The 42,186-nt window shown below is 64.6% G+C and carries 42 protein-coding genes, 1 tRNA gene and 1 riboswitch; of the genes, 15 read left to right on the plus strand and 28 right to left on the minus strand.

The genetic code is table 11. The features are described 5' to 3' along the window. The 5 genes from BM222_RS36550 to BM222_RS36570 all read left to right on the plus strand — a co-directional run. Positions 1-325: transposase (locus BM222_RS36550; protein WP_502691001.1), on the plus strand; the 325-nt coding region annotated here is incomplete at its 5' end. Positions 326-455: 130 nt separating this feature from the next. Next, positions 456-1,493, plus strand: a complete 1,038-nt coding sequence (locus tag BM222_RS36555; RefSeq protein WP_092239544.1) for a ligase-associated DNA damage response exonuclease — start codon at positions 456-458, stop codon at positions 1,491-1,493. After that, positions 1,490-3,367 carry a cisplatin damage response ATP-dependent DNA ligase gene (locus BM222_RS36560; RefSeq protein ID WP_092239506.1) on the plus strand — a complete coding sequence of 626 codons (1,878 nt, stop codon included), beginning with the start codon at positions 1,490-1,492 and terminating at the stop codon, positions 3,365-3,367. Before BM222_RS36555 ends, BM222_RS36560 begins: the two co-directional genes overlap by 4 nt. Before the next feature lie 259 nt (positions 3,368-3,626). Then, a complete protein-coding gene (locus BM222_RS36565) occupies positions 3,627-3,929 on the plus strand; it encodes a DUF6460 domain-containing protein (protein ID WP_092239507.1) in 303 nt (100 codons plus the stop codon). Between the two features lie 74 nt (positions 3,930-4,003). Next, on the plus strand, positions 4,004-5,329 hold the full coding sequence (locus BM222_RS36570) for an MATE family efflux transporter (protein ID WP_092239508.1): 1,326 nt from the start codon (positions 4,004-4,006) through the stop codon (positions 5,327-5,329). A 118-nt stretch (positions 5,330-5,447) separates the two neighbouring features. On the opposite strand, the gene BM222_RS36575 is transcribed toward BM222_RS36570, so the two are convergent. Then, a complete protein-coding gene (locus BM222_RS36575; RefSeq protein WP_092239509.1) occupies positions 5,448-6,545 on the minus strand; it encodes a quinone-dependent dihydroorotate dehydrogenase in 1,098 nt (365 codons plus the stop codon). Continuing rightward, on the minus strand, positions 6,542-6,886 hold the full coding sequence (locus BM222_RS36580) for a DUF952 domain-containing protein (RefSeq protein ID WP_092239510.1): 345 nt from the start codon (positions 6,884-6,886) through the stop codon (positions 6,542-6,544). The genes BM222_RS36575 and BM222_RS36580 overlap by 4 nt, the downstream gene beginning before the upstream one ends. A 216-nt stretch (positions 6,887-7,102) precedes the next feature. Between BM222_RS36580 and BM222_RS36585 the strand changes: the two genes are divergently transcribed. Further along, positions 7,103-7,756, plus strand: a complete 654-nt coding sequence (locus BM222_RS36585) for a S24 family peptidase (protein WP_092239511.1) — start codon at positions 7,103-7,105, stop codon at positions 7,754-7,756. Between the two features lie 27 nt (positions 7,757-7,783). Here BM222_RS36585 and BM222_RS36590 read toward each other — a convergent pair whose 3' ends face one another. The 5 genes from BM222_RS36590 to BM222_RS36615 form a co-directional block, all read right to left on the minus strand. Continuing rightward, the gene (locus tag BM222_RS36590; protein WP_092239512.1) at positions 7,784-9,427 is read right to left on the minus strand and encodes a lysine--tRNA ligase; all 1,644 of its coding nucleotides are present in this window, start codon (positions 9,425-9,427) and stop codon (positions 7,784-7,786) included. 214 nt (positions 9,428-9,641) lie between these two features. After that, positions 9,642-10,565: a transporter substrate-binding domain-containing protein gene (locus tag BM222_RS36600; protein ID WP_092239545.1), complete on the minus strand. Its 924-nt coding sequence runs from the start codon at positions 10,563-10,565 to the stop codon at positions 9,642-9,644. A gap of 118 nt (positions 10,566-10,683) precedes the next feature. Continuing rightward, the gene (locus BM222_RS36605; protein WP_092239514.1) at positions 10,684-11,274 is read right to left on the minus strand and encodes an SCO family protein; all 591 of its coding nucleotides are present in this window, start codon (positions 11,272-11,274) and stop codon (positions 10,684-10,686) included. 24 nt (positions 11,275-11,298) lie between these two features. Further along, the gene (locus BM222_RS36610; protein ID WP_092239515.1) at positions 11,299-11,493 is read right to left on the minus strand and encodes a hypothetical protein; all 195 of its coding nucleotides are present in this window, start codon (positions 11,491-11,493) and stop codon (positions 11,299-11,301) included. Positions 11,494-11,615: 122 nt separating this feature from the next. After that, positions 11,616-12,140: a Clp protease/crotonase-like domain-containing protein gene (locus BM222_RS36615; protein WP_092239516.1), complete on the minus strand. Its 525-nt coding sequence runs from the start codon at positions 12,138-12,140 to the stop codon at positions 11,616-11,618. 248 nt (positions 12,141-12,388) lie between these two features. Between BM222_RS36615 and BM222_RS36620 the strand changes: the two genes are divergently transcribed. Beyond that, on the plus strand, positions 12,389-14,059 hold the full coding sequence (locus BM222_RS36620; protein ID WP_092239517.1) for an FAD-binding dehydrogenase: 1,671 nt from the start codon (positions 12,389-12,391) through the stop codon (positions 14,057-14,059). Positions 14,060-14,097: 38 nt separating this feature from the next. On the opposite strand, the gene BM222_RS36625 is transcribed toward BM222_RS36620, so the two are convergent. The 3 genes from BM222_RS36625 to BM222_RS36635 all read right to left on the minus strand — a co-directional run bounded on the left by BM222_RS36625 (position 14,098) and on the right by BM222_RS36635 (position 17,907). Further along, the gene (locus BM222_RS36625; RefSeq protein WP_092239518.1) at positions 14,098-14,394 is read right to left on the minus strand and encodes a hypothetical protein; all 297 of its coding nucleotides are present in this window, start codon (positions 14,392-14,394) and stop codon (positions 14,098-14,100) included. A 45-nt stretch (positions 14,395-14,439) separates the two neighbouring features. After that, entirely contained in the window at positions 14,440-16,545 is a 2,106-nt protein-coding gene (locus tag BM222_RS36630; RefSeq protein ID WP_092239546.1) for a methyl-accepting chemotaxis protein, read from the minus strand. A 357-nt stretch (positions 16,546-16,902) separates the two neighbouring features. Further along, positions 16,903-17,907 (minus strand): PAS domain-containing protein, encoded by a 1,005-nt coding sequence (locus BM222_RS36635; RefSeq protein ID WP_092239519.1) that lies wholly within the window; start codon positions 17,905-17,907, stop codon positions 16,903-16,905. A gap of 363 nt (positions 17,908-18,270) precedes the next feature. On the opposite strand from BM222_RS36635, the gene BM222_RS36640 reads away from it, so the two are divergent. Together BM222_RS36640 and BM222_RS36645 are read left to right on the plus strand one after the other, a co-directional pair. Continuing rightward, on the plus strand, positions 18,271-18,621 hold the full coding sequence (locus BM222_RS36640; RefSeq protein WP_092239520.1) for a RidA family protein: 351 nt from the start codon (positions 18,271-18,273) through the stop codon (positions 18,619-18,621). A gap of 206 nt (positions 18,622-18,827) precedes the next feature. After that, entirely contained in the window at positions 18,828-19,193 is a 366-nt protein-coding gene (locus BM222_RS36645; protein ID WP_092239521.1) for a nuclear transport factor 2 family protein, read from the plus strand. 64 nt (positions 19,194-19,257) lie between these two features. Here the strand turns inward: BM222_RS36645 and BM222_RS36650 are convergent, their stop codons facing one another. The 11 genes from BM222_RS36650 to BM222_RS36700 form a co-directional block, all read right to left on the minus strand. Continuing rightward, complete coding sequence (locus BM222_RS36650; RefSeq protein WP_092239522.1) at positions 19,258-20,100, minus strand: amidohydrolase family protein; 843 nt, start codon at positions 20,098-20,100, stop codon at positions 19,258-19,260. Between the two features lie 3 nt (positions 20,101-20,103). Then, a complete protein-coding gene (locus tag BM222_RS36655; protein WP_092239523.1) occupies positions 20,104-21,084 on the minus strand; it encodes an aldo/keto reductase in 981 nt (326 codons plus the stop codon). Positions 21,085-21,184: 100 nt separating this feature from the next. Further along, positions 21,185-22,117: a sugar-binding protein gene (locus BM222_RS36660; protein ID WP_092239524.1), complete on the minus strand. Its 933-nt coding sequence runs from the start codon at positions 22,115-22,117 to the stop codon at positions 21,185-21,187. Between the two features lie 190 nt (positions 22,118-22,307). Beyond that, positions 22,308-23,378 (minus strand): ABC transporter permease, encoded by a 1,071-nt coding sequence (locus BM222_RS36665; protein ID WP_177243679.1) that lies wholly within the window; start codon positions 23,376-23,378, stop codon positions 22,308-22,310. Next, entirely contained in the window at positions 23,378-24,142 is a 765-nt protein-coding gene (locus BM222_RS36670) for an ATP-binding cassette domain-containing protein (RefSeq protein WP_092239526.1), read from the minus strand. The genes BM222_RS36665 and BM222_RS36670 overlap by 1 nt, the downstream gene beginning before the upstream one ends. Before the next feature lie 12 nt (positions 24,143-24,154). Further along, entirely contained in the window at positions 24,155-25,477 is a 1,323-nt protein-coding gene (gene xylA / locus BM222_RS36675; protein WP_092239527.1) for a xylose isomerase, read from the minus strand. Then, positions 25,474-26,931 (minus strand): xylulokinase, encoded by a 1,458-nt coding sequence (gene xylB, locus BM222_RS36680; RefSeq protein ID WP_092239528.1) that lies wholly within the window; start codon positions 26,929-26,931, stop codon positions 25,474-25,476. Before xylB ends, xylA begins: the two co-directional genes overlap by 4 nt. A 72-nt stretch (positions 26,932-27,003) precedes the next feature. Next, a complete protein-coding gene (locus BM222_RS36685; protein ID WP_092239529.1) occupies positions 27,004-28,062 on the minus strand; it encodes a LacI family DNA-binding transcriptional regulator in 1,059 nt (352 codons plus the stop codon). A gap of 89 nt (positions 28,063-28,151) precedes the next feature. Further along, entirely contained in the window at positions 28,152-28,616 is a 465-nt protein-coding gene (locus BM222_RS36690) for a GNAT family N-acetyltransferase (RefSeq protein ID WP_177243685.1), read from the minus strand. A gap of 10 nt (positions 28,617-28,626) precedes the next feature. Then, positions 28,627-29,208: a helix-turn-helix domain-containing protein gene (locus BM222_RS36695; RefSeq protein WP_092239531.1), complete on the minus strand. Its 582-nt coding sequence runs from the start codon at positions 29,206-29,208 to the stop codon at positions 28,627-28,629. Positions 29,209-29,380: 172 nt separating this feature from the next. Continuing rightward, a tRNA-Gly gene (locus BM222_RS36700) sits at positions 29,381-29,454 on the minus strand. A 319-nt stretch (positions 29,455-29,773) separates the two neighbouring features. Here BM222_RS36700 and BM222_RS36705 point away from each other — a divergent pair. The 4 genes from BM222_RS36705 (at position 29,774) to BM222_RS36720 (ending at position 32,078) form a co-directional block, all read left to right on the plus strand. After that, positions 29,774-30,613: a helix-turn-helix transcriptional regulator gene (locus tag BM222_RS36705; protein ID WP_092239532.1), complete on the plus strand. Its 840-nt coding sequence runs from the start codon at positions 29,774-29,776 to the stop codon at positions 30,611-30,613. Between the two features lie 54 nt (positions 30,614-30,667). After that, entirely contained in the window at positions 30,668-31,027 is a 360-nt protein-coding gene (locus BM222_RS36710; protein ID WP_177243680.1) for a VOC family protein, read from the plus strand. 144 nt (positions 31,028-31,171) lie between these two features. Further along, positions 31,172-31,564 carry an SRPBCC family protein gene (locus BM222_RS36715; RefSeq protein ID WP_092239534.1) on the plus strand — a complete coding sequence of 131 codons (393 nt, stop codon included), beginning with the start codon at positions 31,172-31,174 and terminating at the stop codon, positions 31,562-31,564. A 100-nt stretch (positions 31,565-31,664) separates the two neighbouring features. Beyond that, positions 31,665-32,078, plus strand: coding sequence for a hypothetical protein (locus BM222_RS36720; RefSeq protein WP_177243681.1), 414 nt, complete (start codon positions 31,665-31,667; stop codon positions 32,076-32,078). Here BM222_RS36720 and BM222_RS36725 read toward each other — a convergent pair. From BM222_RS36725 to BM222_RS36740, 4 genes are all read right to left on the minus strand, one after another. Further along, on the minus strand, positions 32,075-33,517 hold the full coding sequence (locus BM222_RS36725) for an MATE family efflux transporter (RefSeq protein WP_092239536.1): 1,443 nt from the start codon (positions 33,515-33,517) through the stop codon (positions 32,075-32,077). The genes BM222_RS36720 and BM222_RS36725 overlap by 4 nt on opposite strands. 167 nt (positions 33,518-33,684) lie before the next feature. Then, positions 33,685-34,737, minus strand: coding sequence for a hypothetical protein (locus tag BM222_RS36730; RefSeq protein ID WP_092239537.1), 1,053 nt, complete (start codon positions 34,735-34,737; stop codon positions 33,685-33,687). 124 nt (positions 34,738-34,861) lie between these two features. Beyond that, positions 34,862-35,272 (minus strand): PAS domain-containing protein, encoded by a 411-nt coding sequence (locus BM222_RS36735; RefSeq protein WP_092239547.1) that lies wholly within the window; start codon positions 35,270-35,272, stop codon positions 34,862-34,864. Positions 35,273-35,446: 174 nt separating this feature from the next. Next, the gene (locus BM222_RS36740; protein WP_092239538.1) at positions 35,447-36,553 is read right to left on the minus strand and encodes a 2'-deoxycytidine 5'-triphosphate deaminase; all 1,107 of its coding nucleotides are present in this window, start codon (positions 36,551-36,553) and stop codon (positions 35,447-35,449) included. Positions 36,554-36,659: 106 nt separating this feature from the next. Beyond that, positions 36,660-36,739: riboswitch (SAM riboswitch) on the plus strand. Between the two features lie 72 nt (positions 36,740-36,811). Between BM222_RS36740 and BM222_RS36745 the strand changes: the two genes are divergently transcribed. Continuing rightward, on the plus strand, positions 36,812-37,999 hold the full coding sequence (locus tag BM222_RS36745) for an O-succinylhomoserine sulfhydrylase (RefSeq protein ID WP_177243682.1): 1,188 nt from the start codon (positions 36,812-36,814) through the stop codon (positions 37,997-37,999). A gap of 71 nt (positions 38,000-38,070) precedes the next feature. Here the strand turns inward: BM222_RS36745 and BM222_RS36750 are convergent, their stop codons facing one another. The 3 genes from BM222_RS36750 to BM222_RS36760 are packed head-to-tail and all read right to left on the minus strand — an operon-like array spanning position 38,071 to position 41,111. Further along, positions 38,071-39,072, minus strand: coding sequence for an SGNH/GDSL hydrolase family protein (locus tag BM222_RS36750; RefSeq protein ID WP_092239540.1), 1,002 nt, complete (start codon positions 39,070-39,072; stop codon positions 38,071-38,073). Between the two features lie 12 nt (positions 39,073-39,084). Then, entirely contained in the window at positions 39,085-39,855 is a 771-nt protein-coding gene (locus BM222_RS36755; RefSeq protein WP_092239541.1) for an SGNH/GDSL hydrolase family protein, read from the minus strand. Further along, positions 39,855-41,111, minus strand: a complete 1,257-nt coding sequence (locus tag BM222_RS36760; RefSeq protein WP_092239542.1) for an OpgC domain-containing protein — start codon at positions 41,109-41,111, stop codon at positions 39,855-39,857. The genes BM222_RS36755 and BM222_RS36760 overlap by 1 nt, the downstream gene beginning before the upstream one ends. Positions 41,112-41,290: 179 nt before the next feature. On the opposite strand from BM222_RS36760, the gene apaG reads away from it, so the two are divergent. Then, positions 41,291-41,683 carry a Co2+/Mg2+ efflux facilitator ApaG/CorD gene (gene apaG / locus BM222_RS36765; protein ID WP_177243683.1) on the plus strand — a complete coding sequence of 131 codons (393 nt, stop codon included), beginning with the start codon at positions 41,291-41,293 and terminating at the stop codon, positions 41,681-41,683. Positions 41,684-42,186: the final 503 nt, after the last annotated feature.

Below are 42,186 nucleotides of genomic sequence, written 5' to 3' on the forward strand. Positions count from 1 at the left end.
CTTGGATGCCTCCGCCGAGGACATTGCCGGGCTCTATCGCCGGCGATGGGCCATCGAGTTGTTCTTTCGCTGGGTCAAGCAGACCCTCAAGATCACCCGCTTCGTGGGCACCTCCGAGAATGCCGTGCGAATCCAGATCTCCGTCGCCCTGATCGCCTTTCTGCTGCTGCGCCTGGCCCAGGCCGCCCAAAAAGCCGTTCAGAGCCCGCTCGTCTTCGCCAGGCTCGTCCGCACCAATCTCATGCACCGCAGATCGATCCAAAATCTGGACGCGCCCGAGCCAGTCCTTCAAGATCACAGACAGATGAGCCTCAGTCTATGCTAAGCGCTCAACCGGACAGCCGTGGGCTTGACCCGGCAATCCATCAAGAAACACCTCTTTAAGAGGATGGATGCGCGGGTCAAGCCCGCGCATGACGGGTTCATTTGGAGCACCAACTTCCTATATGACGGAAATGCGCCCGCAAGACATCCTGCTGCCAACTGCTGACGGCCTGTGCTGCAAGCCCGGCGGCTTCCATATCGACCCCGTGCGTCCCGTGGAGCGGGCCGTCATCACCCACGGCCATTCCGACCACGCCCGCGCCGGCCATGGCGCCGTGCTGGCGACGCAGGAAACGCTCGACATGATGCGGCTGCGCTATGGCGAGAATTTTGCCGGATCGACGCAAGTCATCAGCTATGGCGAGGAGATCAGGCTCGGCGACGTCAAGGTCAAGTTTCATCCGGCGGGGCATGTGCTGGGCTCGGCGCAGATCGCGGTCACCGCCAAGGACACCTGCATCGTCGCCTCCGGCGACTACAAGGACGCGCCCGACCCGACCTGCGTCCCGTTCGAGCTGGTGCAATGCGACGTCTTCATCACGGAGGCGACGTTCGGCCTGCCGGTGTTTCGCCATGGCGACGCGAGCGACGAGGTGAACAAGCTGCTGGCCTCGGTCGCGCTGTTTCCCGAGCGCGCCCATCTCGTCGGCGCCTATTCGCTCGGCAAGGCGCAACGCGTGATCGCGCTGCTGCGACAGGCCGGCTACGACGCGCCGATCTATCTGCATGGCGCGATGGAAAAGATCACCTCCTACTACCGGAGCCGCGGCATCGACCTCGGCGAGCTCAGGCCTGTCGCCGGCATGAAGAAAGCCGCGCTCGCCGGCACCATCACGCTGGCACCGCCGTCGGCGACGTCGGATATCTGGGCCCGGCGCTTCCCCGACCCCGTCACCGCCTTCGCCTCGGGTTGGATGCGCGTGCGCGCCCGCGCGCGGCAAGGCGGCGTCGAACTGCCGCTGGTGATCTCGGACCACGCCGATTGGGACGGCCTCACCGCAACGATCGCGGCGACCGGCGCCGGCGAGATCTGGGTCACCCACGGCCAGGAAGACGCGCTGGTGCATTGGTGCAAGACGCAAGGTCTGCGCGCACGGCCGCTTGATCTCGTCGGCTATGGCGACGAGGATGAGAGCGTGCCAGCGGTTCAGAGCGAGGCCGAGGCATGAACCGCTTCGCCGAACTTCTCGACCGCCTCGCCTACGAGCCCGGCCGCAACAACAAGCTGCGGCTCCTCACCGGCTACTTCCGCGAAGTCGGCGATCCCGACCGCGGCTATGCGCTGGCCGCGCTCACCGGCGCGCTGAGTTTCAAGCACGCCAAGCCGGCGCTGATCCGCGACCTCATCGCCTCGCGCACGGATGAGGTGCTGTTCGGGCTCAGCTACGATTACGTCGGCGATCTCTCGGAGACGGTGGCGCTGATGTGGCCTCGGCGCGGTGCAAACAATAGCCAATCTTTTCGGAGCCACCCCTCTCCCCCGCCCTCCCCCACAAGGGGGGAGGGAGCGCAGTTGCGTGCGCCGCTGCTGCCGGGCTCGAAGGCTGAGAATGATTCAGCGCGTGAGGGGCGCCCACCTGTCACTGTTCCCTCCCCCCTTGTGGGGGAGGGGCAGGGAGGGGGGTACTCCGGGCAAGACGCTGATGAGTCCTTTCACCCAAAAGACCACAACAACCCGCCGCCCCCGACTCTCACCGAAGTCGTCACCACGCTGCGCACGCTCGGCAAGACCGAGCTGCCGAAGCAGCTCGAACGCTGGCTCGACGAGCTGGATGAGACCGGCCGTTGGGCACTTCTAAAGCTTGTCACCGGCGCGATGCGCATCGGCATTTCCGCGCGGCTGGCGAAGACCGCGGCCGCGGCGCTCGGCGACAAGGACCCGCATGAGGTGGAGCTGATCTGGCCGGGACTTGCACCCCCCTATCTCGACCTGTTCGCCTGGCTGGAAGGCCGCAGCGAGAAGCCGGTCAATCGCGACCCCGCGCCGTTCCGGCCCGTGATGCTGGCGCATGCGATCGAGGACAGCGATTTCGCAAGCCTCGATCCCGCCGACTACGTCGCCGAATGGAAATGGGACGGCATCCGCGTGCAGGCCGTCGCCGGCCGTGACGGCCACGGGCAGATCACCGCGCGGCTCTATTCACGCACCGGCGAGGACATCACCGGCAGCTTTCCGGACCTGGTGCCGTCGCTGCGCCTGCCGGGCGCGATCGACGGCGAGCTTTTGATCCTGCGCGAAGGCCGCGTGCAGAGTTTCAATGTCCTGCAGCAACGGCTCAACCGCAAGGTCGTCTCGCCGAAGCTGATCAAGGAGTTTCCGATCCATCTGCGCGCCTACGATCTGCTCGGCGACGACGAGAACGATCTGCGCGAGCTGCCGTTCGCCGAGCGGCGTGAACGGCTCGAGGCGTTCATCGGAAAGCTCGGCGATCCCCGTATCGACCTCTCACCCACCGTTCCCTTCTCGAGCTGGGAGGCGCTGACGGCCGCGCGCGCCGATCCCGCGGGTGCCGGCGCGGGCGAGGATGCCGACGCCGTCGAGGGCGTGATGCTGAAGCGGCGCGATGCGGCCTATCTGCCGGGACGGCCGAAGGGCCAGTGGTGGAAGTGGAAGCGCGATCCGCACATCATCGATGCCGTGCTGATGTATGCGCAGCGCGGCCACGGCAAGCGCTCGTCCTATTATTCCGACTACACATTTGGCGTCTGGACCGGGACCGAGAACGGCGAGGAGCTGGTGCCGGTCGGCAAGGCCTATTTCGGGTTCACCGACGAGGAGCTGCTGCAGATCGACCGCTTCGTCCGCCGCAACACCACGGAAAAGTTCGGCCCCGTCCGCCATGTCGTGCACGAAGCGGACAAGGGGCTGGTGCTGGAAGTCGCCTTCGAGGGCCTGCAACGCTCGCCACGGCACAAATCCGGCGTGGCCATGCGCTTTCCCCGCATCAGCCGCCTGCGCTGGGACAAGCCGCCGCGCGAGGCGGATCGGCTGGAAACGCTGGAAAAAATGCTGAAGGCGGAGCCGGCGGAGATTGAGGCGTGAGGCATTCGATCTCGCCGCGACGGCGCTGCGCCCCCTCGCCCGCTTGCGGAGAGGGTTGTCTCCGCATTGGGAATCCCCCAGAGGTGAGAGCCCTCACCCGCGCTTTGCGCGACCTCTCCCGCAAGCGGAGAGGTTGAGGAGCCCGCGGCGCCCGCTTGCCCGAATTAAAACGCGGTAAGCTGATTGACGGTCGGGTAAGGGTTCCCCATGTCCCCCGCCGTGACCTATAATCGGGGTTAGCCCCCACGAGGAGTTTGAGATGGCCCACGACGTCAGAGATTTGCCGGCCGGCCATAGCGATGGCCTGCACCGCTTTCTCGGCGGCTCGCCACTGGCGGTCGCGTTTCGCCTGGTGCTGCTCTCGATCCTGGTCGGTGTCGTGCTGGCGGCGATCGGCTTCGATCCCTGGAATATCCTCATCAGCATTCGCCTGCTGTTCCAGCGTCTGTGGGATCTCGGCTTCGATGCCGTGAACTGGCTGTGGCGCTACTTCCTGCTCGGCGCCGTCATCGTGATCCCGATCTGGCTGTTGTCGCGCATCTTCGGCTCGCCGCGCCGCTAGGTTCGCGGCCGGCGCAGACACGTCATGTCGCCCACGATGGTGCAATCGGGCGGGTGGTCGGGTAGACGCAGCTGATGAACGCACCGCTTCATCCCAAGGTCGGCTCCCGCCAGGTCTTCGCCATCGCAGGTCCCGCGATGGTTGCAAACCTCACAACGCCGCTGATCGGCGTGGTCTCGACCACCGCCATCGGCCGGCTCGACGATGCCGCCCTGCTCGGCGGCGTCGCGATGGCGTCGGTGATCTTCGACTGCCTGTTCTGGCTGTTCGGCTTTCTGCGCATGAGCACGCTCGCCTTCACCGCGCAGGCGCTCGGCGCCGGCGAGACGCGCGAAGAGACCGTCATCCTGGTGCGCGGCTTCATCGTCGCCGGCCTGATCGGTGGCGCACTGATTGCGCTGCAGATGCCGCTGGCCGGCGTGCTGTTCGATTTGATGGGCGGCAGTGCAGGTGTGACGCACGCCGCAAAGACCTATTTCATGATCCGGATCTGGTCGTCGCCGTTCGCGTTCGCCAACTACGTCATCCTCGGCTGGCTGGTCGGACAGGCCCGCGCCAATCCCGCGTTGGCGCTCCAGGTCGTCATCAACCTCATCAACATGGCGGCAACGATCCTGCTGGTGCTGGTCTATGACACCGGCATCGCGGGTGCGGCGATTGCCGCGCTGCTGTCGGAGGGGGTCGGCTTCGGGCTCGGCGTCATCGTCTGCCGGCGCTACGCGCATGGCGGCTTTGCCGTTCCCCGGGAGATGCTGTTCGATCGCGCCAAGCTGATGCGGCTATTGTCCGTCAATTCGGACATCATGATCCGCACCGCGGCGCTGATCACCGTGTTCCTGTTTTTCACCGCCAAGGGCGCGCGCGCCGGCGACGTGACGCTGGCGGCGAACTCCGTGCTCAACAATTTCCTGCTGGTCAGCGCCTTCTTCCTCGATGGCCTCGCCAACGCGGCCCAGCAGCTCTGCGGTCGCACGTTCGGCGCACGCGATCCGAGAGGCTTTGCGGATTCGACGCGGCTGGTGCTGCTGTGGGGCCTCGGCTTTGCCCTCGTCGTCGCGGTGCTGTTTGCACTGTTCGGGCCTGATATCATCAAGTTCATGACCACGAGCGAGGACGTCCGCCACGCCGCGCGCGAGTTCTTGCCGTTCATCGTGCTCGCGCCCATCCCCGGCGTGTTCGCCTTCGGCTTCGACGGCATCTATGTCGGCGCGACCTGGGCCCGCGAGATGCGCAACCTGATGCTGGCCTCGCTCGCGATCTTCTTCGGGATCTGGCTGGCGCTGCAATCAACAGGCAATGCCGGCCTGTGGTGCGCGCTGGTTGCGTTCTACGTCGCGCGTGGAGGATTGCAGGGGGCGCGGTACCCGACGTTGTATCGGGCGACGTTCGCCAAGCCATAGCTCTCGTGTCCCGGACGCGCGAAGCGCGAGCCGGGACCCAGAATGCAGCCACATGTGCCCCGGCTCTGCAGCGCACCTCTGAAGAAGCGCTGCGCTGCGTCCGGGGCACGAGACTGCCCTACATCCCCGGCCAGTCTTCCGCCGTGAGCGTGGCCGCATCGGCGCCGACGATCTCCGACAGCGAGTCCCGGCCCGTGCGCAGCAGCGTCGAGGTGAGATCGCGCTTGATCTCGTCGACGAGGCCGAGACCCTTGTAGACCAGCGACGAATAAAGCTGGATCAGGCTCGCGCCGGCGCGGATTTTCGTCAGCGCCGCACCGCCGGAGTCGACGCCACCGACGCCGATCAGGGGGAACGCGCCCTCGACGCGCACATAGGTTTCCGCGACCATGCGCGTCGACAGGCGGAACAGCGGCCGGCCGGACAGCCCGCCCTGCTGCTTCGAACGCATTGCCTCACGCAACGTGCTCGGCCGCGCGATGGTCGTGTTCGACACGATCATGCCGTCGACCCGGCGCGAGCGCGCAACCTGCACGACATCGTCGAGCTGGGCGAGGCTGAGATCGGGCGCGATCTTCAGCAGCACCGGCGTGTCGCCGGCCTTCTGCCTGACACGTTCGCGCGCGTCGATCACGTGCCCCAGCAGATCGTCGAGCAGTGCGCCTTCCTGCAGATTGCGCAGCCCCGGCGTGTTGGGCGAGGAGACGTTGACCGTGAAATAGCTCGCGACCGGCGCGAAGGTCTCGATCAGCTTGACATAGTCGGCGACACGATCAGGCGAATCCTTGTTGGCGCCGACATTGACGCCGACGATGCCGCCGTTCTCGGCGCGCGCGGCAAGCCGGCGCAGGGCTACTTCGGCGCCGTCATTGTTGAAGCCCATGCGGTTGATGACGGCTTCATCGCGCTCGAGGCGAAACAGCCGCGGCCGCGCATTGCCTACCTGCGGCTTCGGCGTCACCGAACCGATCTCGACGAAACCGAAGCCGAGCCGCAGCAGGGCATCGGGCACCTCGGCGCTCTTGTCAAAACCCGCGGCCATGCCGATCGGGTTGGGAAAGTTGAGTCCGAAGGCGCGCACCGCAAGCTTGGGATCATCCGGCCGCGGCTTCACCGGCGGCAGCAAGCGCAAGCCCTGGATCGCAAGACGGTGTGCATCCTCCGGATCGAGCCAGCGCAGCACCGGCAGCGAGAGAGCATCGAAAGCGCGGATCACGGGACAAGCTCCGGGGTGTCATGGCCGCCATCGGAGCGAATGTTGAGATTCATCACCGCAAGCACCGCGCCGAGATCGAGCGCACCATAGAGATGCGGGAACAGCTCATCGTTGCGCGAGCGCTCCCAGCGCAGCTCAGCTCCAAGCGCGTCGCCATCGACCTCGACCAGGAACAACGCGCGCTGGCCGAAATAGTGCTTGCGCAGGGTCTCGGGAACCTGGGTCGCGGTCGAAAAATGGATGAATCCGTCGCGGGCGTCATCCGCGCTGCCGCTGTACACGCCCTGCCGTTCCGCCTCACGCCAGGCCGAGGCCGGACAGATTTTGTAGATCTTGACCACCGCTTACCGGAGCCCTGTTTGCTCGCCAAGCCGCTCACGTGAGCGAGCCCATTGAGTCTTTTGAGTTTTTTTCGTGTCTTGCGGGTCCTAAAACCCGGCGCGACCGTAAAGGCGGCCCCCTCCGAACTCAAGAGTGAGGGCTCCCCCTTGCGCGAAAATCGGAAAACCGGTTCATTTGAGGATAGTTTTCCTGAGTTGCGACGGGCTGGACCTTCCATGGTCAAACAGGCCAAAGCGCAGAGGATGCTGACCCACGAGCGGATCTGGGCCGCGCTGGACCGATTGGCCGCGCGTGCCGGACTGTCGCCATCGGGCCTCGCCAAGCGGGCCGGGCTCGACCCCACCACCTTCAACAAATCCAAGCGCGTCACCGGCGATGGCCGCGAGCGCTGGCCCTCGACCGAATCCATCGCGAAGGCGCTGGCGGCCGCGGACTCGTCGATCGAGATCTTTGCCAGGCTCATCGACGACGAGGCCGGCGATGGCCGCACTGTGCCGCTGCTCGGCTTCGCGCAAGCAGCCGCGAACGGCGCGTTCGACGAACTGGGCACTCCGTCCGGCAAAGGCTGGAGCGAGATCGCGCTGCCGAGCGCCGAGGACAACCGCGCCTTTGCGCTGGAGATTTCCGGTGATGCTCTCCTGCCCGCCTATCGCGACGGCGCTGTCATCCTGGTTTCGCCAACCGCGCCAATCCGCAAAGGCGACCGCGTGGTGGTGAGGACGAAGACGAGCGAGGTGATGGTCGCGATGCTGACGCGGCGCACGGCGAAGGCGCTGGAACTGCGATCGCTCGATGCGGCGCAGGCGGAACGGACGTTGGCGGCAAACGATGTCGCGTGGATCGCGAGGATCGTGTGGGCGAGCCAGTGAGGAGGCTCGCGTTCCGACAATGCCCGCTCACGCACTCCGCGCCAGCGCACCGTCGATCATGTTGACCGCGTTCTGCACGCCGTACACCGCGACGAAGGAGCCGAAGCGCGGGCCCTTCTCCTGGCCGAGCAGCACCTGGTACAGCATGTTGAACCAGTCGAGCGTGACGCCGGGGCGGCCGTCCTTGCCCTTCTTGACCTGGTCGAGGAACGGCTCGCGCCGGCCGATTTCGTACACGACGTTCTGGATGTCTTCGGCTGACGCGTCTGCCGGGAGCTGCGACAGCGCTTCGCGCAGATCCTGCAGCGCGGCGCGCTCGGTTTCCGTGGGAACGCGGAACTGCTTCGTCGGCGCGACGAAGTCGCGGTAATAGTTGATGGCGTAGCCGACCATCGCGTCGAGCTTCGGATGCGTGTGCGGGCTGACGCCGGGCCGATAGCGGCCGATGAAGCCCCACAGCGTCTCGGCATTCTCCGCGTTCGACGACGACACCAGCGTCAACAGCAACTGGAACGTGACGGGCATGTCGCCCTGCGGTGGCCGGCCGGCATGGATGTGCCAGGCGGGATTGCCGAGCTGCTGCTTGGCATCCTGCCTGGCGAAGCCGTCGATGAACTGCTGGTAGTCGTCGACCTGGCGCGGGATGACGTCGAAGAACAGCCGCTTCGCGGCCTTGGGCTCGCGATACATGAACAGCGACAGCGATTCCGGCGAGGCGTAGCGCAGCCATTCGTCGATGGTGAGGCCGTTGCCCTTCGACTTCGAGATCTTCTGACCCTTCTCGTCGAGGAAGAGCTCGTAGTTGAAACCTTCGGGGGGCGTGCCGCCGAGCGCCCTGGCGATCGCGCCGGAAAGCTTCACGGAATCGATCAGGTCCTTGCCGGCCATCTCATAGTCGACGCCGAGCGCGACCCAGCGCATCGCCCAGTCGGCCTTCCACTGACACTTGACGTTGCCGCCGGTCACCGGCGTTTCGACTTCCTCGTTGGTGTCAGGATCGACATAGGTCACCGTGCCGGCCGCGACGTCGCGGCGGATCATCGGCACCTGCAGCACGACACCCGTGGTCTTGCTGATGGGCAGGAACGGCGAATAGGTCGCGCGGCGATCGGGGCCGAGCGTCGGCAGGATGATCTCCATCACCTTGTCGTAGGCCGCGAGCATCTTCAGCAGCGTCGCGTCGAAACGGCCGGACTTGTAATAGACGGTCGAGCTTGCGAACTCGTAGTCGAAGCCGAAATGATCCAGGAACGCACGCAGGCGCGCATTGTTGGCGTCGCCAAACGACGGATGCTCGTTCGAGAACGGGTCGGGTACCGCAGTGAGCGGCCGCCCCAGATATTGCGCCAAGAGATCCCTGTTCGGCACGTTGTCAGGCACCTTGCGGAAGCCGTCCATGTCGTCGGAGAAGGCGAGCAAGCGGGTCTTGATCTTGTCCTCGGTGAGCACGCGGAAGGCATGGCGCACCATCGAGGTGCGCGCGACCTCGCCGAACGTGCCGATATGCGGCAGGCCGGAGGGACCGTAACCGGTCTCGAACAGCACCTCGTCCTTCGGGCTTTTCTTCAACCGCGCGACAATGGCCTTCGCCTGCTCGAACGGCCAGGCGCTGGATTGCTCGGCGAGCGCACGCAGATCGCTCGGGGTCATGTTGGGGTCGATAACGGACATCAAGGAAGCCTCCGGGCCGCGGAAAATAGCGATTTCCGGGCAGAATGCAAAAACGTTGATCGTCATTCCGGGGCACGCGCATCAGCGCGTGAACCCGGAATCTCGAGATTCCGGGTCTGGTCCTTCGGACCATCCCGGAATGACAAGTCAAAAATCTCGGGATTCCGGGTTCGCGCTTCGCGCGCCCCCGAATGACGGGTTTGAATTTGAATGGCTAAAACGGGCTCACCGAAAAATACTTCAGCCACAGATCGGTGTACCGGCCTTTTTCCCAGACGCGGAACATGGCCCAGTTCAGAGCCTGACGCAGCACGTCGTTGCCCTTGCGCACGGCGATGCCGATGCCTTCGCCGAAGAAGCGGCTCTCGACGAACGGACCGCCGGAGAAGGCGCAGCAATCGCCGGAATCGGTGCCGTTGATCCAGAACGCCAGCGAGATGGCGTCGCCGAAGATGAAATCGACCTCGCCCTTGCGGAGCGCGGCGCGCAGCGCATCGTCGTTGGGATAGGGGTGCAATTCGGCGTCGGTGAACATCGCTTTCAGATAAGCCTCATGCGCGGAGCCCGCGATGACGCCGACCTTCTTGCCTTCGAGATATTCGGGTCTGATCTCCGGCATCACCGCATCTTTGCGCGAGGCGAAGCGCGCCGGTACGCGGTAATAGGGATCAGTGAAGTCGACGCGCGCGCGAAGCTGCGGGCTCACCGCCATGGAGGCAATGATCGCGTCACCCCGGTTCGAGGTGAGCGCATCGACCAGCGTCTCGAAGCGGCGCATCTGCACCGTGCAAGAGACTTTGATCTCCTCGCAGAGGCTGCGTGCGAGATCGACATTGAAGCCGGCCGGGTTGCCGTCGGCGCCGGTATAGTTGAACGGAGGGTAGTCGGTCTCGGTCAGGAAGCGGATCACGCTGAGCCGCGACAGGTCTGGCCGCTCCGGGCGGCGACGCGGGTCCCAGAAGCCGGGCACGGCCTGGGGGGCAGCTTGCGGCGCGGCCTGAGGTGCGGTGGGGGGCTGCTTGGCGGTGGACTGTGCGCGGGCGCCTGATAGCCCTGCGAGCAGGCACGCGGCCAGGGTCAGCCCCGCCAGCAAGCCACGGGCAGTTTTGGACGATTTCGCCTGTTGCGATGGAGCCATCGGCCGGGAATGAATGAATTCCATTGGGATCGGAAGGCCTTATAGACCATCCGGCCGGGAACGCGAGCCGAAATGCAGCCGGGGTGTACTCCCTCCCCCGCCTGCGGCGAGGTGAAACTCACAGATACTTCTTCAAATCCGCCGCGGCCTCTTCCGGGGTCCGCTTCAGGTTGAACGGCGAGACGAAACGGCCGTCGCGGTCCATCAGATAGATCAGCGCGGTGTGGTCCATGGTGTAGTCGCCGTCCTTGGTCGGGACCTTCTTGGCATAGACCCGGTAGGAGGTGATCACCTTGGCGGTCTCGGCGGGATCGCCGCTGAGGCCTTCGAGATGCGGATCGAAGCTCGAGAGGTAGTCCTTCATGGTCGCGGGCGTGTCGCGCTCGGGATCGACCGAGATGAAGATGGCGTTGACCTTGTCGGCATCCTTGCCCATCGCACGCAAGACTTCCGACATCTCGAACAGCGAGGTCGGGCACACGTCAGGACAATGGGTGTAGCCGAAGAAGATCAGGGTCGGCTTGCCCCTGAGGTTCTGGTCGGTGACGGTCTTGCCGTTCTGGTCGGTGAGCTGGAACGGGCCGCCGATCGCGGCCGGCTGCGCCACCTTGCTGACCCCGCCCATGGCCCAGAACATCACCAGCAGACCGACGACGAGACTCGAGGCGAAGGCGGTCGCGATCACCAGCGGACGGGCGGTGGAGCTCATGAGCGGAAAACTTTCTGTCGCGGGTCAGAAGCAGGCGGCAAAGCCGGTCCTGATCATTTCGAAGAACACCTGGGAGCCGTAGTGGAACCAGAGCGCGAACGCGCCGATCAGCATCAGCCCGCCGGCACCGGCGCCGGCCCATAGCAGCACGGACGGCGTAGGGGCGGCAGTGGGCGAATTGTCCTGTACCTGGCGTGCCGGATGCAGTGATTGAGCCATATGACAACGATCGGGACGACGATCGAGGCGAAGGCCCCGGTTCCCTGCCTCCCAAATAGGCTTTGGCCCGCCGACGGACAAGCGCCGCGGGCGGGCCAAAAATCACATCGAGCTGAATAGGCTCAGTGAAGCAGCTGGCCTCGGGCGGACTCCAGCTCTTCCGCTTTCGGCGAAGGCCGGGCCGAAACGGGCTTGCTGGTGGAGGCCTGCGCGTCGAGATAGCAGGGCTTGTACATGGCCTGAAGCTGCCTGCCCCTCAGGAACAGCATGTGCGGCGTGAGGCCGCCACGCTGCGTGATCCAGCGCTTCACCTGCGAGGGATACATCGCATAGAGCATCTGGGTTGCTTCGGGGTTGGTGACGGCGCGGCCGTTGCTGCCGAAATCCCAGGCGGCGTGGAAGCCGAGCGTCGCGTGCGAGGTGACGCAGATGCGGTCACGCGGAATGGCGCCGAGGACGATGGTGCAGGCCGAGGCACAGAGACCGTCGATGATGACGGTATCGCCGGATTGCCTGAGGTCCTGGTACCTGTCGACGTAAGTCCCGATCCGGCCGCCGCGGTCATCTGCGATCCGAACCACCGCGTGAGACGCCCCCATGCAGGCGATCAAGCAAACCGCCGCAAGCAACCCCGTCAAAAACTTCATGTCCCCCGCCCCAGTCGTTTTCGAATCTGTGTGTCAGGTGGTGATGCGCGCCCAGCGTCGGTCGAGACCATGGTTTTGTCTAGGCACGCCGGCTTGCTCAAAACAAATTCAAATCCAGTGTTGCGTCCGCGCTGCACTCGGGCAGCCCTGATCCCAAAGTGGAACAATTAACGTTGTCTTGCGCGCCACGCCCTTGATCTCAGTTACGACAGCTGGCTTCAATTCCGGGCAACTACAGGGGGGAACTCATGCCGGGGGATTCGACCGAGCAGGCTGACGTCATTGTCGTCGGCGCAGGGCTATCGGGACTGGTGGCGGCGACCGAGATAGCGGATGCCGGCAAGCGCGTGATCGTGGTCGACCAGGAAGGCGAGCAGTCGCTCGGCGGCCAGGCGTTCTGGTCGTTCGGCGGATTGTTCCTGGTTGATTCGCCGGAGCAGCGCCGGCTCGGCATCAAGGACTCCTTCGATCTGGCGATGCAGGACTGGCTCGGCACCGCCGGCTTCGACCGCGATGAGGATTTCTGGCCGCGCAAATGGGCCGAGGCCTATGTGGCGTTCGCCGCCGGCGAGAAGCGCGACTGGCTGCGCGCGATGGGGCATCGCATCTTCCCCGTGGTCGGCTGGGCCGAGCGCGGCGGCTACGACGCGATGGGCCACGGCAATTCGGTACCGCGCTTTCACGTCACCTGGGGCACCGGGCCCGGCATCGTCGAGCCTTTCGAGCGCCGCGCGCGCGAGGCCGCGAAGAGCGGGCGCCTCATTTTCAAGTTCCGCCACCGTGTCGACGCGCTCTCGATCACCAACGGCACGGTGGACGGCGTCAGCGGCGCGGTCCTCGCAGCCGATCATGTCGAGCGTGGCAAGAGCTCCTCGCGCACCATCGTCGGCGAATTTGCGCTGAAGGCGCAGGCCGTGATCGTGGCGTCGGGCGGCATCGGCGGCAATCATGATTTGGTGCGGGCGAACTGGCCGGAGCGGCTCGGCACGCCGCCGAAATTCATGATTTCAGGCGTGCCGGAGCATGTCGACGGCCGCATGATCGGCATCACCGAGCAAACAGGCGCGCGGCTGATCAACCGCGACCGCATGTGGCACTACGTCGAGGGCATCCAGAACTGGTCACCGATCTGGCCGCGCCACGGCATCCGCATCCTGCCCGGCCCCTCCTCGATGTGGTTCGACGCCACGGGCACGCGGCTGCCGGCGCCCTTGTTTCCGGGCTCCGACACGCTGGGCCAGCTCAAATACATCATGTCGTCAGGCCATGATTATTCCTGGTTCATCCTGACCCAGGCCATCATCAAGAAGGAGTTTGCGCTGTCGGGCTCGGAGCAAAATCCTGACCTCACGGGCAAGAGCTGGCGCATGACCTTGCGCCGAGCCACCAACAAGGGCGCACCGGCGCCGGTGGAGGCGTTCAAGAGCCATGGTGCCGATTTCATCGTGCGCGACAAGCTCGAGGACCTCGTCGCGGCCATGAACAAGCTCGCCGGGAACGATCTGCTCAAGCTCGACCGCATCAAGATGCAGATCGAGGCGCGCGACCGCGAGATCGCCAACCCTTACGTCAAGGATGCGCAGGTGATGAACATCCACAATGCCAGGCGCTATATCGGCGACAGACTGATCCGCACGGCGTCGCCGCACCGGATTCTCGATCCGGAGAAGGGGCCGCTGATCGCGGTCAAGCTCAACATCCTCACCCGCAAGACGCTGGGCGGCTTCGAGACCGATCTCGACTCGCGCGTGTTCGGCGCCGTGGGACGGATCATCCCCGGCCTCTACGCGGTCGGCGAGGCCGCAGGTTTCGGCGGCGGCGGCGTGCACGGCTATCGCTCGCTGGAGGGCACCTTCCTCGGCGGCTGCCTGTTCTCGGGCCGCAATGCCGGCCGTGCCGCGGCGAAGGCGGTGGGCTGAGCGGAGAGGCGCGCGGCTGCGGGCGCGCCGCGCCCGCATCAGCCGCGGCGAAGCAGCTCCTGCAACAGGCGTTCGGTCTCGGAGATCTGAACGAGCCGCAGCGACAGCAACTCGTTCAGCTCCGCCATGTGCGCCCGAAGTCTCTTGGTCTCGGGTCCGTCATCGAAATTCCGAAGAAAATCGCCGAGCGCGCCAAGGCATCGCTGCAGCGTCACGACGCTTTGCTGCAGCGTCTCGCAATCTATCCTGGCGTTGGCGACCACGCTGGTCGCCCTGAAAGGCCAGGTGATGACGTTGTCGCCCGTGGACTCCTTTTGTGCGGGTCGATCGATCATCGCCTTCCCTCATGTCATCGTGAACAGCGATCTGTCCGCTCGAGGTCAGGCAGCGCGCACGATGTTCAGGAACTGCTCGACCTCGGAATGCAATCGCGAGCTATCCTTCGACAGCATTTGCGCCGAAGCAAGTACCTGGGTCGAAGCCGAACCGGTCTCCGCTGCCCCGTCCCTTACGTCGCTGATGTTGGCGGCGACCTGGTCGGTGCCTTGCGCCGCCTGCTGGATGTTACGGGCAATCTCCTGCGTGGCCGCGCCCTGCTCTTCGACGGCCGAAGCGATCGCCGATGAAATCTCCGAGATCCTGTCGATCGTTCCGCTGATCTCCTTGATCGCGACCACCGACTCCTGTGTGGCCGCCTGAATGTCGGCAATCTGGTGACCAATCTCCCCGGTCGCCTTCGCGGTTTGCTCGGCGAGCGCCTTGACCTCGGACGCGACCACGGCAAAGCCGCGCCCCGCTTCACCGGCCCGCGCCGCTTCGATCGTGGCGTTCAGGGCGAGCAGATTGGTCTGTCCCGCAATGTTGTTGATCAGTTCGACCACGTCGCCGATGCGGGTTGCAGCCTGCGACAGCTTGTTGACCCGATCATTGGTCCGCTGCGCCTGCACCACCGCGGCACCGGCAATTCTGGCTGCGTCCTGCACCTGGCGACTGATCTCCGTGACCGACGAACTCATCTCTTCAGTGGCGGAGGCCACCGATTGAACGTTGGTCGACGCTTCCTCGGATGCGGCAGAGACCACGCCCGATAGCTCCTGGGTTTTCTCGGCGGTCTTGCTCAGGGTCCGCGCCGCGGCCTCGAGCTCTGTCGACGAGCACGATAGCGTCTTCACGATCTCGCCTACTGCGTCCTGGAACTGACCTGCAAGCTGCTGCATGTCGGCCTTGCGCTGAGCGGCCGCGCGGGCCTCGGCCTGTGCCTGCTCGGCGCGCAGATGCTCGGCCTCGATCATGTTCTCCTTGAACACCTGGACGGCATTGGCCATCTCGCCGACCTCGTCGGTGCGGCCGACGCAGGGGATCGCCATGGAGGTGTCGCCGCCGGCGAGCTTGCCCATGGCAGTGGTCATTCCCCGGATCGGGACAACGATCGAGCGGGACGTGAACAATGCGATTGTCCCGCCGAGGCCGACCCCCGCGGCCAGCAGGACCCACAGGATCAGCTCGAGCAGCGAGATGCTCTCCTGCACGTCCCGGCTCTCCTCGGCGAGCATCTTTTTCTGATTGGACTTGATGCCTCCCGACCGTGCGCCGTCGACACCCTTGGGGCCGTCGAGCAGATCGAGAATCTTTGCCGCGCGCGGCGCGGCTTCGGTCACCAGCAGGTAAACCGGCGCGTTCCAGTCCTGCGCCTCCCGAAGCGCGAAGACCTTCTCGTAGAGTGGCGCAAGCTCGCTTCGTGCTTTCGAGATCTTGTCGAAGGAAGCCTGTTGCGGGACCGTGAGCAGGTCCTTCCGGGCATTGACCCCGGCATAGCCTCTCTCAAAGGCCGCCCAGGGCTGGTCGAACCTCTCCTTGTCGGCCTTTTCGCCCGAGAGCAGGTACATCCGAAGCAGGGCCGTGGCGGCGGCAAAATTGCCGCGCGTATCAGCCATGGACTTGAACAGTTTCTTGCGTTCCGGCGTGGCTTCCTGTGCCTCCTCCTGATCGATCATCTTCGTGATCTCGGAGAAGATCATGTCCGCGCGCGGGCTGGCCTCGCTGACCATGAGCTTGGTCGCAGGATAGGCATCGGGAGTGAAAGCGATGGCCTCGGCCCTGTCCTGCGCCGCGCGAAACTCCGCGAGCAGAACCTTGGCTTGCTCCCATTTTTGCCTGTTCTCGGCATTGGTAAACTGCGCTGCACGTTCGTCGAACGCAGCGATGGTCCGATCCATCTCCTTCCACATCGCCATGCGATCGAGCTTGCCTTGCGGATTTCCGCTCAGCAGATAGCCGCGCAGCGTCGCCAGCGTGGAATAGAGATTGCCGACCAGCTCGGTGCTCGCCAACGCGACCGGCGTGCGCAGGTCCGTCATGCGATTGACCGTCGTTGACATGCGCCCGACCTCCAACACGGTGTAGCCGACGGAAAGTGCGACGATGGCGCAGACTGCAGCAAATCCGGCGATCAACCGGCCACCAATGCGGAACTTGAAATAAGACATTTGCAAATACCCCGAAGCCTTGGACGCCACGGCCTGAAAATCCCCGCCGCGGACGGATACGACCATTTGTCATGGCCAATCGCGCGATAACTTCACATTCCGCCTGCGGCAGCCTTGACCCGCCCGGCTGGCAATGATCCGGACAGATCGAAGCGTGCGCCGATCGAGCGCGATAATGCAGCGCCCGTTACCCAGCTACTACCGTCAGTTTCACGTCTTCACGATTCCGATTCTGACGTGTACCGTGAAGGGTGACCAAAATTGCTTATTTCGGCATTAAGAAAAATTTGCGCGTGAGATCTCTCAACACGCAAAAATTGAGCGCTGCCTCTGTCGCCGAAATCGGCTGTGCGACGATTATCTCGGCCGCACGCCGGGTTTTCCAGTGCCGAAGGTGAGTTCTATGCCCGCAGACGAGAGCGCGTCGCAAAGACTCGTCAATGTCTCGTCCGGCAGTCGCAAGAAACCATTCTGCTCCTCGAGCCGGCGAATCACCGCAGCGGAAATCCCGGTTCGCGCGGCGAGCTGCTTCACCGACCAATTCAGCATACCGCGGGCCGCGCGCAATTGCGCGCCGGTCAATCTCGGCAGCGCGGCATGTTGGATCGCGGGTCGCTGCTGGTGCACATCCGTGGAGATTCCCAGCCACTCGCGAATGTTGCCATCCACATCCGTGACCGGCATGGCCTTGCAATGGTACCAGCGGTAAGTGCCGTCGGACTGGCGCAACCGATGCTCCACGTCATAGGGTTGTCCCGTTTCGGCAGCTGCCGCCCAGATCCGCAAGGCAGCTTCGCGCTCTTCCTCCGGGAGCAGATCGACCCAGCCTTTGCCGAACAACCGGTGCGCCTCCGGCTTGTTCTCCGCGTTCAACAGCGCGGTGATCCGGCCGTCCTGACTGCCGACCCACAGCAATCCGTCTGCGACCTGCGTCAGCGCCGCGTAGCGACCCGCATTTGTCTTGAGAGGCTGCAGCGACCTGCGTTCTTCGGTGATGTCGGTGGCGACGCCGAGCGCGTATTCCGGCTCGCCGGCGGAGTTCAGAAATGTCTCCGACTGGATACGGATCCAGCGCAGCGCGCGATTCGGTCGAATGACGCGAAACTCGCCATCGAGTAAAGAACGGTCGAAGACCAACTCGCGTGGATCGTGCTGCGACCGGCGATCCTCCGGATGGATTCGTCTCTCGATCTCCGCATAGGTGGGCGCGACGGCATGCGGATCGAGGCCCAGCAGGCTGTAGAAGCCACGCGACCACTGCATCCGGCCTTCGGGATCGCAACGCCAGACCCCAGTCCCAAATTTCTCTTCAAAAAAACGAAGTATATCCGAAGGGTCGAGGTATTCTTCCAGGTGGCGCAATTCAGCCCCCCTCACGAAATCAGTCTCAACTCTCACTTGCAATCTATCTCAGTTCGGCACGTTGACGCAGCTCAATTCTCGATTGCTGCAAAATATTTGTGCAAGCCGGAAGGCACGTCCATGCGGTTGAAGGACGCTTCGAGGTCTTGAACTTGGTGACGTGCATGGCGCCGACCTGTTCACGGCAGGCGCCAGCATGATCCAAGACGAATGGCTGTGTCGACGGAGCCGAGACGATTTGGGCTTTCTTCAACCGGTTTCGTTGAACCAGCGCATGCGTTGCCGGAAACGCATGCGTGGCCGGGGTGGCTCGGCAAGAGGTGCTGCGCTAGACAGGGCCGCCATTCCCACCAGGAGATCCCGATGAGCATTCAGCGTTTTGAAACCGGCCCGCGCATGAGCCAGGTCGTCGTCCACGGCAACACCGTCTATCTCGCCGGCGTCGTCGCCAGCAACGCGGCCGGCGAAAGCGTGACCAAGCAGACCCAGGATATCCTGAAGACCATCGACGGCCATCTCGCCAAGGCCGGCACCGACAAGTCGAAACTGCTGTCCGCCACGATCTACATCACCGACATGAAGACGTTCCAGGAAATGAACGCCGTGTGGGACAGCTGGGTTTCCTCCGGCAACACTCCGGCCCGCGCCACCGTCGAAGCCAAGCTGGCGGCCCCGCAGTACACCGTCGAGATCATGGTGACCGCGGCGAAGTAATTCCGCGCACAAAATTCACGCGCGACTGAAGCGCGATGAGAGCATCATCGCGCTTCAGCTCGTTTTTTTTGGCGCGTGGTCCGGTCGGGAAACCGCTTCCCACTGTCCCGGACCATGCCCATGACCTCCGAGGTAATCGATCCGCGCGCGTGAACCTTCGATAGTCGGGTCAGCCGAACGACACGGCGCTATCGAAGGAGAGTCCCATGACCGACCATGTCACCATCGCCCACCGCTATATCGATCTGTGGAATGAGCGCGCGCAAGGCCGCCGGCGCGAATTGCTCAGCGAGTTCTGGACGGCAGATGCGAGCTACGTCGATCCGCTGATGAAGGGCGACGGAAGAGACGGCATCGACGCGCTGATATCAGGGGTGCAGCAGCGCTTTCCCGACTTCAAGTTCAGCCTGATCGGCGAACCCAATGGCTACGGCGACCATGTCCGCTTCTCATGGGGCCTCGGTCCTGACGGCGTCGACAGTCCGATCAAGGGCACGGATTTCGCCGTGCTGAAGGACGGGCGGATCAGGAGCATCACGGGATTTCTGGATCAGGTGCCCGCGGGCGCATGAGGGCTGCCTCGTTGCTGCGCCCTCTCCCCTTGCGGGAGAGGGCGCAAGCGCATCCCGACTGCAATCACGCCAGCAGATACGCAGCCTTCGCGTTCAAACCGAACGCCTTCTCGCGCACGCGCGGCCCGAGCTTCGCCAGGCAGGCCTCCAGTGCGCCCTTGATCTCGTCGTAGCTGCCCGCCAGCAGACACACCGGCCAGTCCGAGCCGAAGATCAGGCGATCCTCGCCGAAACAATTGGCGACGTGCTGGACGAATGGAAGCAGCCGCTCGGCGTCCCAATCAGTCCACCTGGCTTCGATGGCGAGGCCCGAGACCTTGCACCAGACATTGCCGCAGGCCGCCAGCGCCGCGATGCGCGCCGACCATTCGGCGCTGCCGCCGTCGGCGATCGGCGGTTTCGCAGCGTGGTCGAGCACGAAACGGGCTTGCGGAAAGGCTTTTGCGGTTGCGATCGCGGCGGGCAATTCGCGGGTGCGGACGAGGAAGTCGTAGGCGAGATCGCGACTGAACAGCGCCGCCAGTCCGCGCTGGACCTCGGTGCGCAGCAGCCAGTCAGGATCGGCCTCGTCGTGGACCTGGTGACGAATGCCGACCAGCTTTGCGCCGCCCGGCAGCGCGCGCAGGCGATCGAGCGTATCGCCGAGCGCGGCATCGGTCAGGTCGGCCCAGCCGACGACGCCGACGACGAAAGGCGTGGCATGCGCGACGCCCAGGAATTCCTCGGTCTCCTCGATCGCAGAGCGGCATTGCACCAAGATGCTTGCATCGATGCCGTTCGCCTTCAGCAGCGGCGCGAGATCGGCGGGGGCGAAAGCGCGGCGGATCGGCGCGAGCTCAGGCCCCGCCATCCAGGGGTAGTCGGCGCGCGCGGGATCCCAGAAATGCTGGTGGGCGTCGATCGCCATGGCTCACGCTCCCCCCGGCAGCGGCGCCCGCGGGTCCACGAGCTTCCTGGCGCGCAACTCCTGCCAGAAGGCGTGCGGCACCGCGCGCCCGGACATCGCGATGTTGTCGGCGACCTCGGCAGCGTTGCGCGCCCCCATGACGGCCACCGTCACGGCCGGATGGGCCGTGCAGAACTGCAGCGCGGCGGCCTTCAGCTCGGTGCCGTGCTTGCGACAGAGCTGGTCGAGCTCGATCGCGCGCGCAACGAGTGCCGCGTCGGCGTCTTCGTAGTTGAACTTCGCACCCGAATGCGGATTGGCCAGGATACCGCTGTTGTAGATGCCGCCGAGCAGGATGCCGATGTCCTTGGCAACGCAAACGGGAAATAGCGCATCCAGCGCACCCTGGTCGAGCAACGTGTAGCGCCCGGCGAGCAGAAAGCAGTCGACCGGCACGGCTTCGGCGAAACGCGTGAGCATCTCGCACTGGTTCATGCCCGAACCGATCGCCTTGACCGTGCCGTCCTCGCGCAGACGCACCAGCGCGCGGAAAGCACCGCTCACGGCAGCCTCATAGTGATCATCGGGATCATGCACGAGCAGAACATCGACACGATCGAGCCCGAGGCGCCCGAGGCTCTCCTCCACCGAGCGCATCACGCCATCATAGCTGAAATCGTATTGCGGGCGCAGTGCGGGCGTGCCCTTGTAATGATCGTCCTCGACGGTCGTGGCGTCAGGCGCGCGCAGCAGGCGGCCGACCTTGGTCGAGATCGCATAGGACTCGCGCTTCTGTTGCCGCAGGAAGGCACCCAGTCGTTGTTCCGCCAAGCCGAAGCCGTAGAGCGGCGCGGTATCGTAGAAGCGGATGCCCGCCGACCAGCCGGCCGCGAGTGTCGCCTCCGCATCCGCATCGCTGACCGCCGAGAACAATCCGCCGAGCGGCGCCGAACCGAGGCCGATCGAAGTGACGTCGAGACCGTCAGCAAGCCGGTTACGCTTCATTGCCATCTTCCTCCAAAAGCAGCGCTCCCTCCCCCGCAGGGCGGGAGAGGGAGTGTAGCGCGGGAACGTCGGGGCTGGGTGACGTTCCCGCTCGACGTGCCTACTTCAAGAGTTGGGCGACGTTATCCTTGGTCACGAGATCGAGACCGGTGTAGATCACTTCCGGAACCTTCTGGCCCTTCTTGATCGCGAGCAACGTGTCCATCGACTTCTCGCCCATTTCGAACGGGCGCTGGCCGGTGAGCGCGTTGGAGTAGCCGTCGCGCAGCAACTCCAGCTGCATCTTCAGCGTATCGGCAACGACGAGCGTCAGCTTGCCGCTGTCGATGTCCTTCTTGTTCTTGTTGACGAACGCCTTGAAACCTTCAGGGGCGAACATCGGCCAGCCGCCGACCGGAACGATCGCGGCGAGGTCCGGCGTCGCGGTTCGTAGATCCGTCATCTGCTGGACCGCAAGCGTGGAATCGTCGTTGCAGAAGGTCGGCGACCCCTGCACCTCGACCCACTTCGAGCCCTTGAGCGCTTCGCGCACGCCGTCGACGCGTTCAGCAAGGTTCTTGGCACCCGGGCCGCCGGAGACCATGGCATATTTGCCGCCTTCAGGGCGGAGCTGAAGCAACTGCTTGCCCAGCGCGAGGCCGAAGTCCTTGTTGTTGGTGCCGATATAGGCGATGCGCTTGGAGCCCGGCGCGTCCGCGTCGAACGTGATGACGGGGATGCCGGCCGCGGTCGCAGCCTCGATCGACTTGGTCATGGACGCAACGTCGGCAACCGAGATCGCGAGCCCATCCACCTTCTGGGTGATGAAGTCCTGGATGATCTGCGCCTGCGTCGCCGGCTCGTGCTCGATCGGCCCCTTGTAGATGCACTCGACGTTGCCGAGTTCCTTGGCCCGCTTCATGCAGCCGTCACGCGCCACGTCGAAGAACGGATTGTTCATCGCCTTGGGAACGACGGCGAACTTGTAGGTCTGGGCGAATGCCGGGGTCGCCATCATCGCGATGGTCACGCCGGCCAACAACAGCTTCTTCATTGCTTTCCCTCCACACTGTGATGCCTATCCATTTGTGATGCTCCGGCAGGCGGATAGACGATGTTTCGTTGTCCTTCCGGAGTAACCCCCTGAAGCGCGATGAGATCTGGATTGATCATCATTTCGCTTCAGGTCTTTGTTCGAGCATGATCTTTCCGGAAAACCGCTTCACACTTTTCCGGATCATGCGCTAAGTCATGCGCGAGCGGATGCGGTCGACCAGCACGGCAAGGATGATGATCACGCCCACCAGCGTCTGCTGCCAGTACGAGTTGACCTGCGCGAGCACGAGGCCGTTGCGGATCACCTCCAGCAGCACGCAGCCGACGATGGCGCCCAAGGGACCGCCGAGGCCGCCGGCGAGATTGGCGCCGCCGATGACGGCGGCGGCGATGACGTTGAGCTCGTAGGACGTCGCCATGTTCGCGGGCGCTGATCCCAGCCAGCCCGAGATGATGATGCCTTGCAGGCCGGCGGCGAGCGCACAGATCACATAGACTTCGATCTTCACGCGCGCGACCGGGATGCCGGTCAACTCCGCCGCCTTCTCGTTGCCGCCGAGCGCGAAGACGTGGCGACCGAAGCTCGTATGATGCAGCACGACCGCCATCAGCACGGCGAGTATCACCAGATAGATGAAGGGCGCGGGCACACCGAGCACGTCGCCCGAGGTCAAGGCGTAGAACGTCTCGGCGTCCGGGCCGCCCGGAAAGCTGCCGCGGCCATTCGAAACGACATAAGCGAGCCCGCGCACGATCGAGAGCATGCCTAGCGTCGTGACGAAGGGCGACAGCCCGAGCACCGCAATGCAGAAGCCGTTGAAAAGCCCGACGATGAACGCGACGAACAGACCTGCGAGCACCGAAATCAACAGGATCAATCCGGGCACATTGGCGACGACCGTCTTTCCATCGGCGGCCAGATGGACGAAGGACGATCCCGGTGCCGACAGCTCGACCATGACCATGGACGTGATCATGGCGGAAAAACACATCATCGAGCCGACGGAGAGATCAATGCCGCCGGTGATGATGACGAACGTGATTCCGAGCGTGGCGATGGCGATGAAGGAAAAGTTCTTCGCCACGTTCTGCATGTTGCCTTCGGTGAAGAAATAGGGGCTGGCAAAACGCATCACGATCATCAGCACAATGAGCGCCAGCAGGACGTAGCCGGTCTGCGAGGCAAAGATGCCGCGCTGCCACCACTTGGTTTTGCCGACGTTGGAGAACGTGACGGGGGATTCCAGGGGCATGGCCATCACGCCGCCTCCTTCGCGCCGGTGATCAGGGCGGTGACTTCTTCGGGGGATGTCTCGTGGATCGGCTTGTCCGCGCGCTTCTCGCCACGGCGCATGACGATGACGCGGTCGCAGACGGCAAACACGTCCGGCATACGATGGGAGATCAGCATGACGGCGACACCTTGCTCCTTCAGGCGGTGGATCAGGCCCAGCACCTGCTCGACCTGGCGTACGGAGATGGCGGCGGTCGGTTCGTCCATCATCACGAGCTTGGCGTTGGACAGCCGGGTGCGGGCGATCGCCACCGCCTGGCGCTGACCGCCGGACATCTGCTTGACCAGGTCATACGGCCGCGTCTCCGAGCGCAGCTCACCGAACAATTCCAGCGCACGTGCCGCCATCGCCTTGTGATCGAGCAATGCCACGGGGCCGAATTTGCGCTTCAGCTCGCGACCGAGAAACACGTTGGCTGCAGCCGTCAGATTGTCGGCGAGCGCGAGGTCCTGATAGACCACCTCGATGCCCACCCCACGGGCATCGACCGGCCGGCTGAAATGGACGGCATTGCCGTCGAAGCGAATCTCGCCGTGGGTTGGGCGGAAATTGCCCGCGATGATCTTGACCAGCGTCGACTTGCCGGCGCCGTTGTCGCCCATCAGGCCGACCACTTCGCCCGGATGGACATGCATGTTGACCCCATGCAGCGCGCGGATGGCGCCGAACTCCTTGCCGATGCCGGTCAGCTCCAGCACCGGCGAGCCGTCTCCTTGAATATTTGTCATGCTCGGCCTCGCTCAGACGTACCGATTAACGAGAGATTCCAGATATTCCTGCCGCCCCGACCGCGGCTGCGGATCGAAGCCGGAAGCGAGCGCACGATCGGCGAGATCGGCGAGCGAGCGCTTGCCTGCCATGATGGCCTGCCCTTCGCTATTCGTCCATCCGGCATAGCGGTCGGCGAGCGGCCTCGTCAGCGCCTCGGCGTCGAGCATGTCGGCCGCGGCAATCAGCGCCCGCGCGCAGGCATCCATCGAGCCGACATGGGCGTGGATCAGGTCGTCCGGGTCGATCGATTGACGCCTGATCTTGGCGTCGAAATTGAGACCGCCGGTGGAGAAGCCGCCCGCCTTCAGCATGTCGTGAAACACCAGCGCCAACTCCGGCACGTTCATCGCGAACTGGTCGGTATCCCAGCCCAGCAGGTCGTCGCCTCTGTTGATGTCGAGCGAGCCGAACACGCCGAGCGCCTGAGCCAGCGCCACCTCATGCTGGAAGGAATGGCCGGCAAGGATGGCATGGTTCTGCTCGATATTGAGCTTGACGTCGTCAAGCAGGTCATAACGCTGCAGGAAACCGTAGCAGGTGGCGACGTCGAAATCATATTGATGCTTGGTCGGCTCCTTCGGCTTGGGCTCGATCAGGAGCGGCCCCTTGAAGCCGATCTTGTGCTTGTGCTCGACCACGAGGGAGACGAAACGGCCAAGCTGGTCCAGCTCGCGCTTGAGATCGGTGTTGAGCAGCGTCTCGTAGCCTTCGCGGCCGCCCCACAGCACATAGTTCTGCCCGCCGAGCCGGTTCGTCAGCTCGAGCGCAGCGCGGACCTGGCCGGCGGCATAGGTGAAGATGTCAGGGTCGGGATTGGTCGCCGCACCCGCCATGTAGCGACGATGCGTGAACAGGTTCGCGGTGCCCCACAGCAGCCGTACCTTCGCTGACGCCATCTTCTTCTCGAAGACATCGCCGATCGCATTGAGGTTGGCGACGGATTCGGCAAGGCTCGCGCCTTCAGGCGCGGCATCGACATCATGGAATGTGAAGAAGGGCACGTCGAGCAGGCGGAACAGTTCGAAGGCGATGTCGGCCTTGGCGCGCGCCATCGCCATGGCGTCGGAGCCGTGATGCCATGGGCGCAGGAACGTCTCGCCGCCGAAGGGATCGCCGCCGGGCCAGCAGAACGAATGCCAGTAGCAGACCGCAAAGCGCAGATGATCCTCGAGCCGCTTGCCGTGGACGATTCGGTCCTTGTCGTACCAGCGGAACGCCAGCGGGGCCTTGGCGTCCTTGCCGCCGTAGGAGACCGGGTCGGCTGCGCCGAAGAATTTTGGTAACATGTTCACAGGGACAACTCCTTCAGCGCGGGATAGAGCTTGCGCCACTGCTGATAGGCCTCGTCATAGGCCGCAGTGCGCGATGGGCTTGGTGTTGATGTCGCAAGGCGCCGCGGACGCGTGCAGACCTGCGCGGGATTCTCGCCGGTGGCGGCGAGCCGGCCGAGCCTGGCAGCACCGAGCGCGGCGCCGACCTCGCCTTCCTCGACACGATGGACATCAATACCGAGCACGTCGGCGCAGATCTGTGCCCAGAGCGGCGAGCGAGAACCGCCGCCCACGAGATCCACCTCGGTGATCGCCCCGCCCGCAGCACTCAGCGCCGCCAGATTGTCGCGCGCGGCGAAGGCGACGCCTTCAAGCACGGATTGTACGATCTGGTTGCGGCCGGTCGCGCCGCGCAAGCCGACGAAAGCGCCGCTCGCGGCGGCATCGTTGTGCGGCGTGCGCTCGCCGTCGAGATAGGGCAGGAATTTGACCGGGCTCGGACCGTCAACGCGCTCGCCCAGCGGCGCCAGCAGCGTCGCGGCCGGCACCTCCATCACATCGGCGAGCCAGGCGAGCGAGGCCGCCGCCGACAGCATCACGCCCATCTGGTGCCAGAGCCCGGGCAGCGCATGGCAGAAGGCGTGCACGGCCGCTTCAGGCGCCGGCGCAAAATTATCGGTGACGCGGAAGATGACGCCGGAGGTGCCGAGCGAGAGGAAGGCATCGCCGGATGCAATCGCGCCAAGTCCGATCGCGCTCGCGGCATTATCGCCGGCGCCGCCGGCAATCACGACGTTCTTGGCCATGCCCCAGCGCTGCGCGAATTCGCCCGCAAGCACCGCGCTCACCTCACTGCCCTCGACGAGGCGCGGCATGTGATGCAGGTCGAGCCCGGTGGCGTGAAGCAGCTCCGCCGACCAGGTGCGTCTGCCGACATCGAGCCACAGCGTTCCGGCAGCGTCCGACATGTCCTCGACCATCTCACCGGTGAGGCGATAGCGCACATAGGCTTTCGGCAGCAGCACCTTGGTGAGACGCTTGAAGACATCGGGCTCGTGCCGTGAGACCCAAAGCAGCTTGGGCGCGGTGAAGCCGGGCATCGCCAGATTGCCGGCGATGGCATGCAGCGACGGGCAGCGGCGCTCGAGCTCCACGCATTCGGCATGCGAGCGGCCGTCGTTCCAGAGGATCGCGGAGCGCAGCGGGCGTCCATCCGCACCAAGCAGCGTCGCACCATGCATCTGGCCAGACAGCCCGATGCCGCGCACGCCGGCGACATCACGTGGATGGGTGACAGCGAGATCGTCGATGGCGCCGATCGATGCCTGGACCCAGGCATCCGGATCCTGCTCGGACCACAGCGGCGCGGGGTGCGACAGCGCAAGCTCGCGCGCGGCCGTCGCGACAACCGCGCCAACCTCGTTCACGAGCACCGCCTTCACACCGGACGTGCCGATATCCAGTCCGAGATACAATTCGTCCTCCCTTGCTGGCCCGCTTGGCGATCTCCGTCGCCTGTCCGCGGACCGTCCTCTTTTTGGCCGCTACTACGGCAGATTGTCCCGCATCAAGATGTCGATGCGGATATTCTCCTGTTCGCTCAAGATCGGCTCCTGACGCGCCAGCGACAGCAGCACGCGCACGGCGGCTCGCGCCTCGTGCCCCGGATTCTGCGAGATCGCGACATCCAGCGTGCCCTGCAGCAACAATTTTCGCGTCATCGCCGTGAGATCGTGGGCGATGAACACGATCTGCTTCTCGCGGCCGGCCTCGGTCAGGGCCTTGGCCACGCCTTGCGTGCCGGCACCGACATTGTAGAGGCCGACGATATCAGGATGCCTGGCGAGCAGCCGGGATATCAGCTGCTCGGAGCGGTCGTCCTCGTCGCGCCCTTCGAGCAGAGGCAGGATTTCGAGGTGCGAAAATTCCGACGCCATCACCTGGTTGAAGCCAAAAATGCGCTCGGCATGGTCGCGCAGGCCCTGCGAGCCCGCGATGATGGCGACCTTGCCCGGAGTTGAGCCACGTCCCGGGCCGACAAGGCGGCCGATCAGCGCGCCGGCGGTGCGGCCGGCGGCGATGTTGTCGATGCCGACATAATGGTGCCGGCGCGAGGACGGCACGTCCGAGACCAGTGTCACGACCTTGGCGCCGCTGTCGACGAGATCGTTGATGGCGGCGCGCACGCTCGGATGGTCGAGCGCGACGACGGCGATGCCGTCATAGTCGCTGCCGGCGAGCTGCTCCAGCGCGGCCGCCAGCACGGACGGATCGAACACGTCGGTCATGACCATTTCGACGGCAAGGCGGCGCGCGGAAAGCCAGCCCGACATCTCGCCGAGATAGGCCTGGATCTGCAGCATGAAGGGGTTGGCCCCGGTCGGCATCACGAAAGCAAAGCGGCGGGCACGGCCGCGGGCCAGCTCGGCGGCCGCAACATGGGGCTGGAAGGCGTTCCGCTCGATCGTCTCCAGCACGCGCCGCACCGTATCCGGCCGCACGCCGGGCCGTTTGTGCAGGACACGATCAACCGTGGCTAAGCTGACACCGGCCTCGCGGGCGATATCCCTCAGCGTCAACGCAGCGGAGGCGGTGTCTTCGGCCATGGCTGAAGGCTAGCAGAGGTGTTTTGAGGTGCGCAACTCATTTTGAGGGACAAGACCGGAATTTCGATTCCCGGTTGCGCGGGCCTCAGCTACCGGCGCGCCAGATCAAGTGTCAGGTACAGGCTGTTGGGGTCTTCGACATAGGCCGCGAACGGATCGCACGGCACGAAACCGTGGGCTTGGTAGAGCGCGTGCGCCGGCTTGAAATAGTCCCACGAGCCGGTCTCGAGGCTCAGCCGCTTGAAGCCACGCTTGCGCGCCTCGGCGATGATGTGGCGGAGCATGAGGCCACCAAAGCCGCGCCGGCGCGTGGTCTGGAGCGTGTGCATGGACTTCACCTCGCCGTGGTCCATCGAGAGCGTCTTCAGCGCGCCGGTCGCGACCAGGGCCTCGCCATCCCAGCCGGTCCAGAACGCGATGTCACTGGCGCGAAGGTCTGCGAGATCGAGCGCATGCGCGCTGCCGGGAGCGGTCTGGGCCCGCGCGGCCGCAACGTGATGCTCGAGCAGCGCGACGACGCGCGGATCGAAGGTGTCGCCGGTGCGGATCTGCATCGTCATGACATCATATTTTCCCGTAGGAGGTGCCGCGCCTGGTGATGACGACGTAGCGGGCATCCTGTTTGGTTTCGTTCTCGAAAATCACCGCGCGCATGACGTCGAAGTCGAGACAGTCGCCGTCGCGCAGGCGCACCGTCTTGGCGTCGATATGCACGCAGACCGCGCCCTCCAGCATCAAGAGCTGCTGGGTGAAGGCGTTGCGGCCCCAGGGGCTGTAGGGCACCCGCGCACCGGCAGGCAAATCGACGACGATGATCTCGATGCCGCTCGCCGCATCGACCGGGGAGGCGTGGCGGCGCCGGTAGCCGCTTTCAGGATCGCGCCATTGCGGCTGGTCGGCGAGCCGCGTCAGCCGCTCCGGCGGCTTCTCGGACAGCGCCACGACATCGCTGAGCGAGACATCGAGCGCCGAACAGAGCTTGTTGAGCAGCGCCGCGGTGGCGCTGCTCTGCGCCCGCTCGACGCGACCGATCATGGCCCGGCTGACACCGGAGCGGCTGGCGAGCTCGTTCAAGGTCATGCCGGCCTGGGTTCTCAAAGTCTTCAAACGGCGACCGATCGCGCGATCGAGTTTTTGCTGGTCCATGGTCTTCCGATCCGAACAACGCCCGGCACATGGACCGCATCCGCCGGCCCGGAAGAGCTTAGGCCGGAGGAACGGTGCGTGCCCGGAGCGAAGGGCTAATATATTGGAATGTTGGCGCGGCCGTGAGCGGCCGGCAGCTGAGTCGAATGCAAATGGCATCGGGGAGGAAGTCTGGAGCGGGCGAAGGGAATCGAACCCTCGTATGCAGCTTGGGAAGCTGCCGTTCTACCATTGAACTACGCCCGCTTACGCGCGTGTCCTGCGCCCATCCTGATTACCCGAGACGGTGTCCGTCGCCAAGCGGTTTGGCGTGCCGGGGCGCGACAGTTGTTAACGTCCTGGTAAGATGCCGGGGGCGCCCGATTGTGGCGGTGTTATGATCGCGGCCGGGAGTGAGGAACGTGCAATAGGTGGGGCGTGCTTGCGCAATGTTTGACACGGCCATGGGCCGTTGCGGCATCCTCTGGGGCAATTCCGGCGTGGTGCCCGTCCGATCGAAAGCAAGAGGCTATTGGAGGTTCTGCCGCCGGTTGCCCTGCCGCGTTCGCCCTCCTAGATACCTTGGATGGATGCGACCACGCTGCTGACGTCACGGACGATGACGGTCTCCGAGTTTCGCTGCGACGCGGGACCGGGCGACATGCCGTTTGCGGAATGCCGCGACGGTCATTCCATCGCTTACGTCCGCTCTGGAAGCTTTGGCTGCCATTGCCGGGCCGGCTTCTTTGAGCTGGTGGCAGGCTCGTTGCTGGTCGGCGCGCCCGGCGACGAATACACCTGCACGCACGAGCATGTCTGTGGCGACGTCTGCCTCTCCTTCTTCTTCAGCGCGGACCTGGTCGACGCGCTCGGCGGACGACGCGAGACCTGGCAGGTCGGCGCGACGCCGCCGCTGCCCGAGCTGATGGTGCTGGGCGAGCTCGCCCAGACGGCGGCAGATGGCAACAGCGACTTGGGGCTCGACGAGGTCGGCCAGATCCTCGCCGGCCGCTTTGTCGATGTCGTCTCGGACAAGCCGCGCAAACGAGTGGCGCCGACGGCGCGCGATCGCCGCCGCGCCGTCGAGGCCGCGCTGTGGATCGATGACAATTCGCACGCGGAGATCGATCTCGAACAAGCCGCGCGTCTGACGAATCTGAGTCCGTTCCATTTCCTGCGGCTGTTTTCCAACGTGCTCGGCGTCACCCCGCATCAATATCTGGTGCGCTCGCGGCTGCGGCATGCGGCGCGCCTGCTCAGTGACGACGATCTCGCGGTCACCGACATCGCCTATGACGTCGGCTTCGGCGACCTCTCCAACTTCGTCCGCACCTTCCACCGCGCCGCCGGCCTGTCGCCGACCAGGTTTCGGCAGGCTGCGAGAGGCGAGCGCAAGATTCTCCAAGAGCGGTTCGCGCTCAACTGACTAGGGTCGCCTCCATCGCGCGTCACTGAGCGCGCTTTGCAAATGGAGATGACCATGTATGACCATATCGGACTGCGCGTTGCCGACCTCGACGCCGCCACGCGTTTCTACACGGCGGTGCTGGCGCCGCTCGGCTACGTGCTGTGCTCGAGCGGCGACGGCTATGCCGGCTTCGGGCCGAACGGCGAGCCGGCGCTCTGGCTGCATCTGAACAAGGGACGCAAGGCCGACGGCGCGCATATCGCGTTTCGCGCCGGGGATCAGGACGCCGTGAAGGCGTTTCACCGCGAGGGGCTGAAGAACGGGGGCCATGACAATGGTGGCGCCGGGCCGCGCAAGGATTACAGCCCGACCTATTATGCGGCGTTCTTGATCGATCCTGACGGCAATAATGTCGAGGCGGTTTGTACGTGAGCTGGCCACGAACTCCGTCATTGCGAGGAGCCCTTGCGACGAAGCAAATCCAGACTGTTTCAACGGAGACATGTCTGGATTGCCTCGCTGCGCTCGCAATGACGGAGGACTTGGCGACCACCTGCCGAAATCAAGGACACTTTCATGGCCTCCATCCACAACGACGTCTCCCTCCCCGCCCCGGCCCGCGACGTCTGGGACGCGGTGCGCGATTTCGGCGCGCTGCCTCGGCGGCTGGTGCCGGGGTTCGTTACCGCATGCCAGCTCGACGGCGACGCGCGCATCGTCACCTTTGCCAATGGTTCGGTCGCGCGCGAAGTGCTGGTCGATTGCGACGATATCAGGCAGCGATTGGTCTACGCGATCAACAACGAGCGGCTGAAGCATTACAGCGCTGCGGTGCAGGTGATCGCCGACGGCGAGACGAAATGCCGCCTGGTCTGGATCATCGACATGCTGCCGAACGAGCTTGCACCTTATGTGCAGGAGCAGACCAAGGCCGCCGTGATCGCCATGCAAAAGGCTTTCCCGGCGTGATCTTTCTCACAGAGCCCGCCCCTTATTCGCCGTAACCATGGCCGCGTGCGTCCTGACGGCCTCGCTCTCCCGGCGACGCCACGCACGCGAGGAGCATGCCATGAGAGGTGCGGACAAGTTGATCTGCCAGGCAGCTGCCGTGCTGCTGTTGTTTTCGATTTCGAGCGCGCCGGCGAACGCGCAATTTTCAGGCCTCGGAGGTGCCGGAGGCGAGGACATGATGACCCAGATGGCGCCGATGCTGGAGATGATGAAGGCGAAGATGGGCAAGCGCCGCTTCGCCATGCTGATGCAGACCATGGGGCCGATGATGAGCCGCATGATGGAGAACGGCGGCGGCGGGTTCGGCGGCATGATGGGCGGTGGCTCCATCCCGATGGGCATGGGCGGCGGCGATATCATGGGCATGCTCGGCGGCGCCGGCGGCGGCGACATGATGGCGATGATCCCGCAGATCATGCGGCTCGCCAACGTCGGCGGCGGTGGCGGCCATCGCCGCCACAGGCATCGCTAGTCGGCAACCGACAGCACGGGCCGAACGGCGGGTTTCGCTGCGCGCGGTCCCCAGCGCGTCAGCACCACGCTGGAGGATGAGAGCAGGCCGAGCACGACCATCGAGCTCGCGGCGAGCCAGAAGAAGCTTTGCGCGGTGGCGTCGTGGGTCGACAGCCACCAGCCGCAGGCGGAGATGTAGATCAAGCGCGCCGTCTGCGCCAGCACCGGGCCGACCACCTTGGCTGCGCCTTGCGAGGAGAAGTACATCGTCGAGGCGAGGCCGATGAAGGCGTAGAACGGCGCCACGGTCGACAGATATTGATGGCTGGTCGCGCGCACCGTGGCGCTGTCCGTGAAGATGTTGACCCAGAGATCGGGGAACAAGGCGATGAGGCAGGCCGGCGCACCGACGGCAACGAAGGCACTCGCGCCCGCGATCCAGGCAATGCGCCGCGCACGGCCGATACGGCCGGCGCCGACCGCCATGCCGATCATCGGCACGGAGGCGATTCCGAACGAGAATGCGATCGAGGTCAGCAGGAATTCGAGCCGCGCGCCGATGCCATAACCGGCGAGGGTCGCGGTGCCGAACTTCGCCAGCATGTGGGTGAAGATCGAGATCGTCAGCACCGATTGCAGCGGCGAGAAGCAGGCGATGGCGCCGACCTTCAAAATGTCGAAGAACATCGACCACTGGATGCGAAGCCCACGCAGCTTCGGCACGACGCGGGCGCGGCCGGAAAACAGATACCAGCCCATCACGCAGATGTTCATGGAGTAGGCGATCAGCGCGCCGGCCGCGACCCCGCGCATGCCGAGTTGCGGGAACGGTCCGAGCCCGAGGCCCAGCGAGCCGCCGAGCACGATCTGCCAGACCGCGGAGTTGAGGATCAGGAGCGACGGCAGCTTCATGTTGCCGGTGCCGCGCAGCACGCCGGCCATGGTGTTGAGCAGCCAGGGCAGCACGGCGCCGCCGAAGAACACCTGCGTGTACGCAATCGCGTGCGCCAGCACAGTGCCTCGGCCACCGAGCATCGTGAGCACCTGGGGCCCGAAGATCAGCATGCCCAGCATGAACACGAGGCCGAAGCTGATGCCGATCAACAGCGCATGCGCGGCGAGCGTCCCCGCGCGCTCGCGATCGCCGGCGCCGAGCGCGCGTGCGATGGCGGAGGCCACCGCACCGCCCATGGCACCGCCCGACATGGTCATGGTCAGGATCACGGTCGGAAACACCAGCGCCATCGCAGCCAGCGCCTCCACGCCAAGACGTCCGATATAGGAGGTCTCCGCGATCACCACGCAGGTGCCGGCGGACAGAGCGACGACGTTCGGCCAGGCAAGAGAGAGCAGCGTGCGCAGGATCGGCCCGTCGGTCAGCGCACTCCGCGCGGGGCGCGGTGGCCGCGGCAGCGGACGTTCCTGCACATCGACCGGGATCTCGGCGACCTCAGTCATTTCCTCTCCCGGACACAAGCGCCATTTGCGGCGTGGCAATGCTTAGGTGCATCAATCAATTTGCTCGCGCGGAAAGCGCGGGTGCACACTTGTTAGCACGCCGGCTGCCGATTCCTCCTGCGTCAGGTGCAGGCGTGCCCTGCGGCAGCGCATTTCAGCCGGTGGAATTAACCGACCGTCCAAGCTAACGGCGGACGCCCGCCTGCCGTTTGGCGAAGGTGGACGCCGATGTGCCGGCCGCATCCCGCCGCGAGTCCCTCGAACAGTCCCAGCAGCACCTTGGTGCAGGCGCCGTGATAATCGGCGACGTCGTCCATCAGCTTCCAGCTCTGCTGGCGGATTTCGAAGCTGCCTTCGGATCGCGTGGTCTCGGCCGCGTCGTCCTGGGCGGCGAACAACGCTTTGAGGAACGAGGCAAACTCGCTCGCGCCGCCACGTGTCATACAGAGCGCGGCTGCGACGTCATCGAAATACTGCATGCCGATCAGCTTCCCGGTGAGCTGCAGGAGATATCCGGCATCGTCCGGCCCGAACAGCTGCACCATCACCGGTGCCGCCGTCCGCACATATTCCATGGCGTAGTTGCGATGGGCCTTTTCCAGCCGCGGTTTCGGCCAGCTCGCGACCGGCAAAGCCGGCGCGGTCGGCGCATCGAACAGCGGCGCTTGGAGATGCCGCGCGAACACCAGGCGCTCGTCGAGCTCGAGCGGATGGTCGTATTGATGATAATAGCCCTCCAACCCGTCCTGGCCGTCGACGCTCTGCTTGGTGCAGACGAAGCCGAGCCTGAGATCGCCGAGCGCGACGCCGTTGTTGGCGTGCCATCCCTTCAGCATGGCGCGCGAGACCTCACCCGGCACGCCGCAGATCGCGGTGCCCTTCCAGATCCAGCGCGGCGGCGGATAGCGGATCCAGGCCTTGGTGTCGCTCTCATACATGTATTCGACATGCACGCCGCCGATCCAGTTGGAGAGGTAGTGATACTGCGCGGCAGCGACTGCCGGCGGCAGATGCTCGATCCCGAGCTTCCTGAGCCCCGGCAGGAAGCGCTCCTGCTGCTGGCGGCGAAACACGCGAAAGACGAATTCGGCGGCATCCGCCGTACCGCGCCGCGTCACCACGGTGAGGATGAGGCCGGTGAAGTAGGCGTGGTAGAGATCGGCGACCCCGCGCCAGCATTTCCATTGCGCTGCTTGCGCGGCGTCTGCTGTGGCGTTCATGTTCACTCCCGATCGTTGTTTTGATCGAGTGTGTCACTGCGGATGCCAGCAGGCAACATGAGGCGCGTGCAGGGCGCCCTGTAAGGGGGCTCGTCAATTGCGCATCACGAAGTTTGCGAGGGCTTTAATTGTGCGCAGCTTTGGCGGCCCGCTCGCGTTCGACGCGCTCGGTGACATCTCGCGCCATCGCGACCGATCCCTGCACGGCGCCGCTTGCATCCCGCACCAAGGCAAAGGTCATTTCGATGTAGAGCTTGCGTCCGCTCTTGTGCAGCGCGCGGGTCGGCGTCGGCCGGCCCGCGAGCTTCATCGCACCGCTGGCGAGCGCCGCCTCGAACCCCTTCCAATGCGCGGCGCGCAGATGTTCGGGAATGATCAGATCGAGATTCTGACCAAGTGCCTCGTCTGCCGGGAAGCCGAACAGCGTGGTGGATGCGCGATTCCAGCGCGTGATCGTGCCGGAACGGTCGGCATAGATGAGCGCGTCGGCGACGTCGTCGAGGATCTGCGCGTCGAGTTGGGATTGATCGGTCATGTCGCCACCTCGCATGTCGCTGGATTTTGCGGCGCATCCTGCCACACATTCGGTGTCATCGCCCGACTTGATCGACCGATCCAGTACTCCGAGGCAGTAGCGATCAAATCGGGAGGCTGCGGCGTACTGGATGCCCCGATCAAGCCGGGGGCATGACGGCGGAGGAGTGTGAAGCTACACCCGGAAATGCTTCGAGAGTTTGAGGCCCTGCGCCTGGTAGTTGGAACCGATGCGCTGGCCGTACATGGCGTCCGGGCGCGCCAGCATCTTCTCGTAGACGAGACGGCCGACGATCTGGCCGTGCTCGAGGATGAACGGCACCTCGCGCGAGCGCACCTCAAGCACGGCGCGCGCGCCTTGCCCGCCGGCGCCGGCATAACCGAAGCCGGGATCGAAGAATCCGGCATAGTGCACGCGGAATTCGCCGACCAGCGGGTCGAACGGCACCATCTCCGCGGCGTAATCGGGCGGGACCTGCACGGCTTCCTTCGAGGCGAGGATGTAGAACTCGCCGGGATCGAGGATCAGGCTGCCGTCGGGACGGGCCGAGATCGGCTCCCAGAAATCTTCCACCGCATAGCCGGAACGGCGATCGACGTCGACCACACCCGTGTGGCGCTTGGCACGGTAGCCGACGAAGCCACTGCCCTTCTCGCCGGAGAGATCGACCGAGACCGCAACGCCGCCGGTGAGATCGGCATCGTCGATGTCGACGAGACGCTCGTTGGCGTGCAAGCCATCGAGTTCGTCGGCGTTGAGGATGGCGTCACCGGTGCGGAAGCGCACCTGCGACAGGCGCGAGCCCTCACGCACCAAGACCGGAAACGTCTTCGGGCTGATCTCGGCATAGAGCGGTCCGTGATAGCCGGCGCCGATCATGTCGAAACGGCGGGTGCCGTCGGCGATCACGCGGGTGAAGACATCGAGCCTCCCGGTCGAGCTTTTCGGATTGGCGGCCGCAACGATCTCCGGCGGCAGCGCGAGGCTTTCCAGCAGCGGCACGATGTAGACGCAGTTGGTCTCGAGCACCGCGCCGTCAGCGAGGCTGAATTCATGCAGCTTCAGCTGGTCGATGCGCTCCGCGACGGTGGCGCCGGGGCCGGGCAGGAAGCTCGCACGCACGCGGTAGGCGATGTCGCCGAGACGCAGATCGAGGCTCGCCGGCTGAATCTGGCTTTCGACGAAATCATATGCGGGCAGGATGAGGCCCGCTTCCGCCATCGCCGCGATCATGCGGTCCGGCAGGATACCATCGGCGTCGGCGGCAACCGTGAACGTCAACCGGGGGTCCTCATCGTCAAATGCATCCGGACATGCGGGAAATATCAGCCTTTTACGGCTATCCGATGGACGCCTTGACGAAAAGGGCATTGCGGAATATGAGCATCACTTATCCCGTGGTGATTTGAGCCGGCCGGCTTGCAGCCACGTTAAATAAGTCGCTAAACAGGCCGGGGACCTCTGTGATCCCGGCCCGTGGAGATATCCAGGCCGGTTTTTTGTGACCGTTTTCGCTCGACGGTCATATCGGAGGGTCCTATGTCGAAGTCGCCTGCCAACTACCGCCCCGAAACCCGCCTGGTCCATTCCGGCACCCTGCGCTCGCAATATGGCGAGACGTCGGAGGCGCTGTTCCTGACTCAGGGCTATGTCTACAGCAGCGCCGAGGAGTGCGAGGCGCGGTTCAAGGGCGAGGACCCCGGCTTCATCTATTCGCGCTATTCCAATCCGACGATTGCGATGTTCGAGCGCCGCATGATCGAGCTCGAAGGCGCCGAAGCGGCGCGCTCGGCGGCAACAGGCATGGCTGCGGTGACGACGGCAATCCTGGCGCCGCTCAAGGCCGGCGATCACGTCGTGGCCTCCCGCGCACTGTTCGGTTCGTGCCTCTACGTCATTCAGGATTTGTTGCCGCGCTACGGCATCGAGACCACGCTGGTCGACGGCGCCAATCTCGACGAATGGCAGCGCGCGCTCAAGCCCAATACCAAGACGTTCTTCCTGGAGAGCCCGACCAACCCGACACTCGACGTGCTCGACATTCCCTCGATCGCCGAGATCGCGCACAGTGGCGGCGCGCGGCTCGTGGTCGACAACGTGTTCGCGACGCCGATCTGGCAGAGTCCGCTTGCACTCGGCGCCGACGTCGTCGTCTACTCCGCGACCAAGCACATCGACGGCCAGGGCCGCTGTCTCGGCGGCATCATCCTGTCCTCGGAAGCCTTCATCGCCGAGCACGTCCACAATTTCATGCGCCAGACCGGCCCGTCGATCTCGCCGTTCAACGCCTGGGTCCTGCTCAAGGGCCTGGAGACATTAGGCGTGCGCGTGCGTGCGCAGACCGATACCGCGGCGCGCATCGCCGACGTGCTGGCGAGCCATCCGAAGATCGCGCGGCTGGTCTATCCCGGTCGCGAGGATCATCCGCAGGCGGCGCTGGTGAAGAAGCAGATGCGCGGCGGCTCGACGCTGGTCGGCTTCGAGGTGAAGGGCGGCAAGGCGGCTGCGTTCCGCGTGCTCAACGAGCTGAAGCTCGCAAAGATCTCGAACAATCTCGGCGACGCCAAGAGCCTCGTCACGCATCCTGCGACGACGACGCATCAGCGGCTGAAGCCGGAGGTGCGCGCCGAGCTCGGCATCGGCGAGGGATTCATTCGCTTCTCGGCCGGGCTCGAGCACGCGGATGACCTGATCGAGGATCTGACGGCGGCGCTGGAGAAGGCGTGACGGGCGAATGACGAACGGTGAGTGGCGAATGGATCAATCCCTGTTCGCTACTCGCGTTTCCACACTCGCCTCTACATCGGCCGATACGTCCGCACGTCCGCGGGCACGTTCACGCCCAACTTGATCTGCCCGACCGAGCGGATGATGTCATCGCCCAGCAACTGCGCGAAGCAGGCGTAGCCCCAATCGTTCATGTGCAGGCCGTCGGCGATGACGAAGCTCTCGACCGGAAGCGCCTGCTTCTCGTGCCACTCGCGCATCACCTCGAAGCGCGGGAAGATGCCGACGTGACGGAGCTGGGCGACCTTGCCGAGCAGCTTCACCATCTTGCTTGCGCTCTCGGGACGCTCGGTGACGCGCGGAGAATATTGCGGGTCGACCAGCACGACGTCGGCATCGCCGGCGGCCTGGATGCGGGCGACGCCGTCCTCGACCATTTTCGCAGTGTCGCCGGGATCGAGATTGCGCAGCACGGCGTTGGTGCCGACCTGCCAGATCACGAGGTCCGGATGCACATCGATGACTTGCGTCTGGAGGCGCTTCATCATCTCGGGCGCGTCCTCGCCGCCCACACCGGCATTGATGACGGTGATGTCGGCAGTGGGATATTGCCGGTGTAGCTGCCCGGCGAGGCGGTTCGGATAGTTGTAGTCGGGCGAGCTCGCGCCATAGCCGGCCGTCGACGACGAGCCGAACGCGACGATCACGACGGGCTTGCCGGCAATGAGCTTGTTGGCGACATGCGGCAGCGAGCCCATGGGATTGGCGCCGCCCTTCGGCGACAAACAGGGCACACGACTAAAAATGTCGCCGGCGGATTTGGCGACCTGCTTCACCTTGTCGATGGCGCGCGACGTGAGACCGCGCTGCTCGCCTGCGGGCTGGCTGGCCGTGGCGACCGTGGTCTGAGACGGCGATGCGGATGCGGGATTAGGGGCCTGCTGCGGCGCGGACGTCGCCTCGGCTGCTTGCGCGTGAGCAGGTGCCTGCAGCACCGGCGCCAGCATCAGCAGCGCCACCGCCGCGGGCGCGGTCAGCCATGTCGACGGGGCAAAAGGGCGGAGAGAACTCATTAACGCTAAACCTCAATTTTGCTGCTGGGCCGGCCCCAGATGGGCAGCGTCGATCACGAACTGCGCCAACGCCCGGCCCAGGCAATCATGGACCTGCTTCGCCAGCTCAGGGCCGCGGGAAGGGCTGAACAGATCGAACTGACCCTGATCATTCCACTGCCGCATGATCGCGAAACGGTCGAACAGCGGAATATCATGCTCCTGCGCCACCACCCGCATGTTGTCGAGATAGGGCGGCGCCGAGATCATGGTTTCGGTACGCGGGCTGTACTGCAAATTCATCAAGACGACGTCGGCCCCTGCATTTTGCAGCGCAGCGACCCCTTCGGTCACGGCGCCACGAAAATCCTCGGGATCGATGGATCGGATAGCATCCACCGTCCCGGTCTGCCAGATGACCAAAGTAGGAGCTTTGGCTTCCATAAGATTAACGAAAGTACTCGCGGCCTCCTCCGCCGTCTTCTTGCTCTGTATTTCTACGGAGACGTGCACGGTCTCTGCAGGCGTCAGCTTCTCCTTCAAGATGGCCTGCATCCGCGCCGGATAGGAACTGTCCTCCTGGGCCGGAATGGTGGTGGAGCGGCTGCCGATGACCAGGATCTCGAGCGGCTTGCCTGCTTTGACGGTGTCCGCGACCTTGTGGAGCTGGCTGTCTGTGGCAAGGAGATAAGGCGGCACTTCGCAGGCGGCGGGCGCGGCGGGCACAGCATCGTCCGCGCGCGCCGAAGGCGCGGCGAGGCCACCGCATAGCAGGATCAGGCTCAGGAGAACCCTCGCCTTCATCAGCCCCCTCCCGCCAGATCGGCATTGCCGACGGCGTTTTTGGTTTTCGCACCGCTCTTGTCGGCCACGCGCTTGTACCACGAAATGACCCAGGCCACCGCCCACATGATCAGGATTCCCGAGAGACTAATCAGCGCATGCATGGCTGGTCCGCCGGCGACCTCCGCCAAGATAAAGTGACCGGCAAAGGCCAGGAAGACGCCGAGGCAGAATATCTCCAGCGAATGCTGGCCGCACAGGATCAGCGGCCGCAACCACGGCGATCTAAGGCCGGGCCACTCCCGCGGCAGGAAGCGTACGGTGAGCGCGGCCAGCGCCAGGAAATGCGTGAAGCGCAATACGTCGAGGTCGGTCTTGTCGATCGGATACATCCACTGCTCGAGGCGCTTCGGCATGAAGTGCGAGAGTTGCGGCACGTACCAGGTCAGCGTCACGTAGAACGCCGCCACGATGTAGGCGATCGAGATCCACATCGTCACGGGGGACGCCAGAATGCGCGACATGCGTCGTGCACCTCCGAGCGCGCACCATGCTCCGAACACGAACAGCAATTGCCAGGCGAGCGGATTGAAGGCCCAGAAGCCGTTCGGATAGGCCGAGAAGTACAGGTCGAATTCCCACGTCACCGCATAGAGCACGGCCGAGAGCGCGAGCGTGACGTCGGGCCGCCGCTTCATCGACCACAGGATCAGCGGTAGCGCCAGCATCAAGACAATGTAGAGCGGCAGCACGTCCATGTTGACGGGACGGAAGCGCAGCAGCAGCGCCTGCACGATGGTGATGTCGGGCTGCTTGAGGAAATCCATGATGCCCATCTCTTCGGTATAGAGCGGGTTCTCGAAGCTGGTCGCGACGTAGGAGATTTCGGCGAGGAAGATCGTAAACAGGAATACGTGAGCAACATAGATCTGCCAGACACGCCGCAGGATACGCGCGGTGGCGACGACGAAACCGTTCTCCAGCATCGCGCGGCCGTAGACGAAGGCGGCAGTGTAGCCGGAGATGAAGATGAAGATCTCGGTCGCGTCGCTGAAGCCGTAGTTGCGGATCGTGAACCAGGTCAGCAGGTTCGGCGGAAGATGGTCGATGAAGATGAGCCACAGTGCGAGCCCCCGGAACAGGTCAAGCCTGAGCTCGCGCTCGCCGATGGCAGGCAGCGTGATGGCTGGCGCAGTAACGCGCGGCTTGGCCTCCGCAGGTTTGGCTCCTGCAGTTCCCGCGATCGTCGATCCCGTCACTTGATCGGCAATGGTCATCGGGGCCAAAAACCCTTCCGCAAATCGCGACGTACGGGGAGTGTACCGGTCCTGTCGCCGCCTCGCAAAGCGGCTGGATCACATCAGGGCCTACTTCCTCGTGAATTCTGGCGGGACGATGTCGCCGGGACCGCCTGCGGCGTTTGGTTCCCGGCGGGGTTTTCGTTATGATGGCAGCCATGTACCGCGCCGTGACCCGCCAGATCGAAGTGACCGTCGAGCCCAATTTCGTGCCGGGGGAGTCCTCGGCCGAGCGCTCCCGCTATTTCTGGTCCTACACCATCGTCATCACGAACACCGGCAATGAGACGGTGCAACTGCGCACGCGGCACTGGATCATCACAGACGCCACGGGGCGCCAGCAGGAGGTCCGGGGCGAGGGGGTGATCGGCGAGCAGCCGACGCTAGCCCCCGGCGAGCGCTTCGAATACACCTCCGGCGTCCCGCTCACGACCGCCTCCGGCTTCATGACGGGCCGCTACCAGATGGTCAGCGAAAGCGGCGAACGTTTCGAGATCGACGTGCCGACGTTCTCGCTCGACAGCCCTGATCACAAGCGGGTGTTGAATTAGGGGCTGCGTCCACGTCATGGCGAGCGAAGCGCAGCCCGGTAGCGTGGATTAGCCGAAGGCGTAATCCACCGCCGTCCGTTTCCACAGAAACAAAAAACAAAAGAGGTGGATTACGCCGAGCGGTTTGCTTCGCGCAATCCGCGGGGCTAATCCACCCTGTACCCTTCTTGTCGTTCGGCGCCAGTCCAATGATGTAGACTGGCAGCACGGGCCGATCTGCCGGGAGCAGCCTTATCCACCTGTGCCTGAGCACCTGCGTAGGAACCGCGCCCCGACGGAGCGGCCGCGGTCGAGATCCAGTAGGAGGTCATTGCGCCGAGAGCGCCAGTACAGGGATCGATCAGGATCGCGGTGGCCCGCTTCGAGAAGGAGGAGGAGATCCCTATCATGGTCGACGGTGCACAATGGTTCGTCGGGGTCGACTGGGCGACGCAAAGCCATTGCGTTTGCCTTCTTGATGCCGAAGGAAGACAAGCGGGTCAGCGCGAGTTCGCGCATGGCGG

Source organism: Bradyrhizobium sp. Gha (assembly GCF_900113735.1).
GTDB lineage: Bacteria > Pseudomonadota > Alphaproteobacteria > Rhizobiales > Xanthobacteraceae > Bradyrhizobium.

Bases quoted from the DNA above. Each gene is read 5' to 3' on its own strand.
- BM222_RS36555 (WP_092239544.1), top strand. From the start codon at position 456: ATGCGCCCGCAAGACATCCTGCTGCCAACTGCTGACGGCCTGTGCTGC.
- BM222_RS36560 (WP_092239506.1), top strand. From the start codon at position 1,490: ATGAACCGCTTCGCCGAACTTCTCGACCGCCTCGCCTACGAGCCCGGC.
- BM222_RS36565 (WP_092239507.1), top strand. From the start codon at position 3,627: ATGGCCCACGACGTCAGAGATTTGCCGGCCGGCCATAGCGATGGCCTG.
- BM222_RS36570 (WP_092239508.1), top strand. From the start codon at position 4,004: ATGAACGCACCGCTTCATCCCAAGGTCGGCTCCCGCCAGGTCTTCGCC.
- BM222_RS36585 (WP_092239511.1), top strand. From the start codon at position 7,103: ATGGTCAAACAGGCCAAAGCGCAGAGGATGCTGACCCACGAGCGGATC.
- BM222_RS36590 (WP_092239512.1), bottom strand. From the start codon at position 9,427: ATGTCCGTTATCGACCCCAACATGACCCCGAGCGATCTGCGTGCGCTC.
- BM222_RS36600 (WP_092239545.1), bottom strand. From the start codon at position 10,565: ATGGCTCCATCGCAACAGGCGAAATCGTCCAAAACTGCCCGTGGCTTG.
- BM222_RS36605 (WP_092239514.1), bottom strand. From the start codon at position 11,274: ATGAGCTCCACCGCCCGTCCGCTGGTGATCGCGACCGCCTTCGCCTCG.
- BM222_RS36610 (WP_092239515.1), bottom strand. From the start codon at position 11,493: ATGGCTCAATCACTGCATCCGGCACGCCAGGTACAGGACAATTCGCCC.
- BM222_RS36615 (WP_092239516.1), bottom strand. From the start codon at position 12,140: ATGAAGTTTTTGACGGGGTTGCTTGCGGCGGTTTGCTTGATCGCCTGC.
- BM222_RS36620 (WP_092239517.1), top strand. From the start codon at position 12,389: ATGCCGGGGGATTCGACCGAGCAGGCTGACGTCATTGTCGTCGGCGCA.
- BM222_RS36625 (WP_092239518.1), bottom strand. From the start codon at position 14,394: ATGATCGATCGACCCGCACAAAAGGAGTCCACGGGCGACAACGTCATC.
- BM222_RS36630 (WP_092239546.1), bottom strand. From the start codon at position 16,545: ATGTCTTATTTCAAGTTCCGCATTGGTGGCCGGTTGATCGCCGGATTT.
- BM222_RS36640 (WP_092239520.1), top strand. From the start codon at position 18,271: ATGAGCATTCAGCGTTTTGAAACCGGCCCGCGCATGAGCCAGGTCGTC.
- BM222_RS36645 (WP_092239521.1), top strand. From the start codon at position 18,828: ATGACCGACCATGTCACCATCGCCCACCGCTATATCGATCTGTGGAAT.
- BM222_RS36650 (WP_092239522.1), bottom strand. From the start codon at position 20,100: ATGGCGATCGACGCCCACCAGCATTTCTGGGATCCCGCGCGCGCCGAC.
- BM222_RS36655 (WP_092239523.1), bottom strand. From the start codon at position 21,084: ATGAAGCGTAACCGGCTTGCTGACGGTCTCGACGTCACTTCGATCGGC.
- BM222_RS36660 (WP_092239524.1), bottom strand. From the start codon at position 22,117: ATGAAGAAGCTGTTGTTGGCCGGCGTGACCATCGCGATGATGGCGACC.
- BM222_RS36665 (WP_177243679.1), bottom strand. From the start codon at position 23,378: ATGGCCATGCCCCTGGAATCCCCCGTCACGTTCTCCAACGTCGGCAAA.
- BM222_RS36670 (WP_092239526.1), bottom strand. From the start codon at position 24,142: ATGACAAATATTCAAGGAGACGGCTCGCCGGTGCTGGAGCTGACCGGC.
- BM222_RS36685 (WP_092239529.1), bottom strand. From the start codon at position 28,062: ATGGCCGAAGACACCGCCTCCGCTGCGTTGACGCTGAGGGATATCGCC.
- BM222_RS36690 (WP_177243685.1), bottom strand. From the start codon at position 28,616: ATGCAGATCCGCACCGGCGACACCTTCGATCCGCGCGTCGTCGCGCTG.
- BM222_RS36695 (WP_092239531.1), bottom strand. From the start codon at position 29,208: ATGGACCAGCAAAAACTCGATCGCGCGATCGGTCGCCGTTTGAAGACT.
- BM222_RS36705 (WP_092239532.1), top strand. From the start codon at position 29,774: ATGGATGCGACCACGCTGCTGACGTCACGGACGATGACGGTCTCCGAG.
- BM222_RS36710 (WP_177243680.1), top strand. From the start codon at position 30,668: ATGTATGACCATATCGGACTGCGCGTTGCCGACCTCGACGCCGCCACG.
- BM222_RS36715 (WP_092239534.1), top strand. From the start codon at position 31,172: ATGGCCTCCATCCACAACGACGTCTCCCTCCCCGCCCCGGCCCGCGAC.
- BM222_RS36720 (WP_177243681.1), top strand. From the start codon at position 31,665: ATGAGAGGTGCGGACAAGTTGATCTGCCAGGCAGCTGCCGTGCTGCTG.
- BM222_RS36725 (WP_092239536.1), bottom strand. From the start codon at position 33,517: ATGACTGAGGTCGCCGAGATCCCGGTCGATGTGCAGGAACGTCCGCTG.
- BM222_RS36730 (WP_092239537.1), bottom strand. From the start codon at position 34,737: ATGAACGCCACAGCAGACGCCGCGCAAGCAGCGCAATGGAAATGCTGG.
- BM222_RS36735 (WP_092239547.1), bottom strand. From the start codon at position 35,272: ATGACCGATCAATCCCAACTCGACGCGCAGATCCTCGACGACGTCGCC.
- BM222_RS36745 (WP_177243682.1), top strand. From the start codon at position 36,812: ATGTCGAAGTCGCCTGCCAACTACCGCCCCGAAACCCGCCTGGTCCAT.
- BM222_RS36750 (WP_092239540.1), bottom strand. From the start codon at position 39,072: ATGAGTTCTCTCCGCCCTTTTGCCCCGTCGACATGGCTGACCGCGCCC.
- BM222_RS36755 (WP_092239541.1), bottom strand. From the start codon at position 39,855: ATGAAGGCGAGGGTTCTCCTGAGCCTGATCCTGCTATGCGGTGGCCTC.
- BM222_RS36760 (WP_092239542.1), bottom strand. From the start codon at position 41,111: ATGACCATTGCCGATCAAGTGACGGGATCGACGATCGCGGGAACTGCA.
- apaG (WP_177243683.1), top strand. From the start codon at position 41,291: ATGTACCGCGCCGTGACCCGCCAGATCGAAGTGACCGTCGAGCCCAAT.